The sequence below is a fragment of the Pseudomonas sp. FG6 genome, assembly GCF_057809015.1.
On record NZ_JBMDJD010000001.1, the window covers coordinates 57,672 to 115,342 of the forward strand.

At 61.3% G+C, this 57,671-nt stretch carries 49 protein-coding genes and 2 pseudogenes (1 of these 51 only partly in view); 19 read left to right on the forward strand and 32 right to left on the reverse strand.

The features are described from left to right. A protein-coding gene (gene oadA / locus ACODSJ_RS00215) for a sodium-extruding oxaloacetate decarboxylase subunit alpha (RefSeq protein ID WP_489099819.1) crosses the window boundary here: on the reverse strand, positions 1-775 show its beginning. It extends 1,034 nt beyond the left edge of the window; 775 of the gene's 1,809 nt are visible here — the first part of the coding sequence; the start codon lies at positions 773-775; its stop codon lies beyond the left edge, outside the window. Between the two features lie 12 nt (positions 776-787). Beyond that, a complete protein-coding gene (locus tag ACODSJ_RS00220; protein ID WP_489099820.1) occupies positions 788-2,203 on the reverse strand; it encodes an acetyl-CoA carboxylase biotin carboxylase subunit in 1,416 nt (471 codons plus the stop codon). 186 nt (positions 2,204-2,389) lie between these two features. Between ACODSJ_RS00220 and ACODSJ_RS00225 the strand changes: the two genes are divergently transcribed. After that, positions 2,390-3,352, forward strand: coding sequence for a LysR family transcriptional regulator (locus ACODSJ_RS00225; RefSeq protein ID WP_489099821.1), 963 nt, complete (start codon positions 2,390-2,392; stop codon positions 3,350-3,352). On the opposite strand, the gene ACODSJ_RS00230 is transcribed toward ACODSJ_RS00225, so the two are convergent. Both ACODSJ_RS00230 and hexR read right to left on the reverse strand, forming a co-directional pair. Continuing rightward, positions 3,294-3,503 carry a PA3496 family putative envelope integrity protein gene (locus ACODSJ_RS00230; protein WP_489099822.1) on the reverse strand — a complete coding sequence of 70 codons (210 nt, stop codon included), beginning with the start codon at positions 3,501-3,503 and terminating at the stop codon, positions 3,294-3,296. The genes ACODSJ_RS00225 and ACODSJ_RS00230 overlap by 59 nt on opposite strands. 121 nt (positions 3,504-3,624) lie before the next feature. Further along, a complete protein-coding gene (hexR, locus tag ACODSJ_RS00235; RefSeq protein ID WP_003187110.1) occupies positions 3,625-4,491 on the reverse strand; it encodes a transcriptional regulator HexR in 867 nt (288 codons plus the stop codon). A 496-nt stretch (positions 4,492-4,987) separates the two neighbouring features. Between hexR and ACODSJ_RS00240 the strand changes: the two genes are divergently transcribed. Continuing rightward, complete coding sequence (locus ACODSJ_RS00240; RefSeq protein WP_489099823.1) at positions 4,988-5,302, forward strand: hypothetical protein; 315 nt, start codon at positions 4,988-4,990, stop codon at positions 5,300-5,302. A 54-nt stretch (positions 5,303-5,356) separates the two neighbouring features. Here ACODSJ_RS00240 and ACODSJ_RS00245 read toward each other — a convergent pair whose 3' ends face one another. Then, entirely contained in the window at positions 5,357-8,227 is a 2,871-nt protein-coding gene (locus ACODSJ_RS00245; RefSeq protein ID WP_489099824.1) for a putative bifunctional diguanylate cyclase/phosphodiesterase, read from the reverse strand. A gap of 260 nt (positions 8,228-8,487) precedes the next feature. On the opposite strand from ACODSJ_RS00245, the gene uvrD reads away from it, so the two are divergent. From uvrD to ACODSJ_RS00260, 3 genes are all read left to right on the forward strand, one after another. Then, positions 8,488-10,671 (forward strand): DNA helicase II, encoded by a 2,184-nt coding sequence (gene uvrD / locus ACODSJ_RS00250; protein ID WP_489099825.1) that lies wholly within the window; start codon positions 8,488-8,490, stop codon positions 10,669-10,671. A gap of 309 nt (positions 10,672-10,980) precedes the next feature. Beyond that, entirely contained in the window at positions 10,981-11,853 is an 873-nt protein-coding gene (locus ACODSJ_RS00255) for a Tim44 domain-containing protein (protein WP_489099826.1), read from the forward strand. A 142-nt stretch (positions 11,854-11,995) separates the two neighbouring features. Continuing rightward, on the forward strand, positions 11,996-12,403 hold the full coding sequence (locus ACODSJ_RS00260; protein WP_003187120.1) for an SMI1/KNR4 family protein: 408 nt from the start codon (positions 11,996-11,998) through the stop codon (positions 12,401-12,403). Positions 12,404-12,424: 21 nt separating this feature from the next. Here the strand turns inward: ACODSJ_RS00260 and ACODSJ_RS00265 are convergent, their stop codons facing one another. Next, positions 12,425-14,188, reverse strand: a complete 1,764-nt coding sequence (locus ACODSJ_RS00265; RefSeq protein ID WP_489099827.1) for a cation:proton antiporter — start codon at positions 14,186-14,188, stop codon at positions 12,425-12,427. 257 nt (positions 14,189-14,445) lie between these two features. On the opposite strand from ACODSJ_RS00265, the gene ACODSJ_RS00270 reads away from it, so the two are divergent. Next, positions 14,446-14,931 (forward strand): acyl-CoA thioesterase, encoded by a 486-nt coding sequence (locus tag ACODSJ_RS00270; RefSeq protein ID WP_489099828.1) that lies wholly within the window; start codon positions 14,446-14,448, stop codon positions 14,929-14,931. Between the two features lie 155 nt (positions 14,932-15,086). Here ACODSJ_RS00270 and pdxY read toward each other — a convergent pair whose 3' ends face one another. Further along, positions 15,087-15,959, reverse strand: coding sequence for a pyridoxal kinase PdxY (gene pdxY / locus ACODSJ_RS00275; protein ID WP_489099829.1), 873 nt, complete (start codon positions 15,957-15,959; stop codon positions 15,087-15,089). 119 nt (positions 15,960-16,078) lie between these two features. Between pdxY and ACODSJ_RS00280 the strand changes: the two genes are divergently transcribed. After that, positions 16,079-16,501: a DUF3301 domain-containing protein gene (locus ACODSJ_RS00280; protein WP_489099830.1), complete on the forward strand. Its 423-nt coding sequence runs from the start codon at positions 16,079-16,081 to the stop codon at positions 16,499-16,501. Between the two features lie 12 nt (positions 16,502-16,513). On the opposite strand, the gene ACODSJ_RS00285 is transcribed toward ACODSJ_RS00280, so the two are convergent. Continuing rightward, positions 16,514-17,479: a CobW family GTP-binding protein gene (locus tag ACODSJ_RS00285; protein WP_489099995.1), complete on the reverse strand. Its 966-nt coding sequence runs from the start codon at positions 17,477-17,479 to the stop codon at positions 16,514-16,516. Positions 17,480-17,504: 25 nt separating this feature from the next. Here ACODSJ_RS00285 and ACODSJ_RS00290 point away from each other — a divergent pair, with 25 nt between their 5' ends. Further along, a complete protein-coding gene (locus ACODSJ_RS00290; RefSeq protein ID WP_489099831.1) occupies positions 17,505-17,858 on the forward strand; it encodes an NADH:ubiquinone oxidoreductase in 354 nt (117 codons plus the stop codon). 7 nt (positions 17,859-17,865) lie between these two features. On the opposite strand, the gene zigA is transcribed toward ACODSJ_RS00290, so the two are convergent. After that, a complete protein-coding gene (zigA, locus tag ACODSJ_RS00295) occupies positions 17,866-19,074 on the reverse strand; it encodes a zinc metallochaperone GTPase ZigA (RefSeq protein ID WP_489099832.1) in 1,209 nt (402 codons plus the stop codon). Positions 19,075-19,203: 129 nt separating this feature from the next. Here zigA and ACODSJ_RS00300 point away from each other — a divergent pair, with 129 nt between their 5' ends. The 5 genes from ACODSJ_RS00300 (at position 19,204) to ACODSJ_RS00320 (ending at position 23,015) form a co-directional block, all read left to right on the forward strand. Next, positions 19,204-19,590, forward strand: coding sequence for a glutamine synthetase (locus ACODSJ_RS00300; protein WP_489099996.1), 387 nt, complete (start codon positions 19,204-19,206; stop codon positions 19,588-19,590). Positions 19,591-19,700: 110 nt separating this feature from the next. Further along, complete coding sequence (folE2, locus tag ACODSJ_RS00305; protein ID WP_489099833.1) at positions 19,701-20,597, forward strand: GTP cyclohydrolase FolE2; 897 nt, start codon at positions 19,701-19,703, stop codon at positions 20,595-20,597. Continuing rightward, positions 20,594-21,262: a metal ABC transporter ATP-binding protein gene (locus ACODSJ_RS00310; RefSeq protein ID WP_489099834.1), complete on the forward strand. Its 669-nt coding sequence runs from the start codon at positions 20,594-20,596 to the stop codon at positions 21,260-21,262. Before folE2 ends, ACODSJ_RS00310 begins: the two co-directional genes overlap by 4 nt. Further along, entirely contained in the window at positions 21,262-22,128 is an 867-nt protein-coding gene (locus ACODSJ_RS00315; RefSeq protein ID WP_489099835.1) for a metal ABC transporter permease, read from the forward strand. The genes ACODSJ_RS00310 and ACODSJ_RS00315 overlap by 1 nt, the downstream gene beginning before the upstream one ends. Positions 22,129-22,139: 11 nt before the next feature. Next, a complete protein-coding gene (locus ACODSJ_RS00320) occupies positions 22,140-23,015 on the forward strand; it encodes a metal ABC transporter substrate-binding protein (protein ID WP_489099836.1) in 876 nt (291 codons plus the stop codon). A gap of 93 nt (positions 23,016-23,108) precedes the next feature. Here the strand turns inward: ACODSJ_RS00320 and ACODSJ_RS00325 are convergent, their stop codons facing one another. Beyond that, positions 23,109-23,630 carry a DUF3617 domain-containing protein gene (locus ACODSJ_RS00325; RefSeq protein WP_489099837.1) on the reverse strand — a complete coding sequence of 174 codons (522 nt, stop codon included), beginning with the start codon at positions 23,628-23,630 and terminating at the stop codon, positions 23,109-23,111. 141 nt (positions 23,631-23,771) lie between these two features. Here ACODSJ_RS00325 and cls point away from each other — a divergent pair, with 141 nt between their 5' ends. Further along, the gene (cls, locus tag ACODSJ_RS00330; protein WP_489099838.1) at positions 23,772-25,211 is read left to right on the forward strand and encodes a cardiolipin synthase; all 1,440 of its coding nucleotides are present in this window, start codon (positions 23,772-23,774) and stop codon (positions 25,209-25,211) included. Positions 25,212-25,237: 26 nt separating this feature from the next. On the opposite strand, the gene cfaB is transcribed toward cls, so the two are convergent. From cfaB to hflK, 5 genes are all read right to left on the reverse strand, one after another. Next, the gene (gene cfaB / locus ACODSJ_RS00335; protein ID WP_489099839.1) at positions 25,238-26,425 is read right to left on the reverse strand and encodes a C17 cyclopropane fatty acid synthase CfaB; all 1,188 of its coding nucleotides are present in this window, start codon (positions 26,423-26,425) and stop codon (positions 25,238-25,240) included. A gap of 192 nt (positions 26,426-26,617) precedes the next feature. Next, positions 26,618-28,513, reverse strand: coding sequence for a heavy metal translocating P-type ATPase (locus ACODSJ_RS00340; protein ID WP_489099840.1), 1,896 nt, complete (start codon positions 28,511-28,513; stop codon positions 26,618-26,620). Continuing rightward, complete coding sequence (locus ACODSJ_RS00345) at positions 28,510-29,562, reverse strand: SPFH domain-containing protein (protein ID WP_489099841.1); 1,053 nt, start codon at positions 29,560-29,562, stop codon at positions 28,510-28,512. The genes ACODSJ_RS00340 and ACODSJ_RS00345 overlap by 4 nt, the downstream gene beginning before the upstream one ends. Further along, positions 29,559-30,602: a protease modulator HflC gene (gene hflC / locus ACODSJ_RS00350; RefSeq protein ID WP_489099842.1), complete on the reverse strand. Its 1,044-nt coding sequence runs from the start codon at positions 30,600-30,602 to the stop codon at positions 29,559-29,561. The genes ACODSJ_RS00345 and hflC overlap by 4 nt, the downstream gene beginning before the upstream one ends. Continuing rightward, the gene (gene hflK, locus ACODSJ_RS00355) at positions 30,599-32,560 is read right to left on the reverse strand and encodes a protease modulator HflK (protein ID WP_489099843.1); all 1,962 of its coding nucleotides are present in this window, start codon (positions 32,558-32,560) and stop codon (positions 30,599-30,601) included. The genes hflC and hflK overlap by 4 nt, the downstream gene beginning before the upstream one ends. 219 nt (positions 32,561-32,779) lie before the next feature. Here hflK and lpdA point away from each other — a divergent pair, with 219 nt between their 5' ends. Beyond that, positions 32,780-34,180: a dihydrolipoyl dehydrogenase gene (lpdA, locus tag ACODSJ_RS00360; RefSeq protein WP_489099844.1), complete on the forward strand. Its 1,401-nt coding sequence runs from the start codon at positions 32,780-32,782 to the stop codon at positions 34,178-34,180. 235 nt (positions 34,181-34,415) lie between these two features. Here lpdA and ACODSJ_RS00365 read toward each other — a convergent pair whose 3' ends face one another. From ACODSJ_RS00365 to ACODSJ_RS00375, 3 genes are all read right to left on the reverse strand, one after another. Continuing rightward, the gene (locus tag ACODSJ_RS00365; protein WP_489099845.1) at positions 34,416-36,575 is read right to left on the reverse strand and encodes a hypothetical protein; all 2,160 of its coding nucleotides are present in this window, start codon (positions 36,573-36,575) and stop codon (positions 34,416-34,418) included. Then, positions 36,562-37,755 carry a DUF3142 domain-containing protein gene (locus ACODSJ_RS00370; RefSeq protein ID WP_489099846.1) on the reverse strand — a complete coding sequence of 398 codons (1,194 nt, stop codon included), beginning with the start codon at positions 37,753-37,755 and terminating at the stop codon, positions 36,562-36,564. Before ACODSJ_RS00370 ends, ACODSJ_RS00365 begins: the two co-directional genes overlap by 14 nt. A 78-nt stretch (positions 37,756-37,833) precedes the next feature. Continuing rightward, positions 37,834-38,739 (reverse strand): LysR family transcriptional regulator, encoded by a 906-nt coding sequence (locus ACODSJ_RS00375; protein WP_489099847.1) that lies wholly within the window; start codon positions 38,737-38,739, stop codon positions 37,834-37,836. 331 nt (positions 38,740-39,070) lie between these two features. Here ACODSJ_RS00375 and ACODSJ_RS00380 point away from each other — a divergent pair, with 331 nt between their 5' ends. Next, positions 39,071-41,281 carry an LTA synthase family protein gene (locus ACODSJ_RS00380; protein WP_489099848.1) on the forward strand — a complete coding sequence of 737 codons (2,211 nt, stop codon included), beginning with the start codon at positions 39,071-39,073 and terminating at the stop codon, positions 41,279-41,281. A gap of 46 nt (positions 41,282-41,327) precedes the next feature. Here the strand turns inward: ACODSJ_RS00380 and ACODSJ_RS00385 are convergent. From ACODSJ_RS00385 to ACODSJ_RS00400, 4 genes and pseudogenes are all read right to left on the reverse strand, one after another. Continuing rightward, positions 41,328-41,715: pseudogene (locus tag ACODSJ_RS00385) on the reverse strand (NUDIX hydrolase). A gap of 33 nt (positions 41,716-41,748) precedes the next feature. Further along, positions 41,749-42,582, reverse strand: a complete 834-nt coding sequence (nadE, locus tag ACODSJ_RS00390; protein ID WP_489099849.1) for an NAD(+) synthase — start codon at positions 42,580-42,582, stop codon at positions 41,749-41,751. Position 42,583: 1 nt separating this feature from the next. Next, positions 42,584-43,813 carry a nicotinate phosphoribosyltransferase gene (pncB, locus tag ACODSJ_RS00395; RefSeq protein ID WP_489099850.1) on the reverse strand — a complete coding sequence of 410 codons (1,230 nt, stop codon included), beginning with the start codon at positions 43,811-43,813 and terminating at the stop codon, positions 42,584-42,586. Between the two features lie 10 nt (positions 43,814-43,823). Then, complete coding sequence (locus ACODSJ_RS00400; RefSeq protein ID WP_489099851.1) at positions 43,824-44,471, reverse strand: nicotinamidase; 648 nt, start codon at positions 44,469-44,471, stop codon at positions 43,824-43,826. Positions 44,472-44,654: 183 nt separating this feature from the next. Here ACODSJ_RS00400 and ACODSJ_RS00405 point away from each other — a divergent pair, with 183 nt between their 5' ends. Then, positions 44,655-45,200 carry an adenylyltransferase/cytidyltransferase family protein gene (locus tag ACODSJ_RS00405; protein WP_489099852.1) on the forward strand — a complete coding sequence of 182 codons (546 nt, stop codon included), beginning with the start codon at positions 44,655-44,657 and terminating at the stop codon, positions 45,198-45,200. 1 nt (position 45,201) lies between these two features. Next, on the forward strand, positions 45,202-45,912 hold the full coding sequence (locus tag ACODSJ_RS00410; RefSeq protein WP_489099853.1) for an NUDIX hydrolase: 711 nt from the start codon (positions 45,202-45,204) through the stop codon (positions 45,910-45,912). 60 nt (positions 45,913-45,972) lie between these two features. Here ACODSJ_RS00410 and ACODSJ_RS00415 read toward each other — a convergent pair whose 3' ends face one another. The 6 genes from ACODSJ_RS00415 to ACODSJ_RS00440 form a co-directional block, all read right to left on the reverse strand. Further along, positions 45,973-47,436: an ArnT family glycosyltransferase gene (locus ACODSJ_RS00415; RefSeq protein WP_489099854.1), complete on the reverse strand. Its 1,464-nt coding sequence runs from the start codon at positions 47,434-47,436 to the stop codon at positions 45,973-45,975. A 71-nt stretch (positions 47,437-47,507) separates the two neighbouring features. Then, positions 47,508-48,461 (reverse strand): SdiA-regulated domain-containing protein, encoded by a 954-nt coding sequence (locus ACODSJ_RS00420; RefSeq protein WP_489099855.1) that lies wholly within the window; start codon positions 48,459-48,461, stop codon positions 47,508-47,510. 16 nt (positions 48,462-48,477) lie between these two features. Continuing rightward, complete coding sequence (locus ACODSJ_RS00425) at positions 48,478-49,935, reverse strand: ArnT family glycosyltransferase (protein ID WP_489099997.1); 1,458 nt, start codon at positions 49,933-49,935, stop codon at positions 48,478-48,480. A gap of 67 nt (positions 49,936-50,002) precedes the next feature. Further along, entirely contained in the window at positions 50,003-50,296 is a 294-nt protein-coding gene (locus tag ACODSJ_RS00430) for a lipid-A-disaccharide synthase N-terminal domain-containing protein (RefSeq protein ID WP_489099856.1), read from the reverse strand. A 1-nt stretch (position 50,297) separates the two neighbouring features. Next, positions 50,298-51,041: a glycosyltransferase family 2 protein gene (locus tag ACODSJ_RS00435; RefSeq protein ID WP_489099857.1), complete on the reverse strand. Its 744-nt coding sequence runs from the start codon at positions 51,039-51,041 to the stop codon at positions 50,298-50,300. Between the two features lie 33 nt (positions 51,042-51,074). Beyond that, the gene (locus ACODSJ_RS00440; RefSeq protein WP_489099858.1) at positions 51,075-52,046 is read right to left on the reverse strand and encodes an NAD-dependent epimerase; all 972 of its coding nucleotides are present in this window, start codon (positions 52,044-52,046) and stop codon (positions 51,075-51,077) included. 756 nt (positions 52,047-52,802) lie between these two features. Between ACODSJ_RS00440 and ACODSJ_RS00445 the strand changes: the two are divergent. Further along, positions 52,803-52,886, forward strand: a pseudogene (locus tag ACODSJ_RS00445) (hypothetical protein); the annotation flags it as partial. Between the two features lie 32 nt (positions 52,887-52,918). Here the strand turns inward: ACODSJ_RS00445 and glmS are convergent. The 4 genes from glmS to ACODSJ_RS00465 all read right to left on the reverse strand — a co-directional run bounded on the left by glmS (position 52,919) and on the right by ACODSJ_RS00465 (position 57,653). Continuing rightward, complete coding sequence (glmS, locus tag ACODSJ_RS00450; RefSeq protein ID WP_489099859.1) at positions 52,919-54,751, reverse strand: glutamine--fructose-6-phosphate transaminase (isomerizing); 1,833 nt, start codon at positions 54,749-54,751, stop codon at positions 52,919-52,921. Between the two features lies 1 nt (position 54,752). Next, positions 54,753-55,532: a DeoR/GlpR family DNA-binding transcription regulator gene (locus ACODSJ_RS00455; protein ID WP_489099998.1), complete on the reverse strand. Its 780-nt coding sequence runs from the start codon at positions 55,530-55,532 to the stop codon at positions 54,753-54,755. A gap of 211 nt (positions 55,533-55,743) precedes the next feature. Continuing rightward, the gene (glmU, locus tag ACODSJ_RS00460; protein ID WP_489099860.1) at positions 55,744-57,111 is read right to left on the reverse strand and encodes a bifunctional UDP-N-acetylglucosamine diphosphorylase/glucosamine-1-phosphate N-acetyltransferase GlmU; all 1,368 of its coding nucleotides are present in this window, start codon (positions 57,109-57,111) and stop codon (positions 55,744-55,746) included. 116 nt (positions 57,112-57,227) lie between these two features. Then, complete coding sequence (locus ACODSJ_RS00465) at positions 57,228-57,653, reverse strand: F0F1 ATP synthase subunit epsilon (RefSeq protein ID WP_260958370.1); 426 nt, start codon at positions 57,651-57,653, stop codon at positions 57,228-57,230. Positions 57,654-57,671: the final 18 nt, after the last annotated feature.

Genomic DNA, 57,671 nt, shown 5'->3' on the forward strand with positions numbered 1-57,671 from the left:
GGCCGGTATCGAACTCGCTGCCCTTGAGGGCGGCAACCATCGACTCGGTGCCCGGATGGCTAGTGCCCCAGGCGAAGCTGGAGATGGCGGTGTCGATATGATCCGCACCGTTTTCCACCGCCTTGAGCTGGCACATCGCGGCCAGGCCGGCGGTGTCGTGGGAGTGGATGAACACCGGCAACGATTGCTCGGCCTTCAGCGCTTTCACCAACTCGCCCGTGGCGTAGGGGGTCAGCAGACCGGCCATGTCCTTGATCGCCACCGAGTCGCAACCCATGGCTTCCATTTGCTTGGCCTGGGCCACGAACGCGTCAATGGTGTGCACTGGGCTGGTGGTGTAGGCGATGGTGCCCTGGGCGTGCTTGCCGGCGGCCTTCACCGCTTCGATGGCAACCCGCAGGTTTCGCACGTCGTTCATGGCATCGAAAATACGGAACACATCAATGCCGTTGACCGCGGCCTTGGCCACGAACGCCTTGACCACGTCATCGCTGTAATGGCGGTAACCCAGCAGATTCTGGCCGCGCAGCAGCATTTGCAGGCGGGTGTTGGGCAATGCGGCGCGCAGTTGGCGCAGGCGCTCCCACGGGTCTTCCTTGAGGAAGCGTACGCAGGCGTCGAAGGTGGCGCCGCCCCAGACTTCCAGCGACCAATAGCCGACTTTGTCGAGCTTGTCGCAGATCGGCAGCATGTCTTCGGTGCGCATGCGGGTGGCGAGCAGCGATTGGTGGGCGTCGCGCAGGATTGTGTCGGTAACGTGGATCTTCTTGGACATTGTCATGGTTCCTTACAGGCCTGCGTGGGCGGCAATGGCGGCGGCGATGGCCAGGGCCAGCTCTTCGGGTTTGCGCTTGATCGAGTAGTTGGTCAGTTCAGGGTGGCTCTCAACGAAGCTGGTGTTGAACTGGCCGCTACGGAATTCCGGGTTGCGCAGGATTTCCTGGTAGTACGCGGCGGTGGTCTTCACCCCTTGCAAGCGCATGTCATCCAGGGCCCGCAGGCCACGGTCCATGGCTTCTTCCCAGGTCAACGCCCACACCACCAGCTTCAGGCACATCGAGTCGTAGAACGGCGGGATCGTGTAGCCGGTGTAGATCGCCGTGTCGGTGCGCACGCCCGGTCCACCGGGGGCGTAGTAACGGGTGATCTTGCCGAAGCTGGGCAGGAAGTTGTTTTTCGGGTCCTCGGCGTTGATCCGGAACTGCAACGCAAAGCCACGGTGCTGGATGTCTTCCTGCTTGACCGACAGCGGCAACCCGGACGCGATGCGGATCTGTTCGCGGACGATGTCGATACCGGTGATTTCTTCGGTGATGGTGTGTTCCACCTGCACCCGAGTGTTCATCTCCATGAAGTACACCTCGCCTTCGGCGAGCAGGAACTCCACGGTACCGGCGTTTTCGTAGCCCACGGCCTTGGCGGCGCGCACCGACAGGTCGCCGATGTAGGCGCGCTGCTCGGGGGTCAGCTGCGGGCTCGGAGCGATTTCGATCAGTTTCTGGTTGCGGCGCTGGATCGAGCAGTCACGCTCGAACAGGTGAACAACGTTGCCAAAACTGTCGCCCAGGATCTGCGCTTCGATGTGCTTGGGATTGACGATGCACTTTTCCAGGAACACTTCCGCCGAACCGAACGCCTTGGTGGCTTCGGAGATGACGCGCGGGAAGGCCTGTTCGAGTTCTTCGCGGCTGTTGCAACGGCGGATGCCGCGGCCACCGCCGCCAGACGTCGCCTTGAGCATGACCGGGTAACCGATCCGGTCGCCTTCGCTCAGGGCCTCTTCGATCCCCGATACGTTGCCCTCGGTACCCGGCGTGACCGGAACGCCGGCCTTGATCATGCTGCGGCGCGCTTCGGTCTTGTCGCCCATGCGGCGAATGACTTCCGCCGATGGGCCAATGAATTTGATGCCGCGTTCGGCGCAGATGTCTGCCAGCTCGGCGTTTTCCGACAAAAAGCCGTAACCGGGGTGCAGTGCGTCGCAGCCGGTTTCCACGGCCAGGTTCACCAGCTTGCGTGGGTTGAGATAGCCGGCCAGCGGATCGGCGCCGATGCTGTGGGCCTCGTCCGCGCGCTTGACATGCAAGGCATGCCGGTCCGCGTCGGAATAGACCGCGACCGAGCGAATGCCCATCTCGGCGCAAGCGCGCACGATTCGTACGGCAATCTCACCACGGTTGGCGATCAGGATCTTTTTTATCAATTGGAGGTTCCCTTGAGCCGGTGATACCACGGCCTGAGGTCAGGCCGATACGTGACCGGATGTAACAACCGGTCGCAGCTCCACACTAGTCCCGCACGTTGATTAACAAAAATGAATATTTATTGGGCTGTGCATAAATAAAAACTTATAGTCACCCTGTTTGCCTCGATCCAGGATGCTCAAAAAATGCGTAAGTCATTGATGCGTATGACATTGCGTCAATTGCAGATTTTCAACGAGGTGTGCGACCTGAGGTCCTACAGCCGTGCGGCCGATGAAATGTCGCTCACACAGCCGGCCGTTAGCCTACAGATCCGATCCCTCGAAGAGCTGATCGGCCAGCCGCTGTTTGAGTATGTCGGCAAGAAGCTCTACATGACCGAAGCCGCCGAAGCCTTGCAACGGGCCAGCCGGGACATTTTCGGACGCCTGGAAAACCTCGACATGCAACTCTCGGACATGCAGGGCTCGCTGCAAGGTCAGCTGAAGCTGGCGGTGGAGTCCAGCGCCAAGTACTTCGTGCCGCATCTGTTCGCGGCGTTCAAACGCCAACACCCGGAGGTCAACCTGAGCCTCACGGTGGTCAATCGCGGCCAAGTCATTCGCCGGCTCTCGGACAACCGGGATGATGTGGTGATCATGTCCATGGTGCCCCAGGACATGGGCCTGGAATTCCTGCCGTTCCTGAACAATCCGATCGTCGCCGTGGCACCGCCGGATCATCCGCTGTGCCACATGGGCCCGCTGCGCTTGCAGGACCTGGAACCCTACACACTGCTACTGCGCGAACCGGGCTCGGGCACACGACTGGCGTGCGAGGAATATTTCAAGGAGAAACGGGTGCATTTCACCCAGACGCTGGAAGTGGCGTCGGCGGAGGCCCAGCGCGAGTGCGTGGTGGCCGGGTTGGGCGTGGCGCTGTTGACGCGCCACGCCGTGAGCCGGGAACTGTCGTCCGGCGCACTCATCGAGTTGCCGGTGGAGGAACTGCCGCTCTACCGCAGTTGGTGCCTGGTGCAAGCCAAGGCGAAACGCTTGTCACCGGTGGCTCACGCCTTCCTGGCGTTCGTGCGCGGCGAGCGCGCCCAGATCATTGGCCTGGTTGAGCGTTTCGACGGGAAACCACCGGCGATGCCTGCCAGTGATTGAACTGCGCGACCTCGGGAAAGTCGCTGATTTCGACCATGAGCTGGCGTTGCTCATAGCGGTCTTCGATCGCACGACGAAACGCCATGCGGCGCTGGTCTTCCTGCTGACGACGGGTTTTGACGGCGCTGCGCTCTTCGTAGGACTGGGTCATGTCGAGACTCCCAAGACGTATACGGGAGCTTCACGATGACGGTGCGCGATGACGGTTTGGCGGCGCGAAGATTACAGGACGATGAATTTGGGCAGATACCCCTTGATCCCAGGACTTGGGATCAGTCGTCCAGCGCCTTCACCGATTTGGGCGACAACCGCAAGCTGCGCAGGCTGCGTTTCACACTCTTGAGGTGATTGACCAGGCTCGGGCCACGCGCCATGGCCACGCCCATCGCCAGCACATCGATCACCACCAGGTGGGCGATACGCGAGGTCAACGGGGTGTAGATCTCGGTGTCTTCGTGCACGTCGATGGCCAGGTTCACGGTCGAGAGTTCAGCCAAGGGGGTCTGGCTTGGGCACAAGGTGATCAACGAGGCGCCACTTTCACGCACCAGGTTGGCGGTGATCAGCAGGTCCTTGGAGCGCCCCGACTGGGAAATGCAGATCGCCACATCGGTGGGCTTGAGCGTCACCGCCGACATCGCCTGCATGTGCGGGTCGGAATAAGCCGCCGCCGTCAGCAGCAAACGAAAGAACTTATGCTGCGCATCCGCGGCCACCGCGCCCGAGGCGCCAAAGCCATAGAACTCGACCCGCTGCGCCTGGGACATGGCCGTGACGGCTTTTTGCAGCGCCACCGGGTCCAGCTTCTCGCGAACCTCCATCAGCGTATGCAGGGTGGTGTCGAAGATCTTCAGGCTGTAGTCCGCGACCGAGTCGTCCTCATGGATCGCGAACTGGCCGAAGCTCGCCCCGGCCGCCAGGCTTTGCGCCAACTTGAGTTTCAGGTCCTGGAAACCCGAGCAACCGATGGCCCGGCAGAAACGCACGATGGTCGGTTCGCTGATGCCGACGCTGTGGGCAAGATCGGCCATGGAACTGTGCATCACGGCCGCAGGATCAAGCAGGACGTGATCGGCGACTTTCAGCTCCGACTTGCGCAGCAGGTGGCGTGACTGGGCGATGTGTTGCAACAGGTTCAAGGCGCTGGACTCTTGTTATGGGCAGGTGCCGGGATGTAGCAGTCTTGTAGTTATACTACAAGAATTGGCTTTTTGCCTGCCCAATACGTAACTGAATAGGCCCGTTATGCCTTGTTTTGGCGGGGAACACGCCATGTAGCCACCTGGGAGGCTATGACGCGAGAGCAAAAAGCCACGACGCCCGGGCGCCAGGAACACATCGCTTCCCTTACAAGCCACGTCGAGGCAAGTAAGGAAAGCTGAACATGACAATATTTTCATATCAACCCACGGTCGCCCAACTTCAAAACCCCGACGCTTAATGCGAGCCGTTTTTTTCCTGCAAGAACATACTTGCAAAACACCCTCAAGTTGTCGCGCACTCACGCGCCTGGCAAAACGACAAACACACAAACGCTTTCAAATTCCTGCACTCGCACACTTCCCTAAAAGATTTCGCGTACTTATATTGGCCACGCAGGACGCCATTCAATTTCAACTACAGGAGTTATCCAACATGACTATCAAAACCAGCGGCTGGACCGCACAAATCGACCGGATGCCCGGCGCAGCATCTTTCCGTACTCTCGGAACAGTAGAAGTATCGAACAGCGGCATCACACCGAAGTTGGTCCTTAGTGTCAAGCAGGACAAATCCTTCGACTTGCGCCTGGACCTTGTTCTCGAACAAAGTGACGATGCCGCACTACAAGTTATTACGCAAAAACAGGTCGAATACACAGTACTCGGCAATTCGAACGTTACCGGCGTCAGCATTTTCTTCAATGATGAACTTATTCACCATATCGATGAAGTTCTGATTACGCATTAATACGGACAAACCTTGCGTCGGCGCCACAGGGCATGTGGTCCCCCGACGCAAGGTTCATTCCAGGCGCGGCCCGCGCAGCAGGCTGGCCAGGGCTTCGGCCTCCAGCGGCCGGCTGATGAGGTAGCCTTGGACTTCGTCGCAATGTTCAACGGTCAGAAACTCGAGCTGCTCCTGGCGCTCGACCCCTTCAGCGACCACCTTGAGCGACAATCCATGGGCCATCGCAATGATTGCCCGGGTAATCGCCGCATCCTCACCGCCCTCCTCCAGCCCACGGATGAACGCCTGGTCGATCTTCACGTAGTCCACCGGAATACGCTTGAGGTAGCTCAAGGAGGAATAGCCGGTGCCAAAATCGTCGATCGCCAGTTTCACCCCGAGGCCACGCAGCTGTTGGAAGGTGACAATGATGTGCTCGACGCTGTCGAGCAACTGGCTCTCGGTCAACTCCAGTTCCAGGTACTGAGGCGCCAGGCCGGTTTCTTCCAGCACTTGCCGCACCAGGCTGACCAACTTGCCCTGACGCAACTGGTGCACCGACAGGTTGACCGATACCCGGATGGGCGCCAGCCCCTGGCGCTGCCACTCGCAGGCCTGCCAACACGCCTGGCGCAATACGAACTCGCCAATCGGCCCGATCAACCCGGTTTCTTCGGCCAGGCCAATGAAATCGCCCGGCGGAACCTGGCCCATGACCGGGTGATCCCACCGCACCAATGCCTCGGCGGCATTCAGGCGTCCGGTCTCCAGGCACAACTTGGGCTGGTAGAAGACCTTCAGCTGATGCTCTTCGAGGGCCTTGCGTAGCTGATTCTCCAATTGCAGGCGTTCCAGGGTGCTGGCCTGGAGGCTGTCGGTATAAAACTGGAAATTGTTGCCCCCCAGGTGCTTGGCATGTTGCATCGCCATGTTCGCCTGGCTGACCAGGGTGGTGACTTCCCGCGTGTTGTCCGGCAACAGGCTGATGCCAATCGATGCACTGACCACCAGCTCATGGCCTTCGATGGTCAACGGCACGCGCAGCTTGGCTGCAAGCCGGGTCGCCACCCGCGCCAGACTCGACAGGTTGCCGTAGGCGTCGAACAGCACCCCGAACTCATCGCCGGACAGCCGCGCGATGGTGTTGGCCTCGGGCAGCGCATTGATCAGACGGCGAGCAACTTTTTGCAGCAACTGGTCGGCGATGTCATGACCCAGGCTGTCGTTCAGCAGCTTGAAGCGATCCAGGTCGATGTGCAGCAACGCCAGGCTCCGCCGGCCGCCTTGGCGCACCCGCTGGTAGGCCTCGTGCAGGCGTTCGCGGAACAACGCACGATTCGCCAGCCCGGTCAGTTCGTCGTAATGAGAGAGGTAGCGCATCCGCTCCTCAGATTCGCGGCGAGCCGAAAGATCGGCGAAGAAGCCCACGATATGACTGACATTACCCCGCGAATCGCGGACGACGTTCAACTGCAGCCATTGCGGGTACAGCTCGCCATTGGCGCGTGCTTCCACCAATTCGCCCTGCCACGTGCCGTGCTCCTTGAGCGCCTGGCGGATGATCGGGTAATGCCGGCGCGCATCGCGGCTGCACGGCAGGTCGACCACGTTGCAACCGAGCATGTCGTCGATATTGAAGCCGGTGATGCGGGTGAAAGCCTGGTTGGCGGCGAGCAAGGCGTAGTTGGGGTCGAAGATCACGATCCCTTCGCTGGCCGCCTCGAATACCGTCGCCGCCAGTTGCCGCTGCTGTTGCTGCTCCTTACTGGCGCTGATGTCCCGTCGGGTACCCACCATGCGCAACACCCGACCGCTCGGGCTACGCTCGACGGCCCGTCCGCGATCCTCGATCCAGACCCAATGGCCATCGCCGTGACGCAAGCGGTACTCGATCTGGTAATCCTCGCTGCGCCCCTTGAGGTGTTCGACGAGGGCACGCTTGAGGGCGGGCAGGTCTTGGGGATGCAGGCGCGGCGTGAGATGACTGAGCATCGCCGTGACGTACTCGGGCTCAAGGCCAAACAGCTCCTTGAGATGCGTGTGATGGACTTCGTCGGTCTGCAGGTTCCAGTCCCACAGCCCCAGTTCACTGGCCTTGAGGGCCAGGGCCAGGCGCGCTTCGCTTTTGCCCAGGGCCTGGCTGGCGGCTTCCAGCTCCAGGTTGCGCTGTGCGACGCGGGCCTCCAGGCCAATCTGGGCGGCGCGCAGCTTCTCTTCGACATGACGGCGCTGTTCGACCTCACGCGCCAGCGCTTCGTTGAGTTGTGCGCTTTGGGTTTGTGCCTGCTGCAAATGCTCGATCAGCGCCTGGTTCTGAAACCGTCGCAACAAGCTGTTTTGTATCAACCGGTTGACCTGCCAGGCCACCACGCTCAGCGAAACCAATACCACCAGGCCGAGCCAACCCCACCCGCGCTGCTGTTCATCGCCGCCCCACAGCAGATACCCGATGGCAGGCAACAGACAGGGCAAGGTAAAGGACAGGAACGCCGGCAGGCTCACGGCATAGGCGACACTGGCCGACAAGGTGGCCGCGCCGATCAGGCCGAAGACCCAGGCCTGCTGCTCGAAACTGTCGGCCGGCACCAGGGCGATGCCCGCGCCGGCCAGCGTCAGGCCGGTCATGGCCGAGCCGAGCAGAAACATGCGCAGCCAGACAGGGTGCGCCTGACGGCTGGGAATCGCCGAGTCGAAGGCGGCCACCTGGATCACCCGCAACGCCACCAGCGACAGCAACCAGACGAGCCAGACGCTGACCACGAAATAGCGCGACGGCCCCCACAGCAGGGCCGCACAGACCAAGCCGTTGACCAGCATGAAGAGCGTGGGCAGCAGCGAGCCCTGATACAAAAGCCTTGTGCGTTCGACCGCCATTTCCGTGGCGTACTGCTTACTGATGATCCGCGGTTCCACACAGGGGCCCGCCAGATCGGAATTGAAGGTCATAGGCGCTGTTCTTGTTCTTATTCAGGAGGAACATGGAGAACCCGAAACGTGCACGAGCATACACAAGCTGCGGGCCATCCCACACTGTCGTGACTCATAAAAATGTGCAAAACCTCGCTATTTCACTGGGTGGCGCGTCCTTCGAGCGTCCGTCGCCCATGCTTGCAGCCCATGACCGGCCGGTCGTCCTGGCCGGGTCTTTTATCGGCTGACACGAAGCTTGGTTTGCCCGGGGTGGCGCCGCACCCTAGAATGCCCCGATGCGCGATGATCTCTCCCTTCTGCTGAACTCCCTCAACGATGCCCAACGTCAGGCCGTAGCCGCCTCCGTGGGTCGTCAGTTGGTCCTGGCCGGTGCCGGCTCCGGTAAAACCCGAGTGCTGGTGCACCGTATCGCCTGGTTGATCCAGGTCGAGAACGCCTCGCCGCACTCGATCCTGTCGGTGACCTTCACCAATAAGGCCGCTGCCGAGATGCGCCACCGCATCGAACAGCTGATGGGTATCAACCCGGCCGGCATGTGGGTGGGTACATTCCACGGCCTGGCGCACCGCTTGTTGCGTGCCCATTGGCAGGAAGCCGGCCTGAGCCAGACCTTCCAGATCCTCGACAGCGACGACCAGCAGCGCCTGGTCAAGCGGGTGATCCGCGAGCTGGGCCTGGACGAACAACGCTGGCCGGCCCGCCAGGCGCAATGGTTCATCAACGGCCAGAAAGACGAAGGCCTTCGCCCGCAGCACATCCAGGCCAGCGGCGATCTGTTCCTGGCGACCATGCGCAGCATCTATGAGGCCTACGAGGCCGCCTGCCAGCGCGCCGGGGTCATCGACTTCTCCGAGCTGCTGTTGCGGGCACTGGACCTGTGGCGCGACCACCCGGGCCTGCTGGCGCATTACCAGAAGCGCTTCCGGCATGTGTTGGTGGACGAATTCCAGGACACCAACGCCGTGCAATACGCCTGGTTGCGCCTGCTCGCCAAGGGCGGCGACAGCCTGATGGTGGTGGGCGACGACGACCAGTCGATCTACGGCTGGCGCGGCGCCAAGATCGAGAACATTCACCAGTATTCGGCCGACTTCCCAGACGCGGAGGTCATTCGCCTGGAGCAGAACTATCGCTCCACCGCCGGCATCCTCAAGGCCGCCAACGCCCTGATCGCCCACAACACCGGGCGCCTGGGCAAGGAACTGTGGACCGACGGCAGCGAAGGCGAAGCGATCAATCTTTATGCCGCGTTCAACGAACACGACGAAGCCCGCTACGTGGTGGAAACCATCGAGAGCGCGTTGAAGACGGGCCTGGCTCGCAGCGACATTGCCATCCTGTACCGCTCCAACGCCCAGTCGCGGGTGCTGGAAGAAGCACTGCTGCGCGAACGCATCCCGTACCGCATCTATGGCGGCCAGCGCTTCTTCGAACGGGCTGAAATCAAGAACGCCATGGCCTACCTGCGCCTGATCGAAGGACGCGGCAACGACGCCGCCCTGGAGCGGGTGATCAACGTACCGACGCGGGGCATCGGCGAGAAAACCGTCGAGGCGATTCGCGATCACGCCCGCCACAGCCATGTCTCCATGTGGGAGGCCATGCATCAGTTGGTCGTCAACAAAGGCGTGACCGGTCGCGCTGGCGGTGCGTTGAAGGCCTTCATGGACCTGATTGAAGACCTGGCGGCCAAGTGCGCGGACATGCCGCTGCACTTGATGACCCAGACGGTCATCGAGCAGTCCGGCCTGATCGCCTACCACGAAGCGGAAAAAGGCGAGAAAGGCCAGGCCCGGGTGGAAAACCTCGAGGAACTGGTCAGCGCCGCGCGCAACTTCGAACGCACGGAAGAAGACGCCGACCTGTCTCCCTTGGCGGCCTTCCTGGGCCACGCCTCCCTGGAGGCCGGCGACACCCAGGCCGACGAACACGAAGACAGCATCCAGTTGATGACGCTCCACAGCGCCAAAGGCCTGGAGTTCCCCTACGTGTTCCTCGTCGGCATGGAAGAAGGCCTGTTCCCCCACAAGATGAGCCTGGAAGAACCTGGACGCCTTGAAGAGGAGCGGCGCCTGGCCTATGTCGGCATCACCCGTGCCATGCAGAACCTGGTACTGACCTACGCCGAAACCCGACGCCTGTATGGCAGCGAGACCTACAACAAAGTCTCACGCTTCGTACGCGAAGTGCCGAAGGGCCTGATCCAGGAAGTGCGACTGTCCAACAGCGTCAGCCGTCCGTTCGGTGGCGGCCAGGCGCAAAGCACCAGCAGCCTGTTCGGCGGCAGCGACATTCCGGACACCGGCTTCAGCCTGGGCCAGGCCGTACGGCATTCGGTCTTCGGCGATGGGGTGATCCTCAACTTCGAAGGCGCGGGCGCCCAGGCCCGGGTCCAGGTGAACTTCAGCGAAGGCAGCAAGTGGCTGATGCTGGGGTATGCCAAGCTCGAGGCGATCTAGAAATTTCGCAAGAACGGCTTGTTGTGGGAACAAGGCTTGCCCGCGAGGCGATGGCACATTCGGCATAGATGCGTCAGAAAGATCGCTATCGCGGGCAAGCCTTGCTCCCACAGGTATCGCTCCCCACCCACATTAGTTTCCGACCGAACTTAATTCCTTTTCCTACAACCCAAAGCGAACAATCCTCCTTGCACTGCGAAGCTGAACCTAAGCTGTCGCGCAAAAGCCCGAAACACTCTGACGCTAGCCAGCATCCATTCCGCTGTGCAACATGGCGCGCGTGCTATCCACAAATGGGAATGCCTTTATATGAAACGTTTTCTTAGCATCGCCATGGCCTTGTGCATCGGCCTGACGATGGCCATCGACGCCAATGCCGCCAAGCGCTTTGGCGGTGGTAAAAGCTCGGGCGCTGCCCCGACTCACCAGACCAGCCAAATGGCACCGTCCTCGGCGGCCGGCTCCACGGCAGCCACCGCGGGCGCGGCCGGCGCGGCTGGCGCTGCCACCAAGGCCAGCGGTGCTTCGCGCTGGCTCGGCCCGCTGGCCGGCATCGCTGCCGGTGGCCTGCTCGCCTCCATGTTCATGGGCGATGGCTTCCAGGGCATGCAGTTCTTCGACATCCTGATCATGGCGGTCATCGCCTTCCTGGCCTTCCGCTTCTTTGCCGCCCGTCGTCGCAAGCAGCAGGAGCAGTTCGCTCCGGCCGGCGCGCCAATGCAACGTGAAGTGTTCAACCAGCAGCCCGCCAGCGGTTCGATCTTTGGTGGCTCGGCAGCACCTGTGGCGGCCCGTCCGGTCATCAATGCGCCCGCCTGGTTCAACGAGCAACGCTTCATCGAAGCCGCGCGCAGCCACTTCATGTCCTTGCAGCAACATTGGGACGCGAACGAAATGGACAAGATCGCCGAGTTCGTGACCCCGCAATTGCTGGAGTTCCTCAAGCGCGAACGAGCCGACCTGGGTGATGGCCTCCAATCCACCTACATCGACAATCTGCACGTGCAACTGGACGGCGTCGACGATCGCGCCGACAAGACTATCGCCACCCTGACCTTCAGCGGTGTGTCGAAGGACTCTCGCTTCGACAAGGGCGAAGCGTTCAGCGAAAGCTGGAACATGGAACGCGCCCAGGGCAATGACCAGCCTTGGCTGGTGGCCGGTATCCGTCAGAACGGTTGAACCTTTGCCCGTTTTGCAGGTTGAAATAAAAGAACCCCGGCCCAGGCCGGGGTTTTCTATTTCGCGGTTGCATCTATGGCGAGCTACTGTATAAACCGCTCCATGTAAAACCGCGCCATCGAGAAGAAGAGGATCCCCGGACGTGGAAGAAATCATCGAACAATTGCGTGAAGCCAACGAACCCGTACCGGTTCCACTGGAATTGCCCGACGAAGACTTGCTGGTAGAGATCGAAGAACAGTTGTTCATCGACATTCCGTTCGTGTTCAGAGAGTTCTTGCTGACCGTCAGCGATGTGGTCTATGGCAGCCTGGAGCCGGTGACCGTCACCGATCCGCAATCTCACACCTACCTGCCGGACGTGGCCGCCAACGCCTGGGATGCCGGCGTCGATCGCAGCCTGATCCCGATCTGCCAGGACGGCGACGATTACTACTGCGTCGAAGAAGACGGCACCGTGGTGCTGTGGCAAGCCGAAGAAGAGCTGATCGCCGAAGAAACCTGGGAATCTGTCTGGCATTGGGCCCGTGACGTCTGGCTGGAAAGCTGATTCGCCGATGCCGTTGCGGGGTCAATGTCCCGATGACTCCTTGTGATTGTCCAGGGTTTCGAGCAAGGCCACCTGCATCCGCGTGTGCAGGCGGATGAACCAGCGCCAGAGCAACGCCGCGACGGCGGTCGCGACCAAGGCGATCAATACCAGCAACTTGTTGGTCGGCAAGATACTGGCCGACAAGGCTGCCAACAGCAGGAAAATCACCAGCAACGACAGGATCGGGATCACTTCGGCAATGACCCGGCGCACGCGCTGGGTATGTCGGCCCGCCATTTCCGGCTTCACGCTCATCTCCGCCAGCAGCATCGACAGCGCCTTGAGCTTGCGATACGCGGCAATCAGGAACGGTAGGGACAGCAACAGCGCTGCGCCCCAGATCAACGCTTTCTGCCAGCTCGGGTCACTGATCCACACTTGCAGGTAAACCGACATCCGCTGCGCAAAGAAGCCCCCCGAGACAAAAATGGCCACGACCAGGGCCAGGTTCACCCCCACTTGCAGCAAGATCCGCCTGATCATTGAAGCCAGCAGCGCCCCTTCGCCTTGAGGCTGGATATTGCGCAACCACTCACCGTACATTCCCAACACCCGCGCCAGCCGCTGCGGCATCACAGCCGCCAACTTGACGGACAACGGGTCGGCGGCCCGAATCAGGTAGGGCGTTAGCAACGTGGTCAACACTGAGACCGCGACCGCCACCGGATAGAGGAAATCGCTGGTGACCTGCAAGGTCATCCCCAACGCCGCGATGATGAAAGAAAATTCGCCGATCTGTGAAAGTCCCATCCCAACGCGCAGTGAGGTGCGTCCGTCATTGCCGGCGATAAACGCTCCGAGTCCGCAGGACAACATCTTGCCGAGTACGACCGCCGCAGTGATCACGGCAATCGGCCAAGCGTATTGCAGCAATATGGCCGGATCGAGCATCAGGCCGATCGCCACGAAGAAAATCGCGCTGAACAAGTCACGCACCGGCTCCACCAACCGCTCGATTCGCAGCAGTTCTCGCGACTCGGCCATGATCGCGCCGATCAGGAAGGCCCCCAGGACCATGCTGTATTCCAGCTTCACCACCAACAGGCAAAAGCCGAAGCACAGGCCCAGCACGGTAATCAGCAACATCTCGTTGCTTTCGAATTTCGCCACGTAGGCCAGTAATCGCGGCACCAGCAGAATGCCGATGACCAGGGCAACGATCATGAACAGCGACAACTTGCCGACAGTAGAAAAGACTTCGCCGGAGCTCACCGTGCCGCTGACGGCAATGCTCGACAGCAAGGCAATGATGCCGATGCCCAGGATGTCTTCGACGATCAAGACGCCAAAAATCAGCTGCGCAAAGCGCTCGTTTTTCATCTTTAGGTCATTGAGCGCCTTGACGATGATGGTGGTCGACGAGATAGCCAGGATCGCACCGAGAAAGAGCGAGTCCATGGTGCTCCAGTCGAACCAGCGACCGATTTCGTAGCCGATCCAGATCATCAACACGATTTCGAGGAAGGCGGCGATGAAGGCCGTGGCGCCCACCTTGAACAACTTGCGCAGGCTGAACTCCAGGCCCAGGCAGAACATCAGGAAAATCACCCCGAGCTCGGCCAGTGTCTTGATCGTGTCTTCGTCGTGAATGAAACCGAACGGCGGTGTATGCGGGCCGATCAGGAAGCCGGCGACGATATAGCCCAGCACCACCGGTTGCTTGAGACGGTGAAAGAGTACGGTCACCAACCCCGCTGCCATCATGATGATCGCCAAGTCTTGAATGAAACTGATGGCATGCATGAAGGAGGCTCCCGCTTCAAAAGACTCATTCCGGAGTGGATAAGTCCGTTTACCTTGTAGGAAATGCCCTCACATCGGGCCTTTGAAGGGTAACACCGCGACTTCCGACAAAAAGACGGTGCAATATATGGAAACAGATCCAGCGAAGCGTGACGGCAGCCACAGGCGCAGCGTCCCGATATCGGTGGTTTGTAAAACCTTGCCAGCGCCCGCAGAGGCGAACTCTCTCAACCGTTGCCTTGAATCGTGAGTACGTTATGGAACCCGGAAACGCCCAGCTGTCGATGACGGTGTTGATGACCCCTGATATGGCCAACTTCTCTGGCAATGTCCATGGCGGCACCCTGCTCAAGTACCTCGACGAAGTCGCCTACGCCTGCGCCAGCCGATATGCAGGTCGCTACGTGGTGACCCTGTCGGTTGACCAAGTGATTTTCCGTGAACCGGTTCACGTGGGCGAACTGGTGACCTTCCTGGCCTCGGTGAACTACACCGGCAACACGTCGATGGAAGTGGGCATCAAGGTCGTGACCGAAAACATTCGCGAGCGCTCGGTACGCCACACCAACAGCTGCTTTTTCACCATGGTCGCGGTGGACGACCAGCGCAAACCCGCTGCCGTCCCGCCGTTGCAACCGCAGAACAGCGAAGCGAAGCGCCGTTACGAGCAAGCCCAGCAGCGCCGGCAGATTCGTCAGGAGCTGGAAAAGCGTTACCAGGAAATCAAGGCGGACGCGCCTTAACAGACAGATAGAACACATGTGGGAGCGAGCCTGCTCGCGATAGCGGAGAGACAGTCAACACTGATGTTGAATGTCATGTCCTCATCGCGAGCAGGCTCGCTCCCACATTGAATGCATTCTTCCTGGAAGCTCTCGCTCCCCAGGATTCGAATTGATCAAAAACTGATCGGCACCGCCTCGAACCGCACCCGCGGATGTGCAATGCGATCCTGGGCGCGAACCAGTTCGAGTTCGTAGCTGGCACACGCCTGAGTTTCCAGCAGCACCTCGTGTACCGCCGAGGCGGTGAATTCCATGGCCGCCACCAGGCTGTCCCCCAGCAGTATCCGCGCCAGGAACAAGCCCGAAGTGAGATCGCCCACGCCCACCGGCTGACGAGGGAACGCCAGCAGCGGACGGCGCAGATGCCAGTTGCCGTCGGCGGTCACCAGCAACATTTCGAAGCTGTCTTCAGGTTTGCCCGGATAAGCCAGGTGCTTGACCAGTACCGCCTTCGGTCCGCGAGCCAATAGCCCACGGGCCATCGCCAGGCAGTCGAACAGCGACTGCGCCTTGCGTCCGACGAAACTGTCCAGCTCCAGCTGGTTCGGGCACAGCAGGTCCGCTACCGCAGCGGCTTCTTCAAGCAGAAACTCGCTCACTTCGGGCGCCACGATGCAGCCCTTTTCCGGATGCCCCATGACCGGGTCACACAAGTACAACGCCTTGGGATTGGCGGCCTTGATCCGCGCCACGCCCGTCAGGATCGCCCGGCCCTGGGCCGCGCTGCCCAGGTAACCGGACAGCACCGCATCGCAATTGCCCAGCTCGCCGATGGAGGCAATCCCTTCGACCAACGCCGGTATTTGCTGGGGCGCGAACACTTCGCCGGCCCACTGGCCATACTGAGTGTGGTTGGAATACTGCACGGTATTGAGCGGCCAGACGTTCACCCCGGCCCGCTGCATCGCAAACACGGCAGCGCTGTTGCCAGCGTGACCGAACACCACGTGAGACTGGATGGCAAGCAGATGGGGCGTACGTTTCATGCAGGCAGTTTCCCTAGAGCCATTGAAATTCAAGCCACGCAGTATGCGACTAAACACAGCCTGTACGACAGACCGGCGAGGCAGTTAAGCTGGCAGCAACTTGTTGGAGCATTTCGTTCATGCTGACCCTTGGAAATATTTTCGTGCTGATGCTGCTGGCTACCGGCGGCGCCTGGCTGTGGCACAACCATGGCTTGCGGGAACGAGCGCTGGCGAGGGTCATGCAGCATTGCGCCAATCTCAAGATCGAGCTGCTGGACGGCAATGTGGCGCTGAAAAGAATCGGTTTCGTAAAAGATGCCAGCGGACGACGACGCCTGGCGCGTATCTACAATTTCGAGTTCACCGTCACGGGGGAAACTCGCCACAGTGGCACCATTACCCAGTTCGGTGCCCACAGCGCACAGATTGAGCTGGCGCCCTACCCGATGCCGTTCGAAGAAACGCCTCCCACACCGATCGAACCGGTCCCGGGCCGACATCGGGCGCAGGTCATCGAACTGAGCCAATGGCGCCAGGAACACAACAAATGGAAGTCTTGAAACAAGGCTGATCTACGCGCAACGGCAGTTCGCCAGGCCGGTTCGCAGGGCCTCGACCTCTTGCGGCTCATCGAAGATCAATTCGATTCGCGAGTCCTGTCGCCATTCGCTGACCTGCCACTGCAAGGTCTCGCCCTCCAGCGCGTTGGCAGATATCCAGCCATCGGCGCTGTGGATAACCATCTTCGCTCGTTTCCAGCCTGTACTTCGCAGCCATCGAGCCAGCGCCGCCGGCGCGAACTGCTGGCTTGCGTGCCAGCGCCAGCCGATACTCCAGCCACCCTCCAGTTGCTGATACAGGCAGATCGGCGATGTCGGGTCGGTCCATACCGCCGGTATCTGACCCACTACTTTGGGTAGCGGGGAGTTATCCACAACGCCACGCCCCTGGGTGGCAAAACCCGGCAATCGCTCGATCGGCAGCGCAGCGTGGTCCGTCCAGTACAGCGCCGGCCCCGACAACTGCGCCGCCACCCGCTCTCGCTCGACGCCCGTGAGGCTCGCGGACTTGTTCAATATCAGCAACCCGCTGTGCACGAGGGCGTGGCGTTGCGCATCGGGCAAAGGCTTGCCATCTGCCAGCGCCTGGGCGTCCAGCACCATCACGCACGGTTGCACCGTCAGTACGCCCCGCCACGGAGCTTCGCTCAATTGCCGCAGCAACTGCTCCGGATGGCCAAGGCCCGAAGGTTCGATAAACAGCCGGTCCGGGCGCGCCTTGCGCAACAATCGCCCCAGGCCGATCTGAAAGGGCGCACCGTTGACGCAACACAAACAGCCCCCGGCCACTTCGCCCAGTGCGATACCATCGGCTGCCTGGGTCAACAGGGCGGCATCCAGGCCGATCTGGCCGAACTCGTTGATCAGCACCGCCCAGCGTTCGTTGACGGGGCGCTGGGCCAGCAGATGCCTGATCAGGCTGGTCTTGCCGGCGCCCAAAGGGCCGGCGATCACATGAGTGGGGATGTCTTGCAACATATCGACGACTTCGATGGAGGTAAACATGCGGATGATTGGCTGCCTGCTACTGGTGCTGGCTTCGAATCAGGTACTGGCCCAGGCCTGCGTGGTGCATAGCCAGGCAGAACGGCTCGATGTGAAAGTCTGCCAGCAGAACCGCAACATCCCGCCAAAGCTGTTTGCCGATGGTTTCTGCCAGCCCAGCCTGGCCGGACAGAAAGTCGAGGTGCAATACGTCGACCAATGCCCTGGCGGTGCGTTCGGCATTTGCAGCAATGCCCAAGTCGCCAATATGCCTTACCGCCAGGACATTCACTACTACGGCGTAGCAAGCGACGCCGCTTACCTGCAGCCGTTCTGCGAAGGGCAAAGCCAGGGTACCTGGCTCAAACCTTAGGCCAGCCTCACACCTCGACCTCGTGATGCCAGGCGCCGAAGGGGTCCGCCAGCCGGCGCCACTCCTCAACGCCCAGGGCCATTTCAACGTCCGTGAGCAAGCATGCGTCCAGTTCGGCAGCGAGCTGGGCGAAGTCCAGGTTCTGGCCGATGAACACCAGCTCCTGGCGGCAATCGCCTGTGGAGGGCAGCCAGTGCTTCATGATGGCGGCGGTGCTTTGCTCATCCTGCGGCCATTGGTTCTTCGGCACGAAGCGCCACCAGCGCCCGGCATACCCATGGCGCATCAAGCCGCCCGCCTGGGACCAACTGCCCGCCTCTTCCGGTTTGCTGGCCAGCCAGAAGAAACCCTTCGAACGCAGAAGCCGGCCCTGGCTCCACGGACGGTCGATGAAATCGAAGAAGCGCTGCGGATGGAACGGTCGACGTGCCCGATAGGCTGTCGACGCGATGCCATATTCTTCGGTTTCAGGCACGTGTTCGCCGCGCAACTCTTGCAACCAGCCAGGCGCCTGAGCGGCGCGTTCGAAGTCAAACAGACCGGTGTCGAGAATTTTCCCCAGTGGCACCTGCCCCATGCTCATGGGGAGGATCTGCGCATGCGTGTTGAGACGTTGCACAATCGCAACCAACTCCTCCCTTTCGGCGCGACTGATCAGGTCGATTTTGCTGATCAGAATCACGTCAGCGAACTCGATCTGCTCGATCAGCAAGTCGGTGATCGAACGCTCATCGTCCTCACCCAGGGTTTCGCCCCGTGATGCAAGGCTTTCGGCGGCTTGATAATCCATCAGGAAATTCACGCCATCGACCACGGTCACCATCGTGTCGAGCCGTGCGACATCCGCCAGGCTACGGCCCTCTTCATCGCGGAATGTGAAGGTTTCCGCCACCGGCAACGGCTCGGAAATGCCGGTGGATTCGATCAACAAATAGTCGAAGCGGCCTTCCCTGGCGAGCTGACTGACCTCTTCCAGCAGATCCTCGCGCAGGGTGCAGCAAATGCAGCCGTTGCTCATTTCCACCAGCCGTTCCTCAGAGCGGCTCAGGCTGACATCTCGCTGGACTTCGCTGCCATCGATGTTGATTTCGCTCATATCGTTGACGATCACGGCGACTCGGAGATTGTCGCGGTTGCGCAGCACGTAATTGAGCAGCGTGCTTTTACCAGCCCCGAGGAAACCGGAAAGCACGGTGACAGGGAGACGATTGGGCATGGGGCATATCCTCATCAGACGGCGTGGATGTCCGCGCTTTGGCTCGGTCCAGGGCGGGCGTATTTTTATGTTATAGTATAACAGATGGATTTAACCAGCCTTGTTTTCCCATGGTTCGAGAGCCGTTCGATGCGCCATCCTGTGAGAATCGTATTCGCAAGCCTGTTGCTGCTAGCGACCGGTGTATCAGCGCAGAACCCGCCTATGGCGAACTGCACGCGAAGCGCCAATGTCCTCGCTTGTACGGACGCGCAAGGCAATGCCTATAGCGTCGTTACCGCAGGAACCCATATTTATCTGCAAGGTTTTGAAGCCACGGATCGACGCTCTTGGGCGCAAACCAATAGTCGTTACGGGCCGCTGACATTCTTCACCGGCGTGGCTTCCAATGGCGAAGTCTGGGTGGGATACAGCCGAAGAGTCGGCTGGACGACGCTCAATCGTTTTTCCAGCTCCGGCGGAAGCACGGGAAACTTCATCTGTGGGCGCGTGAATGGCTGCCAGCTTTCCCACTGATGTTTCACGTGGAACGCGAGCAAAGAGGATGAAATTCAATTCATGAAACAGATGCAGTCTGCGTTATCGTTATAGTATAACATCAAGCTACTCTCCGACGGACCTCGATCATGAATGCTTTAACCCTGCCGGACATTGCCGCGCAAGCAGCCCGACAAGCCTTGCCTCTCGACTGGGTTGGCATGCATAGCGTCGCAATTCCCATCCTCATCGATGGCCAGCGCCTGACTGCCCTGGCCGACGCTGGCGTCAGCCTCGACGACGGCGAAGCGCGCGGTATCCACATGTCACGCTTGTACTTGGCGCTGGAGGGGCTGGAGAACGAGGCACTTTCCCCAGGATTGTTGCGGCGTGTCCTACAGCAGTTTCTGGACAGCCACGAAGGCCTGTCCCATTCGGCGTCCCTGCGTATCCACACCGAACTGCTGTTGAAACGTGCGGCGCTGGTCAGTCCTTTGGCCGGTTGGAAACGTTATCCGGCGTGCATCGAAGCGAACCTGAACAACACAGTGTTCCACGTGGAACTCAAGATTCAGATTACTTATTCCTCCACTTGCCCTTGTTCAGCAGCCCTCGCCCGACAGTTGATCCAGCAACAATTCGTGGACGATTTCGCCAACAAACCGCTCGAACACGCTGAAGTCCTCGCTTGGCTGGGCTCTTCACAAGGCATTGTCGCCACGCCCCATAGTCAACGCAGCGCTGCCCACCTGAGTTTGCGATTGAACGCCGAGGTTGATGAGCTGCCGTTACTGTCGCTCATCAATGAAGCAGAGGCCGCCCTGGGCACTGCCGTCCAGACCGCGGTCAAACGCGCCGATGAACAGGCGTTCGCCCTCGCCAACGGGCAGAACCTGATGTTCTGCGAAGACGCCGCTCGGCGATTGAACATTGCCCTGAAACGCTCGGCCGACATCGCCGCTTTCGAGATACAGGTGGTCCATGCCGAAAGCCTGCATGCCCATGATGCGGTGGCCTACAGCCGCTGGAACCGGGAGGCATCATGATCGATTGCCAGGCCCTGCGTTGGGGTGCACCCGGTCAGCCGCTCACCCCGCCCCTGACGATGAACCGACCGACCGGCAGCCTCACCGCGATCGTCGGCGCCAACGGCTCAGGCAAAAGCAGCTTGCTGAAAGTGCTCGCCGGGCTGCAAAAGCCGCTGTCGGGCAGCATCACACTGGATATTCCACGGCGCGGCGGCGTCTCGTTCCTGCCGCAACAGCAACATCTGGACCGGCAATTTCCCATCAATCTGCAAGAGCTGGTGGCGGCAGGCGCCTGGGGCAAGAGCCAAACACCGGCCCAGCGCAGTGCACGACTCCAAGCCGTGATGAAGGACTGGGCGCTCGGCGGCTTGGAACATCGACCGCTGATGGCGCTGTCCGGTGGCGAATTACAGCGCGCCCTGCTGGCTCGTCTGAGTCTGGCGGACGCGCCGCTGTTATTGCTCGACGAGCCCCACGCGGCCCTCGATGAAGAAGGCCAGGCATTGTTGTGGAGACACATTCACAGTTGGCACGCCGAAGGCCGAACGCTGGTGGTGGTCTGTCACGACCTGGCCGCAGTGCGCCAACACATTCCCCACACCTTGCTGATTCGTCCTACCGGCTGCGTGCTGAACCGCAGCGTCGAGCTGATCAACCTGCCTTCCCACACGCGGGTGGCCTGATGCTCGCCGTCCCCCATCTCTGGCTGCCCTTTCAAGAATTCGCCTTCATGCGCAGAGCGCTGCTCGGTGGCTTGGTGTTGGCGTGCAGCACCGCCCCACTGGGGGTGTTTCTGATCCTGCGGCGCATGAGCCTGATCGGTGACGCTGTGGCCCACGGTATTCTGCCCGGCGCCGCCCTGGGGTTCTGGGTCGCCGGGTTGAGCCTTCCCGCCTTGACCCTCGGCGGCCTGGGCGCGGGCCTGAGCATGGCCGGATTGGCTGCCTGGATCACCCGGCGTACCGGCCTGCGGGAAGACGCCAGTCTCGCCGCGATCTACCCCATTTCGCTGGCGGCCGGCGTACTGATCCTGGGCGTCGCCGGCAAACGCCTGGACCTGCTCCACCTGTTATTCGGTTCCGCATTGGCGGTGGACGGCCCGACCCTCATCGGCATGCTCTGGGTTTCAGCCGGCAGCGTGATCGCCCTGGCGTTGATCTATCGACCGCTGTTGCTCGACACCCTGGATCCGCTGTTCCTGCAAACCGTCAGTCGACTGGGGCCGATCGCCCATGGGGTGTTCCTGACCCTGGTGGTATTGAACCTGGTGATCGGCTTCCAGGCCATCGGCGCGCTGATGGTGGTCGGCCTGATGATGCTACCGGCTGCCGCGTCGCGATTCTGGAGCCGGCGCCTACCGGCATTGATGGCGCTCGCCGCGCTGTTCGGCTGCCTCTCGGTGTGGCTGGGCCTGCTGTTGTCCTTCTACTTTTCAGTGCCCAGCGGGCCGGCGATCGTGCTGGTGGCCGGCGCGCTGTACCTGTCGTCCGTGGTGTTCGGTCCGGTGCACGGCTTGCTGCGCCGCCCGCCTTTGCTCACATCCCCATGAGGAGTTTCCCGATGCGCGTTTTGCTCGTGCTGTTCAGTCTGCTGCTGTCCATGTCCTTGTCCGCCGCCGAGAAGCTTCAGGTGGTGACCAGCTTCAGCATCCTCGCCGACATGACCCGACAGATCGGCGGCGACCATGTCCAGATCACCAACATGGTCGGGCCAGACGCCGATGCGCACACCTACGAACCGACGCCCGACGATGCCAAGGCGTTGTTGCGCGCGAAACTGATCATCAAGAATGGGTTGGGTTTCGAACCGTGGCTGGATCGCCTCGTCACCAGCACCGAGACCAGCGCTCCGGTGATCAGCGCCAGCCACGGCGTAATCCCCCGCTCGTTGGAAGAAGATGGCCAAGCCATTCCCGATCCTCACGCCTGGCATAACCTGGCGAACGCCGAGCTGTATGTCGGCAACATCACCAAGGCCCTGGTCGCCGCCGACCCGGCCAACAAAGCGGATTACGAACGTCACAGCCAGGCGTACCTGAAAAAGATCTATGCGTTGCTCGCCGAAGCCAAAGCCAAGTTCGCTGCCCTGCCGGCGGGTCATCGAAAGATCGTGACGTCCCATGATGCGTTCGGCTACTTGGGCCAGGCCTACGGTATCGATTTCATGGCACCCCAGGGTTTATCCACCGAGCGTGAACCTTCGGCCGCGGAAGTCGCCGCGCTGATTACCCAGATCCGTCAGGAAAAAGTCAAAGCGGTGTTCATGGAGAACATCAAGGACGCGCGACTGCTCAAGCAGATCGCCGACGAAAGCGGCGCGCGCATCGGCGGTACGTTGTACTCCGATGCCCTCGCCGCCAGCGGACCGGCCAGCACGTTCACCGGCCTGTTCGAATACAACCTCAACACACTGTGCAAGGCCCTGGGCCAGCCTTGATTGAGCTGAAGGGTGATGGCAGCGGTTCAGGTCGCTGCCATCGCGAGCAAGCGTTGCTCCCACAACACCCAGGCCACACCCTCGAAATGAGCTTCAGGCGCGCGGCTTGACCGTTCCGCAATCCTGCCCCAGCCACACGGCGCGGGTGTCGAGGCTGCCGTTCTGCTGGATACCGGTGGCATTGAACGTGCCGTTGACCTTGGTGGTGAACTCACGATCGCTCTGGAAGGTGGCAATGCCATTGCCCTGGGCTTTGGGGCAGCTGAAGCGAAACTTCCACTGATTGCCGGTGCGCTCGGTGATCTGCTGTTTGCACCCCGATTGCGGGTCTTGCAGCGGAATGTCATTGGTCTGCACCTGCGCCGGCGTCAGGCACACGCGGATGCCTTTGCCGCCCATGGTGATCCCCTGCTTTTCGAGCATCGCCCGTTGCTCCGGAGTCATCTGGGTTTGCAACTGGCCGAGGATCAGCTGCAGATCCGGCAAATTCTGGTTATCGACTTTCATGTTGCTTGTAGTCAATTCCCACAAGCCCGGTTGAAGCATTTGCGCCTGGGCAGCCACAGGAACTGACAAACCAACCGCCAAGGCCAAACCCAGCAGACGAACATTCATTGCAAGCACTCCAGAGGACAAGTGGCCGTTAGACGCCGCCTGCAGGCTTCGGTTCAGGGCTACGATGAGTGAATTAAGTGGCGACATTCGCCGTGGAACATGGTCTGTTAAGCATTGAAATTTCAGGAGCAAAAGTGCCCCATGGATTATTTCGGCCCGCATGTCTTCGGTTACCTGATCGCGCTGCTCCATACCCTCGGCTCCATCGCCGCCGTCCACGCGGTACTGACGGTGCGAACCGCCCAAGGCTCGATCGCCTGGGCCCTGTCATTGGTGTTCATCCCCTACCTGACCCTGGTTCCGTACCTGGTTTTCGGCCGCAGCACCTTCGATGGCTACATCAAGGCACGCCGTCAGGCCAACGAAGAAATGCGCAAGGCCATCTCCGACCTCAACTGGCGCCCCTGGGTCGAAGAGGCCCTCGCGGCCCGCGCCTCCCAAGCCTATGCGCCGTTACGGGCCATGCCCAAGCTGGGACGTGCGCCGTGCCTGGCGAACAATCAAGTGCAACTGCTCGTGAATGGCCAGGCCACGTTCGAGGCGATTTTCCAGGCCATCGACCAGGCACGCGAAGCCGTGCTGATCCAGTTCTTCATCATCCATGAAGACCGTCTCGGTCAGCGTCTGCAGACATTGCTGCTGAAGAAAGCCGCGCAGGGCCTGTCGGTCTATTTACTCTACGACCGCATCGGCAGCCATTCCCTGCCCCACCGCTATGTCCAGGCATTGCGCGACGGCGGCGTCCACGTCAAGGCTTTCGCCACTCGCAGTGGCTGGCTCAACCGTTTCCAGGTCAACTTTCGAAACCATCGCAAGATCGTGGTGGTGGACGGCGTGCTGGGTTTTGTCGGCGGCCACAACGTTGGCGACGAATACATGGGCGAACGGCCGCCCTTGGCACCCTGGCGCGATACCCATGTGCAAGTGCGTGGACCTGTGGTGGCGAGCATGCAGGAGTCCTTTGCCGAAGACTGGTTCTGGGCCGCCCGTTCATTGCCGCCGCTGATCCTGCCCGACACCTACCCCGATGACGGCGTGCTCTGCCAATTGCTGGCCAGCGGCCCGGCCGATGCCTACGAAACCTGCTCGTTGTTTTTTGTCGAAGCGATTCACGCGGCCAGCGAACGCGTCTGGATCACCACGCCGTATTTCATTCCAGACGAAGCGGTATTCGCCGCCTTGCGCCTGGCCGTGCTGCGGGGCGTCGACGTGCGCATCCTGTTGCCCTCGCGACCGGACCACAAGGTCGTCTACGCGGCGTCGAGCTTGTATGCGTTCGAGGCGGTGCGGGCCGGCGTGCGGGTGTTTCGTTATGAGCCGGGGTTCTTGCATCAGAAAGTGGTGCTGGTCGACCGGGAAATCAGCGCCATCGGCAGTGCGAACCTGGACAACCGCTCGTTTCGCCTGAACTTCGAAGTGATGCTGCTCACCATGGACATCGCCTTCGCCAGCGACGTTGAGCAGATGCTGGAGAAGGACTTCGACCAAGCCCACGAAATCGCTCAACAGGAAAGCCGGGAAACCCACCGCCTGCAGAAGGTCGGCATGCGGATCGCCCGGCTTATTTCACCGATCCTCTAATAAGGACTAGGCTCTGTACGAAAAGCCTAGGGCACGTAGATATCGTCACGGGTCCAAGGCAGTTCGTGGCTACCGTCAGGATGGGCCTTCACCGCCAGGATCTGATGCAGGTTGATCCAGCCCTTGGCGAACGCGTAGGCGCAACCGGCGAGGTACAAACGCCAGATCCGCAGCGCCTGCTCCGGCACTTCCTTGGCCGCTGCCTCAAGATTGTCTTCCAGGCGCTCGCTCCAATGATCCAAGGTGCGCGCGTAATGCATGCGCAGGCTTTCGACGTCGACGATCTCCAGGCCCGCTTCACTGATGTACGCGCCAATCATCGACAGGTGCGGCAGTTCACCGTGGGGGAATACAAACTTCTCGATGAACTCACCGGCACCGCGTCCCACCGGGCGACCGTCGGTGTGCTTGGCGGTAATGCCATGGTTCATCACCAACCCACCGGCGCGAACGGCGCCAAACAGGGTCTTGCAGTACTGCGCCAGATTGGCGTGGCCCACATGCTCGAACATCCCGACGCTGACCACTTTGTCGAAACGACCGTCCTGGGGCAGGTCCCGGTAGTCCAGCAACTGCAACTCGACCTGCCCTTCCAGGCCCTGCGCCTTGACGCGTTCGCGCCCAAGCGCCAGTTGCTCTTGGCTCAGGGTGATGCCAAATACCTTGGCGCCGAACTCCCGCGCGGCGTAACGCGCCAGACCGCCCCAACCACAGCCCACATCCAGCAGATAGTCACCGGGTTGCAAGCGCAGCTTGCGGCACAGATGACGAAACTTGGCTTGTTGGGCCTGTTCAAGGCTTTCACTACCGGTCTCGAAATAGGCGCAGGAGTAAGCCATGTCGCTGTCGAGCCACAACTGGTAGAAGGCATTCGACAGATCGTAGTGATAGGAGATCGCCTGGGCGTCGGTCTCCTTATCGTGGACCGTGCGCACCGGCGTGACATCGTCGTCTTCATTCAGCAGCGCCTGGCTCCATTCGTCGCAGACGCGTATGACTTCGTGGATCGACCCTTCGAGTTCCAGTTTGCCCTCGACGAACGCCGCCCCAAGCGCATCCAGGCTGGGGTGGGTGAGTTGCGCGACCATTTGTGGGTCCTTGACCACGATCGTGACGCTGGGATCGGCCCCCAGCATGAATTCATGGCCATCCCAGAGCCGCAGCCGAAGCGGGAGATGCAGATTCTGTAAGGCCGGTGGAAGTTGCGCGAGCATGGAAAATCCCCCTTGTTTCAGACGTCTGAAATGAGGGTAGACCAAAGTAGAAAAATAGCAGGCTATCCAATTTATAGCCCTTTTCTATCACCGCTCCACCCGCATCGTGCGCTCGCGGCCTGAAGGCTTGCCCTCTTCCCAGCAGACTGCGCGCACCGCCTACAGTTCGTCGCGCACGCCCGGCGGCCCACCTCACACCTTCGCCAACGGCTCCTGGAACCGCAGCAATCGCCCGGCATTGCCCAACACCAGCAGCGTGCTCAGGTTGTGCAGCAAGGCCGCAATCATCGCCCCCGCCGCGCCAAGCCAGCCAAACGCGGCGAACGCGACGATCGCCAAGGTCCAGCCCAGGCCGATGATCACGTTGACCTGCAACGTGCGGCGACACTGACGGCTCAACCGCACACAGGTCCCCAGGCGCCTCAAATCGCTGCCGATCAGCACGATGTCTGCCGACGCCAGGGCGATGTCCGCGCCTCCGGCACCCATCGCAACGCCCACGACCCCGGCCTTCAGCGCGAGGGAGTCGTTGATGCCGTCGCCCACGACCATCGGCCGGAAGCCGTGGTCGATCTCGGTCATGACTCGCTTGAGCTTGTCTTCCGGCAGGGCCCGGGCTTGGACATCACTGATGCCGACCTCCCGGGCGAGAGTGTCGGCCACGCTTTGGCGGTCCCCCGTCAGCAGCAGCTGTCGTCCCATCCCCAACTCGCGCAATTGCGTCATGGCCGTTCGTGCTTCTGGCTTGATACTGTCGGCCAGCAGCAGCCAGGCGAGGAACTGTCCGCCCAAGGCCAATCCGGCAATCGGGCCGTCGTGCTCGGGGATCGCCGCCGTGGCGATGCCCAACTGGGCGAACAACTCCGGTCGACCGAGCGCGGCCTCGCCCTGTTCGGTCATCGCGACGATGCCCAGGCCCTGGCGCTCGTGAATGTTCAGCAGCGGCAAGTGTTGTGCTTGTTCCACCAGCCCCGCCAGGGCACGGCTGACCGGATGACTGCTGGCCGAACCGAGGCTGGCGGCCAGCGGCAACAGGGAGGCATGGTCGTCGAGGGCGCTTTCGATCGATTGCAGGCGCAGGGTTCCGTAGGTCAGGGTGCCCGTCTTATCGACCACCAGCGACGTCAGGTCCGCCAGTTCTTCGAGGAACGCCGAGCTGCGAATCAGGATGCCATGGCGCGCGGCCACGGCGATTCCGGCGATGGCCGTGGCCGGCGCGGACAGCACCAGCGCGCAAGGACACGCCGCCACCAATACCGCCAGCATCGCCTGGGCGTCGTGAGTGACGAACCAGGTCACGGCCGCCAGCAGCAACACCAACACCAGGTAACTGCTGGCGTAACGCTCCAACAATCGGGTGATGGGCGGCTTGGAACGTTCGGCGCTTTGCATCAAAGCGATGACCTTGCCCAACGTCGATTCACCGCCGGTACGAGTCACTTCCAGGCGCAGCAAGCCATCGAGGTTGATGGCGCCCCCAAAGACTTCGGTGCCCACCACGGCTTCCAGCGGCACCGATTCGCCCGTGATCGGCGCGGTGTCGAGGCTGGCCTGGCCGGACAACACCCGACCGTCAGCGGGGACCCGGTCGCCGGCACGCACCTCCACCACATCGCCCGGCCTGAGCGTGCTGTTGTCCACGTCGATGATCGTCCCATCGGCCAGTACCTTGCGCCCTTGACTGCGGGTCAGTTGGCCAAGGGCGTGGATCGCTTCCTGGGAACCGATGACACTGCGCTCCTCCAGCACATGGCCGAAAATCATGATGATCGGCAGCAGCGCGGCGGTCAGCAGGTCGCCGGTCGCCCAGGCGCCCAGCATCGCCAGGGCGATCAGTTGGTCGGTGAGCCCATGCAGGCTCGGATAACGCAAGCTGTACCAGGCCGAACGCATCACCGGCACCGCCACCAGCAACGAAGCGAATCCCAGCAACAGTTGGCTCACACCGGTCTGTTCCGGTGACCAGCCGCGCCAGACCAGGCCCAAGGCGAGCAGGCCGAGCGCGAGCATCGCCAGGGTCAGTTGTCGAGCGGCAGCGCGCTGCTCGGCGCCCGACAGCATGGGTGCGGCGACGGTTTGAGCGGTCATTGCTCGGCTCCTTGGATAATCAGGCGGGCATCGTCTTTTGGATCGACCGTCGTCACTGAACCGGCCTGGCGAAGAATCGCCGGCACACGTTCGCGATAAAGGCGCAGCAACAGTTGCGGGTCGCTGCCTTGGGTCTTCGCCAGCCCCAACACCGAGGCAGTGTCGGTGGAGGCTTTGGCCAGGCGTTCACTGGCCTGGGCATGGGCCACTTGCAGGGCCCGGTCGGCCTCCTGGCGCGCAGTCTGGGTCAGTTTTTCAGCTTCGGTGCGGGCATTGGCGATGGCTTTATCCGCCTGTTGGCTGGCGGTCAGCACCGCATTGAACGCACTCACCGCCGGCCCTGGCAGGCTCGACTGCACATCGACCCGCACCACTTCGACGCCCACCCCCTGCCCTGTCGCCGCCAGCTCGGCCAGGCGGCGGTTGATCCCTTGCACCAGGTCACCGCGCAAGCGTTCGCGGCGTTCGGCGGCTTGGCTGTCGCTGCCCATCAGTTCGGGACGGGCAACCAGAATGGTGTCCAAGTCCCGGGCGGCAGTCAGCGCCAGCGCACTGCGAGTCGCCAACCGATCCAACGCCGGCAGCACGTGCTCGCCCTGCAAGACATAGGCGTAAGGCTCGGTGACCTTGTAGAACAGCCGCACATCCAGCTGCACCACGCCCGCATCTCCGGTCAATAAATAGCCGGAGCCTGCCAAGGCATCGTTCACCGGCGTGGCGAAACTGGCGACACGGTCGGCCTGCAAGGCGGCATCCGTACGCAGCAGGCTCTCGACCCGTCGCTCCAAGACCCGATCCGCTGCCGGCAATAAAATCACCTGTTCCACGGGTGAAGGCCAGGCCAATAACAGGCCGGCGTTCTGGATTCGGTCCAGCGCGCCGAAGTGCAGCACCACCGCCCGATCCTGTGGATCGATCTGCCTCACGTTGGAGAACACCCAGGTCAGCGCTGCCAGGACGGTGACCGCGTAGAGCGCCAGGAAGGCCAGGCGACCGGCCTGAATCCATGGGCTGGACAACTCGTTTGTTCCACGTGGAACTTCACTCATGGCTGTGTTCCAGCCTTGGGTTCCACGGAAGGTGGGCCGTCCACCAGGACGCGAAACGGCGCGGCATCCGTGCGCAAGATCAGTTTGGTGCTGGGGCTGACGATCGTGCCAAGGGTGTCCAACGAACGCAGGAGGTTGTAGAGCTGCGGCGAACCGGCGTAGGCGCGGCCATAAATCCGGGCCGCTTCGACCCGCGATTGCGCTTCGATATCGGCAGCTTTTACCGTCGCGTCGGCTTGCACGATTCGCGCGTCACGCTCCGCAGCGGAACGGATCTGCGCCGCCTCCCGCTTGCCGATGGCGGTGCGCTCGGTGGCGATGGTTTCACGCTCGGCACGCATGCGGTCAACCGTCGCGGTCAGCGTCACCGAAGGCAAGGTCAGGCGTTCGATGCCGACTTGCAGCACCCGCACCCCATACGTCGCGAGCAGTTGCTGCTCGATCTGCTGGCGTAATTGCGTTTCGAAATCGGCGACGCGCACCTGGCTGGCGTCGGTATTGACCAGGTTCGCCAGGTCGAAACTGGCCGCCGTGGTTTCCAGCGCCGAGCCGACAAACGTCCGGATCTGCCGCGCCGCCTCGTCCGGCTGGTTCTGTACCGCCCGCATGAAGCGCTGCACGTTGCCTGGATCACCTTGTACCTGCCACGCCACGTACGCCTGAACGATGATCCGCAACCCATCCCGCGTACCGACATCCTGCAGCCCGCTGGAAGTGGTGCGCAATCGCAGGTCGACGGGGATCGCCGCCTCGAACGGCGCCGGCCAGCGCCAACCCAGGCCCGGCTGCAACAGCACCCGCGCCGGGTTGCCAAACCGGGTGATGACCGTGGCCTCCCCGGAGCGCACCTGGACCAGGCTGGCCGCCGCGACGGCAAACGCCACCAGCAATGCCGCCCAGCCCATCCGCCGCCAAGGGAACGGGCCGGCGTGTTCTGGTTCGCCGTGATGGTGGTGATGATGCCCATGGTGATGGCCGGCATGGCCGTGATCGTGGCCGGCGTGCACGTGGCTATGATCGTGGGAAGAAGACGGGCTCAATGGGCAGCTCCTGGCGGGACAGGGTTACGCGGCGACGCGGGGTCTGCCGGCAGCGGGAAGGTACGCAGGTCGATGGTCGGCGCGTTGCCACCGCCACCTAACCGATGATCGAGAATCAGCAACCGGGCATTGCCCAGGCCGTGACTCAATTGACTGAGGTATTGCTCCAACACAAACGCGTGACCGGCCGATGCGTAGGCTTGGCGCTCTGCGGCGAAGCGCAAGTCCGCCGCTTGGGCGTTCGCGTTGATCTCCCGGGCCGAGGCTTGGGCCTGGTCATGGGCAACGCTGGCTTGCAACTGCGCCTGGTTGGTCTGCTCGGCCGCCGCCCCCCGCTCCCGGGCGATCAGCGCCTGGGCCCCGATCTGTGCCGCTTGCACACCGTGGTAGGCATTGGCCGCGCCCGCTGGCGGGTGAATCGCTTCGACCACCGTGGCGAGGATTTCCACACCGCTGTCCAGCGCCTGCAAATCAGCCTGAACCGCGCGACCGATTTCATCGGCGAGGCTGACGCGGTCGGCACCCAACAAACCGTCCAACGTGCGCGAGGCGAATTCATGCACCAGGATTCGACTGGCGGTGCTGCGGATCAGCAGCGGGACGTCCGCACTGTTGTAGGTCGCAGCCAGCGCCGCCGCGTCCGTCAGACCGATGCGATAGACGAAACGCACGTCCATGTTGACGATCTGGAAGCTCTGCTGGTCGGCACGGCGGCTGGCGATGACCTGGGATTTATCGTTGACATGACTGGCGTCCCACAGCCGATTGGCGATCTCCGGCGCCGGCCCCTCGGCCGGGTCAGCCGCCACGGGCACCGACGTGTCCCCAACACTGGTGGCGAGTTCATGAACCACGCCATTCTCGACGTTCAGCACCCGGCCCCACGGCCAAGGCATGCCGACGTGCAGGCCCGGGCCGAACACCTGCACCGGCTTACCGAAACGCTCATAGATGCCGCGCCCTTGCAGCGGCACTTCATGCACGCCCGTCAATAACCAGCCCACCAACGACACCAGCGCCAGCACCGGCAGGAACGCACGACGCATGTAACTGAACGCCCAGATCTGGCGCAGGTCGATGCCGAAACGGTTATGCAGCTCGTGTTGCAGGGCCAGCAGCGGTTGCGGCGGCCAGCGCAGCAGACCGGCGATCACACTGCGGCCCAGCAGTGTCGGTTCCAAAGCGTCGCGGCGTGCGGTGAACAACGACAACACAGCACGCAGCAACAACTCCACCGCCACCAGGCCCGGCAAGAGCCCCATCAACACCACCAGGCGCGCCGGCCAGACGGACGCTGGCCCGGCGAACAGCAACCCCAAGGCGCCGAGCACCAGCACGATGATCGCCACCCGCGTCAGTTGTGCCAGGTGTGCCGCCTCCGGCCATTGCACCGGGGTTTGCTGGGCCAACTGACGCTCGAACACCAACAGCCCGAACGCCAGCAACAACGAACACACCGCGCCGACACTGGCTGAGACGCCGAGGCTGGCTGCCGGCAACGTCAGGTCCCAGGTGTGCTTCAGACTCAGCAGCACCAACAGCGCCCAACCGGCCAGCCACAAGACCGGCGCACCGATCTGCTCCAGCAGGCCGACCCAACGGGCGCCGATTCGTTCAAGCAGCCGTTCATACCAGCCCAAGTGCTCAACCGGCTCGTCAGCCGCCACGACGATATTCACAGCCGGCGACAGGGCCCTGGTGCGCCATTGCGTGATCCACCAGGCCGATTGCAGGCCTGCGACCAGGACCCACAGGCCGGCACTCTGGCTGACCAACACCGCCGGCCACAGCGACTGCGGCGAAAACAGTCCGATAAAGAACGCCAACACCAACCCCACGCCCGCCACGCCGGCTAGCGCAAAGGCGATCCAGCGCAGGCGCCGTCCCTGGAACGATGCCTGTTGAAAGCGTGGCCAGTCGGCCAGTTGCGCCCCTTCGATATCACGATCGACTTGCATACCACCCCAGCGCTTGTCGCGATCAAAATCGGCGGCGGTGGCCAACCGCCACCGCCGCTCTGTTATGTCGTTACCTTATAACGATTGCTGTGAAATTTCCGTTTTGAATTCTTCATGACCAGAACCCAGTCTGGGCCTTGACTTAAGCCTTGACCGAAATCCTCGGAAGCGCTCATATTACGAGCATAATTTTTTATCAGGCCATGTGGGGAGACAGTGATGAGCCATTACGACGTGATCATTCTGGGCGGCGGTCCTGGCGGCTATAACGCGGCGATCCGGGCCGGACAACTGGGGTTGAAAGCCGCTTGCGTCGAGGGACGGCCCACCCTCGGCGGTACGTGCCTGAACGTCGGCTGCATGCCTTCCAAGGCCCTGCTCCACGCCTCGGAACTCTACGAAGCGGCCATCGGCAAGGAGTTTGCCAACCTGGGCATCGACGTCAGCCCCACGCTCAACCTCGCGCAAATGATGAAACAGAAGGACGAAAGCGTCGCCGGCCTGACCAAGGGCATCGAATTTCTGTTTCGCAAGAACAAGGTGGATTGGATCAAGGGCTGGGGCCACATCGACGGACCGGGCAAGGTGACGGTCACCCACGACGACGGCGGCAAGACCGAACTGCGCGCCAAGGACATCGTCATCGCCACCGGCTCACAACCCATGCCACTGCCCGGCGTGGAGATCGATCACCAGCGCATCCTCGACTCCACCGGTGCGCTGTCCTTGAGTGAAGTACCCCGGCACCTGGTCGTGATCGGCGCGGGCGTCATCGGTCTCGAACTGGGTTCAGTCTGGCGGCGCCTGGGCGCCCGGGTGACGGTGGTGGAGTACCTTGATCGCATCTGCCCTGGCGTGGACGCCGAGGCAGGCAAGACTCTGCAACGGGCCTTGGCCAAGCAGGGCATCGAATTCAAGCTGGGCGCCAAGGTCACTGGTGCCGTTTCCTCGGCCAGCGGCGTGCAATTGCAGGTCGAACCGGCGGCGGGCGGCGAGCCGCAGCCACTGGACGCCGATTACGTGCTGGTCGCCATCGGCCGGCGACCCTACACCCAAGGGCTGGGACTGGAGAACGTCGGGCTGAGCCCAGACCCGCGCGGCATGCTCGCCAACCAGCAGCACCGCACCCAAGCGCCAGGCATCTGGGTGATTGGCGACGTGACGTCCGGGCCAATGCTGGCCCACAAGGCCGAGGACGAAGCCATGGCCTGCATCGAACAGATCGCCGGCAAAGCTGCGCAAGTGAACTATGCGCTGATCCCCAGCGTCATCTACACCCGCCCGGAACTGGCCAGCGTGGGCAAGACCGAGGAACAGCTCAAGGCCGAAGGCCGGGCCTACAAGATCGGGAAGTTTCCATTCACGGCCAACAGCCGGGCGAAGATCAACCACGAGACCGAGGGATTCGCCAAGGTCCTGGCGGACGAACGTACCGACGAAATCCTCGGCGTGCACCTGATCGGCCCAAGCGTCAGCGAGATGATCGGCGAGTACTGCGTGGCCATGGAGTTCGGCGCCTCGGCCGAAGACATCGCCCTGACCTGCCACCCTCATCCGACGCGTTCGGAGGCGCTGCGCCAGGCGGCGATGGCCGTAGAGGGGATGGCGACGCAGATGTAGGCGCCTGCCGCCTTCGCGAGCAAGCTTTGCCCCCACAAGGCTCACTCGGACAATGCTGTTCTTAAGGCCGTCGAAAAAACCTGTGGCGAGGGAGCTTGCTCCCGCTTGACCGGGCTGGCGCTCCAGTGCGAAGCGCTCATAAAATGGGGCCGCTGCTCGGCCCAGCGGGAGCAAGCTCCCTCGCCACAGGGACCAAACACACCTTAAGTGAACAACTCACACAAGGGATCTTCGCTTACTCGGCTGACATCCGCGCCTTGCGCCGGCGCCGGCTGATCCATCCCAACGCCACGGCCACCACCAACACCGCACTGCCCGCTTCCAGCCAAGCCCGGTAAGGCCGCAGCGCCGAGCGAACAGGCTCCACCGCCTGGGTGACGTAGCGTTTGTCCGCCTTGCTGAAGTCAGGCTCCTGGCATTGATGACCAAAGTCCCCGGCCCAGTCCACGTAAGGGCCTTCCTTGACGTAACGCTGATACAACGCGCTTTGCTCCTCCAGGCTGGAGTTGTAGCTCACCGCCTTGCACAGCACCGCCGCGAATGCCTGGCTGGTGTGGGGCAGCAGGTCCGCCGCCTGGCTTGCCAGCGCCGTGGCGACGAACCGATAGTGATAGCGCACGTCTGGCTGCGCCGCGCTGGCCTGCTGGCGCTGCACCTCGCCTTCTGCCACCAGCGGCCCGATTTTCAGTTCCACCGGCTCCAGGCTATAGCTGCCGCCCAGGCTGGCGTAGTCTGGCGCCATCTCGTAGCCGAGCAGTTCCATGCCCCATTTGCGGGCCAGCGTAGACGCGTTGAAATACGCCTCGGCCCGACTGCTCGGCCACCACTTGGACTCGGCGTCCTGGCGCAACTGCGCATAGGCCTTGGCCTTGTTTTGCAGGTCCGGGTTGTCGAAATAGGCCGGCGCCTCGTCGTAGTGCCCTTCACGCAACAAGCGCCGCCCCAGGACATTGCGCAGGCTCGCGGCCACTGGCAGCGGCACGTAGTTGTCGCGATCCTGCTGGCTCAAGGCCGGTGGCGCCGGGACTTGGGCGTCGACGTACTGTTTGAGTTCCTCAAGTGTCAGCACCCGCTCAGCCACCGTCGCGGCGTCGTACCAATAGATACTTTGGGCGCGATAGAGCTGATCGAACGCCTGCAAGTAATCCCCGCGCTGCAAGGCCAGGATCGCGCTTTCGCCCTCGACCCGGCACTTGGGCTGCACCACCTCGTAGTCCCAATTGGCCGTGCGTCGACCGCCCCAGGACTCTTCCTTGGGAAAGGCCTGGGCCGCCTTCGCGTACGCCGCCGCAGCAGCGACTTTGTCACCGTCACGCAGGGCCAGTTTGGCGCGCACCCACCAGGCCAAACCGCTGTCGGCAGCCTTTCCTGCAAAGGCCTTGGCGCCGTCGTAATCGCCGCGTTGATAACTGACCGCCGCGAGACGGTCGGCGTTCTCCAGGCTGTTGGTGCTGGCTTGCAACAGCTCGACCAGGTGTTGATCGGTCGAGGGTTGCTCACCGTCCCACCAGCCCACGCGACTGAGCAGATACGCCGTGAGCAACTGCTGCACGGCCTTGTTCTCAAGCAACTGGCTCAACCGCTCATCCGGCTGGACGCTGAGGTCGCCCGCCAATTGCAGCAGCGAACTGTAGCCAACCTGCGAACCTTGCAAGGACTGGGTCGCATACAGATCAATGGCACTGTTCCAGTCGTCGACGGTGTAAGCCACCCTCGCCTCTTCGCCAAGGCTGGCGATACCCAACTCCAGCGGATCGCTGAAACCGGCGACGCTCAATTCCCGCGTCTGGCGGAACGCCTGGCGGGCCTGTTCGAGCAATGCGGCCGGTTCACCACGGCCCGCCTCGGTGCTCAGGCTGAACAATGCCCGCCCCAGGGAATACGCGGCCCAGGTGCTGCGCAGCGGACGCTGATCGGCCGGCAACGCCAGCAACGTCTGGAACGACTCGACGGCACGTTGATAGTCGGCAGCACTGAACGCCGCCGCACCGACCGCATACAAGCGCAGCTCGGCGGGCAGATTCGCCGCTTCGCTGGCGACCTGGTCCACATCGTCCATCGCGCGCAAACGCTCCACCAGCGCTTTTTGCGGCGGCGTGAGGCCCATCGGCTCGGCCTGGTTGCGGTGGGCAACGTAGGCCGGCAGATCGTCGTAGTTGTAATCCGGGTTGAGGGTCGCCTCGCTGGCCGGCTTGAGCCCGGCAATCGCATGACCGAGGCGACTGATTTCAAAGCGGAAGTTGCCTTCCGGCAAATCGGCCAGGGACTGGGCGCGGTCATCCAGCAGGCGTATCCCGAATTCCGGCCCGCAGGCCAGCGCCTGCCCCAACGGAAAGCCCAGCGGCAGGCTGAGGCTCAGACAAAGCAGGCGACGGGGCCACTTACGGGTCAACATTGAAAGCTCCTTGTTCAATTTTTGTACAGCGCGCCCAGCCGATTGCCCGCTGTGCGCCAGCGGCCAGGCGACCTTCCTGAATGCGGGTGAAGGTAAGCAGTCCGGGCGCTTGTTGCAACGTATAACCCGCCAGGGCATCGACCCCGTCACACACGCCCACGGGCAGCGTCAGACGCTGGGGCCAGGGGCTGTCGAGATTGCCCTGGTTCACCAGGCGAATGTCATACAAGCCATCCTGTTCTTGCAGGTGCAAGGCCAGGCGACTGGTCAGGCTGCCCCCCCGGGCGACCGCACCGAGGGTGGTCAGGCTCCAGGCGCGCCGGTCCCCCGCCAGCGGCAGGCGAAACCAGATCAGCCCGGCCAGGTGTTCCAAGGGTTCGCTGCGCAAGCTTGCCGCAAGCCCGGCCACTTGTTGCGGGTCTGCCAGCAACTCTTGACGCTCGCCGCCGCGATCGATCGGCACTTCACTTTCCACCACCGGCACGCCGCTTTCGGTCGCCAGCAACGCCATGCCATAGGCCGGCAGCGCCAGGTAGAACGGCCGCTCAGTGACCCGGTCCCAGCGCTCAGCCCAACGCCGGGCCAGTGTCGGATCGAACAACCCCTGCCGTGGATCGCGCACCGCGTGAACCTGCAACACACTGCTGTCGACCGTCTCCAGCAACCCGGGCAATGCGGGGCTGTCGAGCCAGGCCGGCAACGCGGTGATGCTCAAGCGCAACGTGTCCGGCAGGGCCTTGCGCAGTTGGGCCAGGAATTTGCCATAGGCCGGCAAGCGCGCATTGCCGGCATCATGATCGATCTCCACGCCTACCGGCGCCAGGCCCTGGGCTTGCCAGTCGCTCAGCACCTGCTGGATCTGCGCGATCACATCGTCCTGGTCCAAAGACTTGAGCTGACCGTCGAGGCGAATCACCGCGATCAGCGCCCGACCGTCCGCCTTGAGCAACGCCGGATCGATGCGCGCCCGGCTCCAGCTCGCCCCGGGAAAAGCTTGCAGCGCCAGGACGCGCAGGCCGGAAAAATCGTCATGGCTGTCGCGCAGCGCCAGCGCATGGGCCGGGGTCCATTGGCGCTGCCAGATGTACAACTGCTGCTCAAGGACCGGCGCCGGGGCTTTTTCGCAGCCGCTCAACAGCAACGCCGCGAGGGCCAGCGACAGCCGCAGAAGAAAAGTCATGACGCCTCACCCCCAAAAAAAACGGCAGATTAACGCCCCCCTGGCCGAAACGAAACGCTTCGAGACGCCGCCCGGTTTTCAGCCGCCCAACGCCGGATGCTCGCGCAATGCGCTGACGGTGAAGTCGACAAAACTGCGGACCCGCGCCGGTGCATTGCGCCCGCCTTGATACACCACGTGGATGGGCAAGGGGGGCAGCTCGAAATCCGCCAGGACGATTTCCAAATCGCCAGCGGCCAGGTTCGCCGCAACCTGATAGGACAAGACGCGCGTCATCCCCAGCCCCTGGCAGGCCGCCGTGATCGCCGCCTGGTTGGCCGTCACCACCAAGCGCGGCACCGGCCGGACCGACAAGGTTTGACCGGCCTCGTCGACGAAGGTCCAGTGCTTGATCTGGCCAATGGCCGAAGACGCCACCACCGGCATGCGTTCCAGGTCTTCCGGGTGTCGGGGACGTCCATGCTGCGCGAAGAAACCCGGGGCGCCACACACCACCCGGCGCACCTCACCGACACGGATGGCGCGCAGGTTGCTGTCCGGCAACTCACCAATGCGCACAGCCACGTCGATGCCCTCCTCGACCATGCTGACGGTGCGATCGAGCAGCAAGGCATTGATGCTGACGTCGGGGAAGCGTTGCAGGTAATCGACCAGCAGCGGTGTGACGAACAATTGGCCGAACAGCACCGGCGCCGTCAGCACCAGTTGTCCGCGAGGCTGGACGTGGCTGCCGGCCGCCGAGTCCTCGGCTTCCTGTAGATCGGCGAGAATCCGCCGACAGTCTTCGAGAAAGCGCTGACCCGCTTCACTCAGGTACACATTGCGGGTGGTGCGCACCAGCAACGGCGTACCAATGCGTTGCTCCAGCGCCGCCACGGCGCGCGTGACACTGGCCGCCGACAGCCCGACACGCCGCGCCGCCGCCGAAAAACCCGCCTCCTGGGCCACGGCGACGAAAACCTGCATTTCCTGGAATCTGTCCATCCATCCCCCGATGAGAAATCCTGATACAAGTTTTCTGCACACCTCAAAGCGGCGCCACGCGGCCATTGTAGGGGCCTGGGCCAGTGAACCACAGCCTGGCGTAGCCGGACACTGGACATTGTCCCGGCCAAGGGGGATGGCCCTTGGTACCATCCCTTTCCGTAAAATTTTCATGACCGAAGAAAGCCCCCCCTGTGGGAGCGAGCCTGCTCGCGATAGCGTCGGATCAGCTGAATCCCTATCGACTGACACACCGCTATCGCGAGCAGGCTCGCTCCCACAGGAGTGGTGTCCGCTCAATGGATTGGCTTCAACCGAAAGGCCCGTTTTTGTGAATATGGTTTACCGCGCTGCAACCCACCCCCTCGCCTCCCTCATCGCCCTGATTGTCTGTGTGCTACTCGTCCCCATGGGCCTGCGCCTCGCCCTGGGTTGGTCCGATCCATTGGGCTACCTCTCGGACCTGGGCATCGGCGGGCTGCTGGTCGTGCTGCTCCATCGTCGTGCCGGGTGGCTGACGCTGCCCATGTTGCTGGCCTGGAGTGCGTTGACGCTGGCCACCGTCGAGCTGGTCAGCGCGGTAGGACGGATGCCCACCCCATCGGACGTGCAGTACCTGATCGACCCGCAATTCGTCGAAAATTCCAGCGGCGGCGGCTTCGCCCATCCCTGGCTGGCAACAATCCAGCTGGCGGTGCTGGGCGTGTGGCTGCTGGTCCAATGGGCCAGCAGCGCCCAACCGACGCCACGCTTGCCGCGCCACGCCTGGGCCTTGCCGGTGTTGTTCCTGCTGGCCCACGGTGCCATCCAGTCGTGGCGCCCCACTGAAGCGGACCAGTGGAACGTGTTCAACCTGCCCCATCAACTCATCACGGCCGGCATCGCCACCGGACAGGACCAAGCCCGGCAATGGGTCGAGGGCGACGCCGTGGACCCGGCCCCGCCCATGCAAGGCTTGACTCGCCTGGACCTTGCCGGGGAACGCCTGCTGGCCGCGCCAGGGCGCGCGCGCAACGTCCTGCTCATTGCCTTGGAAGGCATCCCCGGCGCCTACGTCGAGGCCAATCGCAAGGCCTTGAACAGCCGCTACCAGGAAAACCTGATGCCCCATCTCAGCACCTGGGCCGAGCGCGGCATGAACACCCCCGATTACGTTCTGCACAGCCACCAGACCATTCGCGGCCTGTACGCGATGTTGTGTGGTGACTACGACAAACTCGACGACGGCACACCCAAAGGCGTCGAAATGCTCAACCAGACCCAGCGCAATCAGGCGTGCCTGCCGGCTCAACTGCGCCAGCAGGGTTTTTCCACCCATTTCCTCCAGGGCGCTGGCCTGCGGTTCATGGCCAAGGACCGGATCATGCCGCACATCGGCTTCGACACGACCTTGGGCATGGAATGGTTCACCCGGCCCAACTACCTGGAATTCCCCTGGGGCAAGGACGACAAGACGTTCTTCGAAGGCGCGCTGGATTACGTCGGGCAGCTGCAACAGGCCGACAAGCCCTGGATGCTCACCTTGCTGACCGTGGGCACGCACCAGCCCTACTCGGCGCCGGATGACTACTTGCAGCGCTACGGCACCGCCAAGCAAGCGGCCGTGGGTTACCTGGACGACGCGTTGCAGGACTTCCTGGCCGGCCTGGAACGCCAGGGCGTGCTGGAAAATACCTTGGTGGTCATCACCTCGGACGAATCCCATGGCATCGACGACGTGCGCCTGGCCTCATCCTGGGGGTTCAACCTGACCCTGGCGCCGGAACCCTTGCCCACGATCAAGGCAGGCACCTACGGCCATGTGGACCTGGCGGCTTCGATTCTCGATTACTTCGGCTTTGCGGTGCCCACCGCGTTGTCCGGGCGTTCACTGTTCAGGGACTACCCGACGGGCCGCGAGATCATGTCGTTCACCAACGGCAAGCTGCGCTACCACAACGGCAAAGACACCTTGACCGAGTGCGATTTCCTGCAGCGTTGCCGCGACTACCGCAGCGCAGGCTTCCTCGCCGATCGTGCGGTCTACGCCGGCCAATACAGCGGCCAGCGCGCCAGGCTGGTCAACGCCCGGGCCACGGCGCTTGGCCAAACGCTGCTACGCACGCCCCTGAACCAGCACTATCAATTTGGCAGCACCGAAAAAATCCCGCTGCCGGCCCACGCCACCAACGACTGGACGGACAACCTGATCGGCGCCCAATACTTGGAAATGCCCGAGGGTTCACAAACCCGCGTCAGCCTGACCATCCGCGCCGTGGAGGCCGGCCATGCCGCCTACATTTCCCTCAAGGCCAAGGAGTTCGAACGGGAGGTATCGATGGACCTGCCGACAGACGTAGCGGTGACCGCCGACCAGCCATTGGTGATGGACATCCGTTTCGACAACCCGCAACCGCGCAAGGCGTTTTCCTTCCATCTACTCGGGCACGGCGTCGGCGCCATCGAAATCAGTGACTTCAGCGTCGTCACCGAACTGCCAGAGCAGACAGAGCCGCCTTACCTGGGCGATGGACAGACCGAGCACGAGATGCAGTCCAGTTGAACGCCTGCCGTAAACGGTTTGGTCAGTCCACGGGGGGCGCAAAAGGCTAATCCAGCAACCGGTGCAACTTGGCGTACTGCAACAGCATGATGGTCTTGCCGTCGCAAATCTCACCACGCTCGATCATGTCCAAGGCCTGATCGAGCGACATTTCCAGCACTTCGATCTCTTCACCCTCGGCTTCCAGGCCGCCGCCTTCGTGCTGCTTGTCCTCGTCGAAGTACTCGCCCACGAAAAAGTGCACACGCTCGGTCACCGAGCCCGGGCTCATGAAGGCTTCGAACACCTTGCTAGGTCTCGCGCGTCAGCTCACGCCATTGGCCGTCGCGGCCGAGGTAGTCATAGGTGGTCTTGCGCAGCACGTACCAATTGTCCGAGAGGACTTCGACGTGCTTGATGCGTACGCGATCTTTGATGCTGGTTGCCTGTGTCATAACAGTCGTCGCTATCGTTCAAGGGTTAATCATTCACAGCACTAACGGGACCCGTGGCAACGCACGTTTGTGGGCGGTCTTGAGGTAGGCGTTTTCGATGATCTGCCGCGCCTGGGGAGAGACCGCTTCGCCCATCAGGTACGCGTCGATTTCCTCGTAGCCGCAGCCATACGCCACTTCATCCAACTTGCCCGGCGCCAGATCTTCCAGGTCAGCGGTGGGCGCCTTGTGCACCAGATAGCCGGGAGCGCCCAGCGCATCGGCCAACAACCTCACCTGAGTCTTCGTCAGCCCGGACAACGGTGCCAGGTCGCACGCGCCATCGCCAAATTTGGTGAAGAAGCCCATCACCGCCTCTGCCCCGTGATCGGTGCCCACCACCAGCCCATGGCTGAAGTTGGCAATGGCGTATTGCGCCAGCATCCGGGCCCGGGCCTTGACGTTGCCTTTGGCAAAATCGGTGAGCTCTGCCGAAGGCTGCAAGCCATCGATGGCGATATGGGCCATCAGCCCGTCGACACACGCGGCGATGTTGGTCGTGGTGATCAGGTCCGGGCGGATGAAGTCCAGGCTGGCCTGGGCATCTTGTTCATCGGCTTGGGTCTTGTACGGCAACCGGACGGCGATAAAACGCGCCTGATAGTCTTCGTGGCGCAGTTGCTCCACCGCCAACTGGCACAGGCGACCGGCCGTGAGCGAGTCGACGCCGCCGCTGATGCCGAGCACCAGGGACTTGCAACCCGACTCGCACAAAACCTGCTTGATGAACTCAACGCGACGGGCAATTTCTGCTGCTTCGCCACCCTGTTTGAGCTGGCGGTCGATGCCCAGTTCCCGGGCAATGTTCTCTTGCACAAGCGAAGTCATATCAGGCTCCCAGCTGTGGATTGATCAGGCCAACGTTGAACACTTGGGCGGCGTAGCGCAGGAACGAGGCATCCTCACAGACGTTCTTGATCGGGTCGTCGGAGAACTTCACCACTGGCTCGCCGTGGACCCGCACCAGCTTCATCACGATGCTCAACGGCTCGACGCCTTCGACGTCGCAGGCCAGGCTGGTGCCCATGCCGAAACCGAACTTGGCCTTGCCACGGACATGACGCAGGATCGGCAGGCATTTTTCGAAATTCAGGCCATCGGAAAACATCAGGTCCTTGGTGCGCGGGTCGATGCCCAGCTCCTTGTAGCGTCCCAGCACTTTGTCTGCCCAGACGATAGGGTCACCGGAATCCTGGCGCAGGCCGTCATAGAGCTTGGCGAAGTACAGGTCGAAATCCTTGAGGAAGAAGTCGGTGCTGATGCAGTCCGTCAGTGCGATGCCGAGCCGGCCACGGTACTCACGCACCCAGTTTTCCAGCGCAGCGTTCTGGCTCTCGCGTAGACGTCCGAGTTGCTGGTGCACCATCAGCCATTGGTGCGCCATGGTGCCAATCAGCGGGAGGTCGAATTCGTAAGCCAAGTGAGCGTTGCTGGTGCCGACAAAGACACCCGGAAAATCGCTGCGCATCACATTCACCACTTCGCGCTGGGCCTTGAACGACAGCCGCCGGCGGGTCGAGAAGTCGGAAACACGGAACTCGGCGAGTTCTTCACGGCTGGCATTTTTCTCCAGCCATTCGAACTTCTGGTACAGCCTGCGGGTGACGTCGGCCAGCTCGACTTCCGGGTATTTCTCGCGGTTGCGCAATTCGCTGACCATCGCCAACACCGGTTGCTCGAACATGATGCAGTGCAACATCGGGCCACGGACGCGGATCTGCAATTGACCGTCGACTTCCGTCACATGGATGTAGCGCAGGTTGAAGCGAAACAGCCCGAGGAACTGTTCGAAGTCCGGCGTCAGGTACTCGCGGAAACGCTTGTTGAACAGGAACCGCTGCTCCCCCTCACGCAGTTGCAGCCCGGCGAGCTTTTCGAGCTCGATGCGAATGTCCGGGATCAGGTGACCGAGCCGCTCCTTGGAACGCACGATGAACTGATATTCCACCTCGACATTCGGGTGCTGGTGCAGCACCGCCTGCATCATGGTGAAGGTGTAGTAGTCGGTGTCCAGGAGACTCTGGATGGTGCCGTTGCGGGTATCGAAAGCGCTGTCCATGGTTCTTTCCTCAGGCACTTACCAGGCAAGTGGTGTCTTCGCGAGTCGCGGTGATCGCGATCCCCGCTTGTTGCATGTCTTGAATGGCTTGAACGGCGCCCGCCTCACTGATTGCCCGGCAGGCCGGGAGGTGAATGATCACCTTGAAGCCCGCGGCGGCCAGTTGCAGGGCGGTGGTCTTGACGCAGAAATCCAGCGCCAGCCCGCCGACAATGACCTGTTCCACACCCTTGCCCTTGAGGTACTCGATCACGCCGGTGGACAGCTTGCCGTGCAAGTCGTGGTAGCAGGCGCCGTAAGGGTGCAGATCCGGTTCGACGCCCTTCCAGACGAAATAGTCGTAGTCGTAAGGAGTCGGCAGTTCGTCCAGCAGGGTGAAACCCTCGGTGCCCGGAACGCAGTGGCTGACCCAGGTGACGTCGGCGTGCTCGAGCCCGGTCGGCACCAACATCTGTGCGTGATCGGCGACCACCCATGGCGCTTGGGGCGAATGGGCGTCCTTGCTACCGATGCGCAAACTGGCCAGGGACGCGATGAAGTTCAACTCGTGACCAATCTGGTCGCCGCCAGGCACGGGTAGCTCATCAGGGCATAGCGGTGTGAAGCTCTTTTGCGCATCGACATCGAAGGAAGCGGTGATTCGGGTCAGGCTGTTCATGCTGGGTTTCTCCTCTGCATGGCGCAAAGAGTACATGTCATGTACTTATGTAACAAGCCACCTCGAAAAATAATTTTCGATATTCCTTGCTTATCGATTGGATAAAGCCACGAAACAGGCAACGTTTCACAGAAGCGATATTAGTGATACGGTACATGTCGTGTACCCAATGGAAAGCAAGCCATGTACGAAATCGCCCTCTACGGCGGCGCCTTCAATCCACCTCACGCCGGTCACGCCCAGGTGATGATCGAGGCTTCGGCCCAAGCCAGGCGCGTGCTGGTGGCCCCGAGCTTCCGCCATCCCTACGGCAAGCAAATGGTTGACTATGAAGTCCGCCTGAACTGGCTGGAATCGATCGTCGAGAAGGTCCAGCCGTTGTGCCACGCCCCCGTGCGGGCCAGCCGGGTGGAGCAGGTCGTGGCCCGTGGCGTCGAAGGCGCCATCTACAGCTACACCCTGCTCGCCCACCTCGCCGACAGCCTGGCCCTGGACGGCAAGGAAATAGCGTTGGTGGTGGGTGAGGATGTCGCGGACCAGCTACCGACCTTCTATCGCGGCCAGGCACTGCTGGAGCGATTTTCCATCCTGTGCATAGAAGAAAAGATCCACGTGCGCAGCACGCTGGTTCGCGAAAGACTGGCCTTGGGCGAGTCGCTGCCCATCCATTGGATGGCCCCCGGCATGAACCCGTTAAACTACGACCTTTACGCTGCCCATGGACACTGACATGCCAAATCCCAGCGCCCCCGCGCGCGACTATCTGCACACCATCGACCTCTGTGTGCTGCGCCTGTGCCGGGAGACCCAGGCGATCGAAATCCTCCTGAACCGACGGGAAGCCGAGCCGTTCGCCGGTCATTGGGCACTGCCGGGGATCGTGGTCAATGGCGGGGTCGAAGACCTGACGCTCAACGACGCCGTGGAACGCCTGCGTACTTCAAGCAAAGTCGGCATGCCGCTGGCCTGGATCGAACAAGTCGGCACCGTCGGCGACGCGTTTCGCGATCCACGCTGCTGGTCCTCGTCGACGTTCTATCTGGCCATCGTCAGCAGCGATGCGGTCCAGCTCGCCGAGCACCAGGGGTTTTTCCCACTCAAGGACGTCGCCGACGCCTCGATAAAACTCCCTTTCGACCACAACAGCCTGGTGGCCGCCGTACAGGAACGGTTGTTGTCCAAAGCCCTCTACAGCAGCCTGCCGCTGATGTTCCTCGGCCCCGAGTTCAGCGCGCCGGAAGCGGTAAGCATCTTCTCCCTGGTACTCGACCGCCCGGTCCTCAAGACCAGCATGCGCCAGCGTTTGCTGAAAATGACCGAGGCGGGTTACCTACAGGAAACCGGTCGTAAAAAAAGCGGCGACGGCGGCCGCCCGCAGCGCACGATGGAGAATCTCAAGCCGGGCAGTGTTTATCTTTTTGATCGATGTTTTTTGGAGTGAGGCCATGTAAATCCACACGAATCATTAGCAAAACTTCGTCAAATCGATCAGGAACATGGGTTATTGAACCTGGCCCGGATTGGCGCACAAAGAGCCCAGTCCGAGCAGCACGGCCGAACGCTTGGGTTTGAGGTACGACTGGACCCGCGTCAGGGTGCAAGGAGCCAGGGCTTGCAACGACGTCGGCAGCGGCTCCTGGACAAACAGGAGGCCCGGCGCATAAGCAACGCTGCTGGCCTGCGCCTCGTTGATCGAACTGACAGGCCGCCCCATGTAATAGACCAGGCGAATGTCCGCATCGCCCAAACTGTAGGCCGGGACATTCGGGTATGCGTCGGTGGCGGTCTTGATCTGCGCAAGCCCTTCAATCCGGTGGGCGAACACTCGCCCTTCAAGACCCAGGTAGTACAGCGTGTATCCCGCCAGTACCACGGCCGGAATAACGAGCAGACACCCGCGCTGCCAAGGCCGCCGGACCTGGGTCAGCAGTTGACTCCAGTGCCAGGCCAACAGCAGGGCGATGGCCGGGTAGATTGGCAACAGGTACTTGGCGTGCTTTTCAGTGAACAGCGAGAACAACAGCAGCGGTACCAGAATGCAGCACAGCAACAGGGTCAGCTGCGGGCTCAGGCAGATGGCGCGCCACAGTTGCCGCGGCCGTACCAGTAATATCAGCCAGAAGGGAAAGAAATCCCCGGCCAGATACAACAGATAGGCGTACCAGGCTTCTGCCCCCTGGCCATTGATTTTCTTGACAATGTCTTCATTGAGGATGGCCGACCAGACGCCCCAGCCCTCCTGCATCGACACCGCCAGATACCAGGAAGCCCCAACCAGTATCGCTAGCAACCAGCCCCAGCCGTCACACAGAAAAGCTCGGGCCAGACGATCGCGACTGATCAATGCGTAGACCAGGATCGGTGCCGTCACCCACAACAGGCAGACCGGCCCCTTGGTCAGCAAGGCACAGCCAAGTAACCCGTAACTGAGCCAGACCCAGGTGCGAGCGCCTTGCTCGAACAGAAAGCGCCATGCACAAAACAGTGCCAGCAGACACAATCCGGTCAAAGGCATTTCGATTTCTGCCCGACGAGCGAACAGGCTGAAACCGGCATTCGCCGCCAGGAACACCACAGCCAGCAGCGCCACTTGTCGCCCAGCGAATGCACTGGCCTGGCGATACAAAGTCAGGCAACACAGCGTCGCAAACAGCGCCGAAGGCAGGCGCACGCTCCACTCGCTCAGGCTGCCCAGCAGTGACGTGCTGACCAGGGCCAGCCAATAGAACAGCGGCGGCTTGGACAGGTACAGCTCGCCGTTCATGTACGGCAGCAGCCATTGCCCAGCCTCGTGCATTTCCCGTGTCGTAACCGCGCGCCGGGCTTCATTGACGCTCATGAACGGCAAACTACCCAGCCCCCAGTAAAACAGCAGCAGGAGCAATACCGCCACGCCGAAGGCTTGCCAATCCAGCGCACGCCGCGCGGCTTGCATTGGCCGTAATGCTTCACTTTCTGTACTCATACGCGCCCTACTTCTTGCCAAAAGACACACGAGGTGGCGTGAGTCTGCTCATCACTGTTTTTTCGTCGGTTTCACGGCTTGCGCGTAAACGAATAGAACAAGTTCGGCTCCGACACCACATACAAATTGCCTTGTGCATCCATGGTTACGCCTTCCGGATCCGTCTTGGGCGAGAAAAAATCCTTCACACCTTCGAGCAAGCTCTTGTAGCTGACAAATCGGCCTTCTTTATCCAGCTCAATCAATAATTTGGATTGCTCGCTGAGCATGACTAGATGGCCAGTGCCCGGATCGTAGTAAACGTCGGCGATGTCACGTCCGAAAAAGTCGCGGTTCACCCAATCAGTTCGATCGATCAAGTTGATGGACAGGTTTCCATTCAGGCTTTTCGACACGCCATCAATTTCATAGAGCTGTCGTGGATCGCGCTCCTTGATCACAAACAAACGGTCCGTCACAGGATCATAGGTCACCCCTTCAAAGCCCTTGTTTTTTGTGCTCAGGTTGATTCCTACGGTGATGAATGGCTCTGCTCCCTTTCGAATGGTCGCGGACTTCTCGGGCATCTGGATGAATGTCAGGCGTTGATCAACTTCTTCAGCGACAACGACTCGACCATTGCCCATGTAGGCCAATCCTTCGGTATCGTCAAAACCTTCGAGCAGATAGCGCTCAAGCACATTGCCCGCGCGGTCGAGAGCAACAATTTGCATGAGCCCGCCGTTGGTAATAGCCAGCAACCGGTCATGGTCGTAGTCGTAGGTGATCCCCGAGAGGTCTTCGTCAATGCCTGTTATTGGCTTGGCCACAACATCAGGCATAAAGCCTGGCAACCACAGGCCAGTCGCTTGATCGGCACTGGTCCAGGTTTGCCGCAGAGAGTGGAGCAACTGCTGGTGCCAGTAGAAACGGGCGGAAATCGCCCCAAGCACGCCCAACAGCAGCAACGCCAGAATAGAAAAGCGCAGGCGATATCGTCGCGCAGCTTTGGGCACCGTCAGGGGAACATTCAATTCAATCGTCATAGAACAACTCCGGTTCTCACAGGGAATGCTTCCATTCGAAGGGATAAATCTTGTCTGGCGCGGGGGGCTGGCAATCATGGTTGTCCGCCTCAGCGCCAACCAGGAACCACTCAGCCCTTGAGGTATCACCCACACGGCGAGCTTTTTGCGGGTCGTAACAGCGCGATAAATCCTGCGCAGGCACCAACGCATAGGCTTGTGGATGGTCACGAAGCCACAGCGCTGATTGTTCCAGGGCCCGGTTGTTCATAAAGCCAAAATGCACAACGGGTTGCTGCGCGAACAACCAATGCCCCTCTCGCCAACCAACCAGCACCAACTCGGCGCTCCCGGTCAGCCGCGCGACGTCACGCATAAGGGTTTCGTGGGGGTTAGTCCCTTCTTTATGGGGCTCGATGAAGCCGCGTACCAACCACGCGCACAACCACATCGCGGTCAGTGCAACAAATACCGTCCTGCCCCTGGGGCGCTTGCTGAACCAACGCCGCAGCATCCAGGGAATGAGTGGCGCCACCAGCAGGATCAGGGCGGGCAACGCAGGAAAGATATACAGCTTGCGTTTGCCACTGCTCAGGCTGAAAAACACCAGCACCAACACCACCCAAGCCAGCAGCACCAGCACTCGACCGTCGTGCTTGGCCAGTTGCTTGCGCCAGGCGGGCACCAGCCACGGGAGCATGAAAAAAATCGGCACCCAATATTTCGGGATTACCTTGGAGAAGAAATACCAAAAGGGTTCGCGGTGGTCCCAAGCGTTGGCGTAACGGCCAGCGGTTTGCTTGAGCAATATTTCCTGGGCATAAGCCAGGCTATCGGCACTGCCCTGCAGTACGATCACCACCAGAGGTCCCAGCCAGACCGCAATGGCTGCCAACGCCACCGGCAGCCCCAGCCACCAGGCCCCCGCCTTGCCCGGCATGGGCACCACGCCTTTCCAGCCTTTGCGCACCGCGTAGGCGTAAGGGATCAGCATCAATACCGGCAGAAAGCCCACGCCCTTGCTGATGATTCCAAATCCCATGGCAGCACAGGCTACGTAGTACCAACGCCACGCCGGACCGAGCAATAGATGCCGGCATAGGCCATAGATCCCCAGAATGATCCAAAGGGCCAGAAAACCATCGATCTGCCCCGTCCGTAAAATGCTGTAGGTCTGGTAGGTGGCGAGAAACAATATCGCTGCAATTACACCTACACGCCGCCCCCACAAGCGACGGCCCAGGTCATACAAGCAGGCCGTAGTCACGGCACCCGCCAACAACGCTGGCAGGTACAGGGCTACTTTGGGCAGGTGGGTAAGCTGCACGAACAGCGCCACGGCCCACATGAAAAGCGGGGGTTTATCCGCGTAAATTTCGCCAGCGCGATGCGGGATAAACCACGAACCGTTCTGCAGCATTTCCAAGGCTACACCGAGAAAGCGCTCTTCATCGACATTCAACGGCTGGCGCCAGCCAATACCGGCGCCCACCATGACCAGCGTCAACACCACAAGAGCCAAAAGCTCCAACCGCGAAGAAGATAGTCGTATCCGCACCGTCTCAGTCCTTGTTATCCATTTCGAGGTTTTTCTGTTCACGATGCTTGGCGATCAACTGCAAATTGCGCAGGTACACGATGAAACCGAAGGACTGGCCGACAATAAATACCGGGTCTTCGCGGTAGATGGCGTAGGCCAGCAACAGCGCACTGCCGACGATGCTCAAGTACCAGAAGGCGACAGGGATCACGCTGCGTTTCTTGTATTCGCTGTACAGCCACTGCAGGACAAACCGCCCGGTGAATGCCAATTGCCCCACGAAACCAATGGCCAGCCACAAAGATTCTCTACCCATGTCAAACCTCGGACTCTTGTGCGCTGACTTCCAGGCGAGTGCGTTTTATCAGCCACCACACCCCGAATAAATCCACAATGCCCACGAGGGCCCGGTCGAGGTTTCCGTAGTTGGAGACCCCGGCTCCACGCTCACGGTGATTCACCGGCTGAACCAGCATTCGGCCGTTGTGGCGACGGATCAGTGCAGGGATAAAGCGGTGCATGTGATCGAAATAGGGCAGGCGCAAAAACGCCGCGCGTTCGATCAATTTGATACCGCATCCGGTATCGGGGGTCTGGTCTTGCAGCAGCCTGCTGCGCAGGTTGTTGGCAAATCGCGATGCCCAGCGTTTGCTCGCCGTGTCCCGGCGGTTTACGCGGTGACCCGCCACCAGTTTTACGCCTCCAGGCTTGTCTTCCGAGCCACGTACCAGGTCGAGCATTTTCGGCAGATCGGCCGGATCGTTCTGTCCGTCGCCATCCAGCGTTGCCAGCCAATGCCCGCGCGCCAATTCGGCAGCGTGGTAAATCGAGGTGCTTTGCCCCAGGGAGCGTGCATGACTGAGCACCCGCAATTGCTTGTAGCCGCTACTTTGCAGGGTTCGCAATTCGCTGGCGGTGGCGTCGGTACTCCCATCGTCTACCACGATGACTTCAAAGTTCTCATTGGCCAGCGCAGCACGCACTTCTTCAAGCAGTGGAATGAGATTGCCTGCTTCGTTTTTTGCCGGGATCAGGACCGACACATAAGGAGTTTCTTGCATGACGTTTCCGTAGATAAAACGCGAAGTGAGTGGCTAGACGCCATAATAATTGCGGTACCAGGCGACAAAGGACTGCACGCCGGCAGCCACTGAGACCTGCGGGCGAAACCCCACGCGGTCCTCCAGCTCACGAGTGTCCGCCCAGGTGTTCAGGACGTCGCCTGACTGCAACGGCATGAAATTTTTTACGGCGCGGGTTCCCAGCGCCTCTTCAATGCACTCGATAAACTCAAGAAGCTTGAGCGGTGCGCCAAAGCCGATGTTGTAGACCTTGTTTGGCGCGCCGGTCTCATCGGTAGGAGGCAGCGGTATCAGCCGCACAAGACCCTCGACGATGTCGTCGATATAGGTGAAATCCCGAGACATCGCGCCGTCGTTGTACACGTCAATTGGGCGACCTTTAAGGATCGCGTCAGTGAACTTGAACAACGCCATGTCAGGTCGACCCCAAGGCCCGTACACGGTAAAAAAACGCAGGCCGGTCGTGGGAATACCGTAGAGATGCGAGTAGGAGTGGGCCATCAGTTCATTGGCGCGCTTGGTGGCGGCATAGAACGACATCGGCCGATCGACAGCGTCGGTCGTGGCATACGGCAAGTGATCGTTCAATCCGTACACCGAACTGCTTGAGGCGTAAATCAAGTGCGCGGGTAGTTGCGCGCGGCAGGCTTCCAATACATTAAGGAATCCCACCAGGTTGCTTTGCGCGTAAGTGTCCGGGTGGTCGATGGAATAGCGCACACCGGCTTGGGCGGCCAAGTGAATGACTTGCTCGAACCTGTTTTCAGCGAATAACGCCAGCAGCGCTTGTTTGTCTGCCACGTCCAGCAACTTGAACTGGAAGTTTCGGCATGCAGCCAACTGCGCAAGCCGATCCTGTTTCAGTTCAACGCTGTAGTAGTTGTTGAGGTTATCGATACCAACAACCTGGTGGCCATCGCTGCATAGACGCCTGGCAGTATGGAACCCGATAAAACCTGCTACGCCGGTTATTAGTATTTTCATACGGCTCGTCCTTGTTTACCTGTCCCCATGACGTGGGCTGGCTGAGCCAACCCGGCATAACCGCCACAAAGAAAGGTCACTTCCATGAATCACTCTGCTTGATGGCAAGGTTTTTCTTGTATTGGCAGAGGCTTATAAACAAAAAAGAATGAAAATTTTGTGAGGATCGAAAGAGGACGAAAAGCAGGCCGTATCAACGACCTCTACGACCAAAGCCGACTGATGTCCCGGCTGTCATACGGTCGTCACCGAGCGGTGATATACCTCGCAACACTTCAACGACGGGCACAGCGTAGCAACTAATCGTGTTGGCCGCTGCCCCTTTTATCAAGGCAGGCCCGGACAGTTAGAGAGCAACAAACACCAAACTCACTTTAACGTAATACAAAGCCACCGGCAGCTGTAAGACATTACCCACTAAAGCTCACGGGCGATCGAAGTTTTAATAGAGTGTGGAACTGGCTTGCAGAGAAACGATTTACCAACCGGTTTGCATGCTCTTTAACAAAACCGCGCTTAACCTCAATGGCGGCCCTGTTTCGACCACTCGCTTACCCACCCCGGCACAAAAATTTACCGGGGCGTTTGATCAAGAATTTGAGGTAAGTGATTGATGCAGCGTTTCTTTTAGCGTCTACGCTGTTTTTGGATTGAATCTTTGGCGTTCAAGGCTATTCACTCTTACAGCCAGCCCTTTCAAGGTCTTTGATAAGGTCCCCAAAACTCCAGTCAGGATGACGAAAGCGATGTGGGCAGAACTACGGCTGCACGCTGCGCGCCTACCGCCGTAGCGTTGTCGACGCCACGCTCGCCCGTCGCGAACGCAGCACATTCATCCCGAAAACCAACGGACAAATGAACAACCGTTAGTCTCACTCCACCGTCACGGACTTCGCCAAATTCCGCGGCTGGTCCACGTCAGTGCCCTTGAGCACCGCCACGTAGTACGACAGCAACTGCAACGGGAGGGTGTAGAGGATCGGCGACAGGATGTCGTGGATGTGCGGCATGTGCACCACGTGGGTACCTTCGCCGTTGGTCATGCCGGCTTTCTCGTCGGCGAAGACGATCAACTGGCCGCCACGGGCTCGCACTTCCTGCAGGTTGGACTTGAGCTTTTCCAGCAGTTCGTTGTTCGGCGCCACGGTGACCACTGGCATGTCGTTATCCACAAGCGCCAGCGGGCCGTGCTTGAGTTCACCGGCCGGGTAGGCTTCGGCGTGGATGTAGGAGATTTCCTTGAGCTTCAAGGCCCCTTCCATCGCCACCGGGAACTGCGCGCCACGGCCCAGGAACAGGGTGTGGTTTTTCTCGGCGAACAGCTCGGCGATTTTTTCCACGGTGCTGTCCATCGCCAAGGCTTCGCCCAGGCGGGTCGGCAGGCGACGCAGTTCTTCCACCAGCGTGGCCTCGACGCCTTCGGCCAGGGTGCCACGCACTTGGCCCAGGGACAGGGTCAGCAACAGCAGGCCCACCAGTTGCGTGGTGAACGCCTTGGTCGAGGCCACGCCGATCTCGCGGCCGGCTTGGGTCAGCAGGGTCAGGTCGGACTCGCGCACCAGCGAGCTGATGCCGACGTTGCAAATCGCCAGGCTGGCGAGGAAACCCAGTTCCTTGGCGTTGCGCAGCGCCGCCAGGGTGTCAGCGGTTTCGCCCGACTGGGAAATGGTCACGAACAGGGTGTCGGGCTGCACCACCACCTTGCGGTAACGGAACTCACTGGCGACTTCAACCTGGCACGGAATCCCGGCCAGTTCTTCCAGCCAGTAACGAGCCACCATGCCGGCGTGATAGCTGGTGCCGCAGGCCACGATCTGCACGTTGCGCACCTTGGCGAACAGCTCGGCCGCCTGTGGCCCGAACGCCTGGACCAACACCTGGCTCTGGCTCATGCGCCCTTCCAGGGTACGTTGCACCACGGCCGGTTGTTCGTGGATCTCCTTGAGCATGAAGTGACGGAACTCGCCCTTGTCGGCGGCTTCGGCACCGTCACGGTACTGGACGGTTTCACGCTCGACGGCTTTGCCGGCGAGGTCCCAGATCTGCACGCTGTCGCGACGAATTTCGGCGATGTCGCCTTCTTCCAGGTACATGAAGCGGTCCGTGACCTGACGCAGCGCCAATTGGTCGGACGCCAGGAAGTTTTCCCCCAGGCCCAGGCCAATCACCAACGGGCTGCCGCTGCGGGCCGCCACCAGGCGATCGGGCTGCTTGGCGCTGATGACCGCCAGGCCATAGGCGCCGTGCAGTTCCTTGACGGTCGCCTTGAGGGCCACGGTCAGGTCGGCCAGGTCCTTGAGCTTGTGATTGAGCAGGTGGGCGATGACTTCGGTGTCGGTGTCCGAGGTGAACACATAACCGAGTGCCTTGAGCTGGTCACGCAGGGCGTCGTGGTTTTCGATGATGCCGTTGTGCACCACCGCCAGGTCGCCGGAGAAATGCGGGTGGGCGTTACGCTCGCACGGCGCACCGTGGGTGGCCCAGCGCGTGTGGGCGATGCCCAGGCGGCCGACGAGTGGCTCGGCATCCAGTGCCTGTTCCAACTCGCTGACCTTGCCTGGACGACGCATGCGCTCAAGCTTCGCGTCGTTGGTAAACACCGCCACGCCAGCGCTGTCATAGCCGCGGTATTCCAGGCGCTTGAGGCCTTCGAGCAAGATTGCAGTGATATTGCGTTCAGCAACGGCGCCAACAATGCCACACATGTTATTTCTCCTGGCTGACAGGCGCGCAGATCACGGTGATACCGCGGGCCTGAATCTGGTCGCGGGCCTCTACGGGCAGGCGATCATCGGTAATGAGGGTATGGACGCTGCTCCACGGCAGTTCCAGGTTGGGGATTTTGCGGCCGATCTTGTCGGCCTCCACCATCACGATCACTTCACGGGCAACCTCTGCCATTACACGGCTAAGGCCCAGCAATTCGTTGAAGGTGGTGGTACCACGGACCAGGTCGATGCCGTCGGCGCCGATGAACAACTGGTCGAAATCGTAGGAGCGCAGGACCTGTTCGGCGACCTGGCCCTGGAAAGATTCGGAATGCGGGTCCCAGGTGCCGCCGGTCATCAACAGCACCGGTTCGTGCTCCAGCTCGCTCAAGGCATTGGCCACGTGCAGGGAATTGGTCATGACCACCAGTCCCGGCTGCTGGCCGAGTTGGGGGATCATGGCCGCCGTGGTGCTGCCGCTGTCGATGATGATGCGCGCATGTTCGCGGATCCGCTGGACGGCGGCCCGGGCAATGGCTTGCTTGTACTTGGAGACAGTTTGCCCGTTATCAGCCACCAACTCTTGGGGCATGGGTACGGCACCGCCGTAGCGACGCAACAGCAAGCCATTGGTTTCCAAGGCGGCGAGGTCTTTACGAATCGTAACTTCCGAGGTTTCGAAGCGCTTGGCCAGCTCGTCCACACTGACCTCGCCCTGCTCCTGGAGCAAGGCAAGGATGTTGTGACGGCGTTGCGGTGTGTTGCGCTTCGACATGATGAAATAAGTTTCGATTCGAAAGATAACGTAAGCAATCAAAACCTATTGAGGCGATATCGTCAAGGCGCGTAGAGAAAAATTCAGAAATCACACAAAACAAATGTGGGAGCGGGCTTGCTCGCGAAGGCGCCTGACCAGGCAATATTGCTTTACCTGACACACCGCTTTCGCGAGCAAGCCCGCTCCCACAAAAAGGGATTGTGGATAACTTTTAGGGCTTCTTGATTTTCACCGGGCGCTTCCAGCCGTCGATATTCTTCTGACGAGCACGCCCTACCGCCAACTGACCGTTATCCACAGACTGGGTGATGGTTGATCCGGCTGCCGTGGTCGCACCGCTGGAGATATCCACAGGCGCCACCAGGGAGTTGTTCGAACCGATGAACACATCCTCGCCCAACACGGTTTTCCATTTGTTGGCGCCGTCGTAGTTGCAGGTGATGGTGCCGGCACCAATGTTCGTGCGGGCACCGACCTCGGCATCTCCCAGGTAAGTCAGGTGACCGGCCTTGGCGCCCTCGCCCAAGTGGGCGTTCTTGAGCTCGACGAAGTTACCCACATGGGCCTTGGCCTCCAGGACGGTTCCTGGTCGCAAGCGGGCGAACGGACCGGCGTCGCTGCCTTCACCCAGCACCGCGCCTTCGAGGTGAGTATTGGCCTTGATCACCGCGCCTTTGCGCAAGGTACTGTCCTTGATCACGCAATTCGGGCCGATGACCACGTCATCCTCGATCACGACTTTGCCTTCAAGGATAACGTTGATGTCGATGATCACATCGCGGCCCACGCTGACCTCACCGCGCACGTCGAAACGTGCCGGGTCACGCAGGGTCACGCCTTGGGCCATCAACCGGCGGGCGGCGCGCAGTTGATAGTGGCGCTCGAGTTCAGCCAGTTGCCGGCGGTCATTGGCGCCCTGCACTTCCATGGCATCCAGCGGTTGCTCGGTGGCCACGACCAAGCCATCCGCCACTGCCATGGCGATCACGTCGGTCAGGTAATACTCGCCTTGGGCATTGTTGTTGGACAGACGACTCATCCAATCACCCAGGCGCCCAGCCGGTACGGCCAGAATCCCGGTGTTGCCTTCGGTGATGGCGCGCTGGGCGTCGTTGGCGTCCTTCTGCTCGACGATGGCCACCACCTGACCCTCGGCGTTGCGCACGATGCGGCCATAACCGGTGGGGTCGTCGAGTTCGACGGTCAACAGGCCCAACTGCTGCGGAGCGGCTTGCTTGAGCAGGCGCTGCAGGGTCTCGACTTCGATCAGAGGCACATCGCCGTAGAGAATCAACACCGTCTTGGCCGTGATGAACGGCACGGCCTGGGCGACTGCGTGACCGGTGCCCAGCTGTTTGTCCTGCAGGACGAAATTCAGATCATCGGCCGCCAGGCGCTCGCGAACCGCATCGGCACCGTGACCAATCACCACGTGAATGCGCTGTGGATCAAGTTGACGAGCGCTGTGGATAACATGCCCGAGCATGGAATTACCGGCGACCGGGTGTAGCACCTTGGGCAGCGCCGAACGCATGCGCGTGCCTTGACCGGCCGCGAGGATAACGATTTCAAGAGACATGACTGGCTACCAATCCTGGGTGGTCAGCGGCTGTGACCAGATGATGAGTGACGGGGAAAAGAAAAAAGGGTAGCCGAGGCTACCCTTTTTAATCAATCGCACAGAAAGCAGACGGCTTAGCCGCCGAACTTCTTGCGGATCTGCTGGACGGTGCGCAGCTGGGCTGCAGCCTCGGCCAGACGTGCAGCAGCAGAACCGTAGTCGAACTCGGCACCGCGCTCGTGCAAGGCCTTCTCAGCAGCCTTGACGGCTTCCTGAGCGGAGGCTTCGTCCAGGTCGGCAGCACGTTGCACGGTGTCGGCAAGGACCTTGACCATGTTCGGCTGAACCTCGAGGAAACCGCCGGAGATGTAGAACACCTCCTTGTCCCCGCCCTGCTTGGTCAGAGTAATCGGACCTGGCTTCAAGCTAGTGATCAGCGGTGCGTGGCCCATGGTGATACCCAGATCACCCAGGTCACCGTGCGCAACCACAAACTCGACCAGACCGGAGAAGATCTCTCCTTCCGCACTGACGATATCGCAATGGACTGTCATAGCCATCTGATTGCCTCAACCTAA

Coding starts and splice junctions, on each gene's coding strand:
- ACODSJ_RS00225 (WP_489099821.1), top strand. CDS start 2,390: ATGCGTAAGTCATTGATGCGTATGACATTGCGTCAATTGCAGATTTTC.
- ACODSJ_RS00230 (WP_489099822.1), bottom strand. CDS start 3,503: ATGACCCAGTCCTACGAAGAGCGCAGCGCCGTCAAAACCCGTCGTCAG.
- ACODSJ_RS00240 (WP_489099823.1), top strand. CDS start 4,988: ATGACTATCAAAACCAGCGGCTGGACCGCACAAATCGACCGGATGCCC.
- ACODSJ_RS00245 (WP_489099824.1), bottom strand. CDS start 8,227: ATGACCTTCAATTCCGATCTGGCGGGCCCCTGTGTGGAACCGCGGATC.
- uvrD (WP_489099825.1), top strand. CDS start 8,488: ATGCGCGATGATCTCTCCCTTCTGCTGAACTCCCTCAACGATGCCCAA.
- ACODSJ_RS00255 (WP_489099826.1), top strand. CDS start 10,981: ATGAAACGTTTTCTTAGCATCGCCATGGCCTTGTGCATCGGCCTGACG.
- ACODSJ_RS00265 (WP_489099827.1), bottom strand. CDS start 14,188: ATGCATGCCATCAGTTTCATTCAAGACTTGGCGATCATCATGATGGCA.
- ACODSJ_RS00270 (WP_489099828.1), top strand. CDS start 14,446: ATGGAACCCGGAAACGCCCAGCTGTCGATGACGGTGTTGATGACCCCT.
- pdxY (WP_489099829.1), bottom strand. CDS start 15,959: ATGAAACGTACGCCCCATCTGCTTGCCATCCAGTCTCACGTGGTGTTC.
- ACODSJ_RS00280 (WP_489099830.1), top strand. CDS start 16,079: ATGCTGACCCTTGGAAATATTTTCGTGCTGATGCTGCTGGCTACCGGC.
- ACODSJ_RS00285 (WP_489099995.1), bottom strand. CDS start 17,479: ATGTTGCAAGACATCCCCACTCATGTGATCGCCGGCCCTTTGGGCGCC.
- ACODSJ_RS00290 (WP_489099831.1), top strand. CDS start 17,505: ATGCGGATGATTGGCTGCCTGCTACTGGTGCTGGCTTCGAATCAGGTA.
- zigA (WP_489099832.1), bottom strand. CDS start 19,074: ATGCCCAATCGTCTCCCTGTCACCGTGCTTTCCGGTTTCCTCGGGGCT.
- ACODSJ_RS00300 (WP_489099996.1), top strand. CDS start 19,204: ATGCGCCATCCTGTGAGAATCGTATTCGCAAGCCTGTTGCTGCTAGCG.
- folE2 (WP_489099833.1), top strand. CDS start 19,701: ATGAATGCTTTAACCCTGCCGGACATTGCCGCGCAAGCAGCCCGACAA.
- ACODSJ_RS00310 (WP_489099834.1), top strand. CDS start 20,594: ATGATCGATTGCCAGGCCCTGCGTTGGGGTGCACCCGGTCAGCCGCTC.
- ACODSJ_RS00315 (WP_489099835.1), top strand. CDS start 21,262: ATGCTCGCCGTCCCCCATCTCTGGCTGCCCTTTCAAGAATTCGCCTTC.
- ACODSJ_RS00320 (WP_489099836.1), top strand. CDS start 22,140: ATGCGCGTTTTGCTCGTGCTGTTCAGTCTGCTGCTGTCCATGTCCTTG.
- ACODSJ_RS00325 (WP_489099837.1), bottom strand. CDS start 23,630: ATGAATGTTCGTCTGCTGGGTTTGGCCTTGGCGGTTGGTTTGTCAGTT.
- cls (WP_489099838.1), top strand. CDS start 23,772: ATGGATTATTTCGGCCCGCATGTCTTCGGTTACCTGATCGCGCTGCTC.
- cfaB (WP_489099839.1), bottom strand. CDS start 26,425: ATGCTCGCGCAACTTCCACCGGCCTTACAGAATCTGCATCTCCCGCTT.
- ACODSJ_RS00340 (WP_489099840.1), bottom strand. CDS start 28,513: ATGACCGCTCAAACCGTCGCCGCACCCATGCTGTCGGGCGCCGAGCAG.
- ACODSJ_RS00345 (WP_489099841.1), bottom strand. CDS start 29,562: ATGAGTGAAGTTCCACGTGGAACAAACGAGTTGTCCAGCCCATGGATT.
- hflK (WP_489099843.1), bottom strand. CDS start 32,560: ATGCAAGTCGATCGTGATATCGAAGGGGCGCAACTGGCCGACTGGCCA.
- lpdA (WP_489099844.1), top strand. CDS start 32,780: ATGAGCCATTACGACGTGATCATTCTGGGCGGCGGTCCTGGCGGCTAT.
- ACODSJ_RS00365 (WP_489099845.1), bottom strand. CDS start 36,575: ATGTTGACCCGTAAGTGGCCCCGTCGCCTGCTTTGTCTGAGCCTCAGC.
- ACODSJ_RS00370 (WP_489099846.1), bottom strand. CDS start 37,755: ATGACTTTTCTTCTGCGGCTGTCGCTGGCCCTCGCGGCGTTGCTGTTG.
- ACODSJ_RS00375 (WP_489099847.1), bottom strand. CDS start 38,739: ATGGACAGATTCCAGGAAATGCAGGTTTTCGTCGCCGTGGCCCAGGAG.
- nadE (WP_489099849.1), bottom strand. CDS start 42,582: ATGACTTCGCTTGTGCAAGAGAACATTGCCCGGGAACTGGGCATCGAC.
- pncB (WP_489099850.1), bottom strand. CDS start 43,813: ATGGACAGCGCTTTCGATACCCGCAACGGCACCATCCAGAGTCTCCTG.
- ACODSJ_RS00400 (WP_489099851.1), bottom strand. CDS start 44,471: ATGAACAGCCTGACCCGAATCACCGCTTCCTTCGATGTCGATGCGCAA.
- ACODSJ_RS00405 (WP_489099852.1), top strand. CDS start 44,655: ATGTACGAAATCGCCCTCTACGGCGGCGCCTTCAATCCACCTCACGCC.
- ACODSJ_RS00410 (WP_489099853.1), top strand. CDS start 45,202: ATGCCAAATCCCAGCGCCCCCGCGCGCGACTATCTGCACACCATCGAC.
- ACODSJ_RS00415 (WP_489099854.1), bottom strand. CDS start 47,436: ATGAGTACAGAAAGTGAAGCATTACGGCCAATGCAAGCCGCGCGGCGT.
- ACODSJ_RS00420 (WP_489099855.1), bottom strand. CDS start 48,461: ATGACGATTGAATTGAATGTTCCCCTGACGGTGCCCAAAGCTGCGCGA.
- ACODSJ_RS00425 (WP_489099997.1), bottom strand. CDS start 49,935: ATGGTGGGCGCCGGTATTGGCTGGCGCCAGCCGTTGAATGTCGATGAA.
- ACODSJ_RS00430 (WP_489099856.1), bottom strand. CDS start 50,296: ATGGGTAGAGAATCTTTGTGGCTGGCCATTGGTTTCGTGGGGCAATTG.
- ACODSJ_RS00435 (WP_489099857.1), bottom strand. CDS start 51,041: ATGCAAGAAACTCCTTATGTGTCGGTCCTGATCCCGGCAAAAAACGAA.
- ACODSJ_RS00440 (WP_489099858.1), bottom strand. CDS start 52,046: ATGAAAATACTAATAACCGGCGTAGCAGGTTTTATCGGGTTCCATACT.
- glmS (WP_489099859.1), bottom strand. CDS start 54,751: ATGTGTGGCATTGTTGGCGCCGTTGCTGAACGCAATATCACTGCAATC.
- glmU (WP_489099860.1), bottom strand. CDS start 57,111: ATGTCTCTTGAAATCGTTATCCTCGCGGCCGGTCAAGGCACGCGCATG.
- ACODSJ_RS00465 (WP_260958370.1), bottom strand. CDS start 57,653: ATGGCTATGACAGTCCATTGCGATATCGTCAGTGCGGAAGGAGAGATC.